A 57,671-nucleotide genomic window follows, 5' to 3' on the forward strand; every position below is an offset into this window, starting at 1 on the left:
GTCAGGTGAATATCTTGCTGGGCAAGTCTTGCTGCAAGTGCCGAAACACTGGGGTAGGTAAACACGTCGGTAGCACTAACAGGTAACTTGAGTGCTTTGGCTTTACTTGCGATTTGAATACTCAAAATAGAGTCGCCGCCTAAAGCAAAATAGTCATCTTCAGCGGTCATCGATGGTGTATTTAATACCTGCCGATAAATCGCCAGTAACTGGGCTACGATGCTGTTAGCCTGTGGTGTGACCGCGCTCGGCTCGGTTACTGTGATAGTCTGTTGAGTTTTACCAAGTGTTGCCAAGGCACGATGGTCAACCTTGCCATGCGGTGTCAAAGGTAGCCTTGCGAGCATAACAAAATGCTCTGGCACCATATAACTTGGTAGTCTTTCCTTTAGCCGGGCTTGAAGCACTTGAGGCTCAGTGTTTGCCACCACAAATGCCTGCAACTGTGGCTGCCCTGACGCACTTGTGGTTATCTGAACTGCGCATTCTTGTACGCTCGATAGCAGCCCAATTTGCTGTTCAATTTCGGCCAACTCAATACGATACCCTCGCAGTTTTACTTGTCCATCGTTACGACCCATATAGGCGATACGGCCGCTGCTAAGCAGGCGAACCAAATCTCCCGTTTTATAGGCTCGTACCGTTTGCGATGGAGAGACTTGTAGCTCAATAAAACGCTCATCGCTAAGCTGTGGTTGATGTAAATATCCTCTGGCAAGTCCTGCCCCTGTTACGTATAACTCCCCAATCATCCCCTGAGGCACAGCACGCAGTTGTGGGTCTAAAACAAATAGCTGGCTATTGTCGACGGGCAAGCCGATATCTGGCACCTTTCCGTCAAACTCAACCACACCTGAAGTCGCGACCACCGAGGCTTCGGTGGGTCCATAGTTATTGACTAAGGTAAATCCGTATTCTTTTGCTTGAAGCGCACCGAGTTTATCGCCGCCAACCAATAAATAGCGCAAGCTTTGCGGGTTAAACAAAGACTCAGTGAGCAGCGCTTGAGCGATTGGCGTTGCAATAAAACTATGCGTGACTTGGTGTGTATTGAAACAGGCTGTTAATTCGGCCGGTGACTGTAGCACCGCTTTTGTCACACACACGAGGCTCGCGCCAGCACATAAATAAGGCCAAATTTCCCATGTTGCCGCGTCAAAGGCGGGGTTGGCGGTTTGACTCGCAACGCTATGATTATCCACCGCAAAAGCTCGTCGGTGCCAACCACATAAATTCGCCAACCCTTGATGGGCTATCATCACGCCTTTAGGATTACCTGTTGTGCCTGAGGTATAAATAACATAGGCCAGCTGCTCCGCTTTAACTTTTGGAAACTGCTGAGGTAGTGATATTGTCGCAAGGCGCGCCTGCACGTTGGCGTCATCAACACAAATGACATGTGAGGAGCGATATTCAGCCTCAATGTCGTTATCATCTAACTCTGCTACCTCAAAGCGAGCGGCAAACTCACACTTGGTTAAAACCAGCGCAGCGCTGCTGTCTTTAGCGATGTAATTGACTCGCGCTTGAGGGTAATGAGGGTCAACAGGCACATAACATCCACCCGCTTTTAACACAGCCAACATCGCCACAATGAGATCTGCGCTGCCCGTCATCGCAACAAGCACAGACTGCTCTGGTTGCAGCCCTTCACTTAATAACAGCGCCGCCAATGCCTTGGCTCTTTCATTAAGCTCACCATAACTCAAGGTTTGATTTGAGTTTGTGTCAATTACTGCGAGCCGCTCAGCTTGTGCAGGCTCTGCCATATGTCGCTCAATTTGCTCAAGCACAGAAAGCTCAAAGTGTTCCGGCGCTGATTTGCCTGAAATCGCATGATTCTCTAGCGGCTGCTCCTTGCAAAGTTTTATATCCGCAAGCGGGCACTCATGCTGCGTGAGTAACTGCGCGATCACAACATTAAAACACTCTGCAATGCTAGCTACGGTTTCTCTTTCAAATAATCCACTGTTGTATAGCCAGTGCAATCTCAACCCTTGCCCACTTTCTGTTGCGCTGAGCTCTAGATCAAACTTGGCACGCGCGTTTTCCGATGCTAAAACTTCCGTGCTGAGCCCCACAAACTCTGGTGTGTGCTGTGGCTCGGGATTAAACGCAAAACTCAACTGGAAAACACTTTGGTGACTCAGCTCTCGGCTAACACCAAGATGATCAATGAGCTGCTCAAAGGGAAGTGATTGATGTTGATGTACTTGTTCAATCTGCTCTCTTTGTATATCGAGTAGCTGACTGAAACTCTGCTGCCAATCGACCTTCACGCGAATTGGCAAGGCATTGACGAAAAAGCCAATCAACTGCTCCACTTGTGGGTGATGCCGCCCTGAAAATGGCGCACCAATCACAATATCATCCACTTGGCTAAACTTAGCAAGCACCACCGCATACGCGCTATGCAACCAAATAAACGGGGTTATGCCCAAACGCTGACAAAACTGTTGCAGCCGTTGCCATGTCTCTACGCTTAGCTGTTCATTAAATGCTTGCGCGCTATTGTTCACGGCCTGCCCACGAGGCGTATCGAGCGGTAATTGGTGCAGTGGCGGCGCATCGTCAAGATGCGCAGACCAAAATGCCATGTCTGCACTTTGCTGCGCGCCTTGGCACTGTGCTCGATGCCAATGGGCATAATCCGCATATTGCACCTCAGGTGGCGCAATCAAGTCATGGGCAAGTTCACAGCCTTGGGCATAAAACTGCGTCAGCTCTCGCATTAATACTTCAATGGAGTGAGCATCACTAGCAATATGATGCATATTGACGATAAGCCGATGGTAGTCTGATGAAAAGCGAACTAGGGTTGCGCGGATCATTAGATCTTTACTAAGATCAAAACCCTGCGCTTGGTCGTCTCGTACCGCGCGCTGCCAAACCACAGTTTGCCAAAGCGGTGATTGTGTGGAGACGTCAATAAGCGTAACAAAATGCTCAGGCAAAGCCACAAGGTGCTGTTTAGGCCCATCATTAGTGTTTGTGATAGCCGAATGCAACACCTGATGCCGTGACAGCACTTTTTGCCAACTTTGCTCGAATGCGCTCAGATCAAGCTCCCCTGAAAACGCCAATAACGCTTGAATTTGATATTGCTGGCTGCCCTGCTGCATTTGATCTAGTGTCCATAAACGCTGCTGAGCAAAAGACAATACTACGCCATTGGTTTTATCCACCACAGCAATTGTACTTAGCTGCGCGTCTTGCTTTTCAAGTGCTGTAGCTAAACCTTGCACCGTAGGGTGCGTAAAAATCGCTTGCAGCGGTAACTCAATGTGCAGCGTCTTGCGAATATGATTTGCCAGTTTTGCAGCAAGCAGCGAGTGCCCGCCGAGTCTAAAAAAGTCGTCATAGCGACCAACTGACTCGCGCTGCAGTATCTCGGCAAAATAGCTTGCAAGTTGGGTTTCAAGCTCGCCAATCGGTGCTTCATAAGTGTTTTCGTTAAAGCTTATATCAAGTTGCTGCAATAGTGCTTTTTTATCTACTTTACCATTGCTGGTCAGTGGCATAGCTGTCACCGCTTGCACTTTGGCCGGCAACATATGGTCAGGTAAATTTTGTTTTAAAAACTGCTGCATGACCAAAGTGATGTCGTCGAACTCGACCTGTTTGTGTAACACCACAAAGGCGCAGATCCAGACATTTTCTGGGTCTTGCCGATTTAACAGCACAGTGACCTCAGCCACTTCGGGATGATGGCGCAACTGGTTTTCAATTTCGCCTAATTCAATGCGATAACCCCGAACTTTTACCTGGTCGTCAATTCGGCCAACATAGCTCAGCTCACCGCTGGCCATTAAGCGCACGAGATCGCCCGAGCGATATAATCGCTGCTCAGACGCTTCACTAAATGGGTTTTGAATAAAGCGGGTCGCGTTTAATTCGTCACGTTGCCAATACCCCCGACAAACCCCCTCGCCCCCTACGTACAACTCGCCCACGGCACCTTGCGGCAAGAGCCTTTGCTTGTCATCAAGTACATAGCAGCTGGTGGTCGGAATAGCACGACCTATATTACTGGTGCCAAGCGTCAGATCCGCAGGCTTCAGCGCCTTAAACGTAACATGTACCGTGGTTTCGGTAATGCCATACATATTGATTAACTGGCAATTTGGTAAGTACTGTGCCCAAGGCTGCAGCTTACTTGGCTGCAACGCTTCACCACCAAAAATCACGTACCTTACTGCACATTGGCTCGCCAACTGACTATCATTGAGTAACGTGGCTTGTAGCGCGTAAAACGCACTTGGTGTTTGATTTAAGACCGTAACCTGGGCATCAACCAACAACTGAGCAAAAGCTTGAGTGTCTTGCGCAGTCGCTTTATCCACAACCACAAGGCGACCACCAAAGAGTAACGCGCCATACATTTCCCACACTGAGAAATCAAAGCAGAAGGAATGAAACAAGGTCCAAACATCTTGCTCATTAAAATCGAATAAGTTGGGCCCTACATGAAGTAAGCGCACCACATGACGATGCTCAATTTGTACGCCTTTTGGTCGCCCTGTGGTGCCCGAGGTATAGATCATATAAGCCAAATCTTGCGGCTCAACCTGAATAGCATCAAGCAGCTTGAGGGCTTCGCGGCTGGCCTGAAGCTCTGCCTGTGACACATTAATTAGCTGGTAGGAAAGCCGGCTAAACTGTGCCTGCGTAGCGTTGTCACAAAGCAGCCATGGGCTTTGCACGTCTCCCAAAATATACTCAATGCGCTCTTGCGGGTAGTCGGGATCTACCGGCACATAGGCAGCACCCACTCTAAGCACTGCTAGCAAGGTCACTATCATCTCTATGCTGCGTGATACACTCACCACCAGCATGGTTCGTGGCGTGACCCCTTGTTGTAACAGCATTACCGCCAGCGCATTGACTCGATCGTTAAGCTCACGATAATTCAGCATAGTCGTGCTATCTTGCACGGCAGTACGTGTGGCAAAGTGCTCGGCGTAGCGCGTGAATAAACTGGTGATGGTGTCTTGCTTAGGCCAAGTTGCCGCTTGGCATTGAGCGCCCGTTATTAATGCTTGTTGCTGTTTTTGACTCAGTAGCGCAAGTTCACCAACGGCGGTATGAGGGGCTGTAACACAAGCTTGAAGCAGCGTATGGAAACAATCCGCCCAATGCTTGATGGTTTCTTCTGTGTAAAGATGGCTATCAAACTTCCAATGTAAATAAAGTGCCTGCTCATCAACTACGGCATTGAGTTCTAAGTCGCATTTTACCGCTATGCTATCCGCCTGTTGTTTTTGCACTTCTTGAACCGATAATCCCGGAAGCGTAAAAGCACGCTCATCACGGGTTTCCAGTGTAAATAATATTTGCACTAGCGGATGGTGACTTAAATCTCTTGGAGCACCAACCGCTTCCACCACTTTATCAAAAGGAATATCGCGATATTCAAACGCCGCTAGGTTGAGGGCTTTTTGTTGCTGCAACCATTGGCTAAATGGCATATCACTTTCGAGCTTTGCATGCATCACTAAGGTATTAACAAACAAACCGATTAGTGGCGTTAATTCGGAGTGATGACGGCCAAGTTCTGGCGTGCCTACAACCACCTGCTGCGATTGCGTAAGCCTTGCGATAAACAACATAAAGGTATTGAGCAGCCACATAAAGGGTGTGAGCTGGAGCGACTTCGCCTGTGTCGAGATCGCCGCAAATAACGACGCATCAAGCGCTTGGCGATATACTTTCCCCGTTAACGACTGCACCGCAGGACGGACAAAATCACAAGGCAATGACTGCAACGGCGCTAATTCGCCAAATTGCTGTTTTAGTTGCGCCAGTGGTGCCTCGATGCGATCTGGCGTTAGCTGTGCTCGCTGCCACTGACTAAAATCACTATATTGCACCTGCATAGTTGCAAGCGGTGTATAAGATGCGCCTATGTGTTTGCAATAGCCAGCCTCTATCTCTTGTGCAAGTAGCGCCATTGACGCCCCGTCAGAGACAATATGGTGCATATTAAAAGCAAGGTGATGCTCATCGCCATTACTTACCACCAGCACGCGAAGCAAACAATCATGAGCCAAGTCAAAAGGCTTGTTCTGATGGGCTGCGATGCGGGAAGCTATGTAGGCTTGCCTTGTTTCCTCAGGTGCTACACTGGTATCAAGCCACTCGAACGGCGCAATCACGTCATCCGTTATTTGCAGCTGGGGTTGGCCATCTTGTTCATTTTTTACAAACCTAGCGTGCAGTATTTCGTGGCGCTGCACCACATCTTGTACAGCGCTGCGCATTGCTTGAATATTAAGCTTGCCGCGTAACAAAAACTCAGCAGGCATATAATACTGCTTGCTACCTTGCAGTTGCTCAATAAACCACAGCCCTTCCTGTGCAAAACTCAGCGGTAAGTCCTTCCCCGCATTTGGCTGCGCGACTATTTTCGGCGATGAGTTCGCCATATCACGACTTTGCTGCTGAAAGTAAGCAATGATCTCTGATTTATATTCAACCACCTGCTGTTTTAACTGTGGAGGAAACCCAGCGGTTTGCTTAAATGCTAAGCCACCGTTTTTTTCATACAAGGTCACGCCAGCTGCTAATGCTTCTGCGATCAATGCCTCTATCTGTCTTTGCTGTTCATTCATCACAAAAACATCTCCTCAGACTGACCGTTTTCGTCCGCCGCTTTGGCTGCACGATGGATCTCACACCAAGTTGCAAGTGCGCTTACGCTTGGCCGCTCGAACAATATTTTTAAGGTAATGGGCACCTCAAGCGCCTGCTCAATTAAGGCAACCGCTTGGCTTGCTGATAAAGAGTGCCCCCCTAACTCAAAGAAGTTAATGTTAATATCTCGAACTTGAGTATTGAGCACTTGAGCAAAAATTTCTGCCAGCAGCGTTTGTAGTTCAGTCATAGGAGCTAAAGGTGCTGTAAGCACTTGCGCCAGTTGCGATTGCACCAGTTGTGCAAGTGCTCCCGCGTCTACTTTGCCATTATTGGTAAGTGGCATAGCAGCCAGTGCATACAGCTTGTAAGGCAACATGTAACTTGGTAGGACCTCTGCTAACGAGGCTAATATCTGAGTGTGTAGCGTCTGTTCAAGCTCATAAATGGCATCACTGTGCGATGGTGTAGTTAGTACCACACAGCCCAGTAAGTTATCTTTACTTTCGTTAAGTAACACATGTGCTTGTTGCACTGCATCTAGGTGCTCAAGCTGAGCCGCAATTTCTTCAAGTTCGATGCGATAGCCACGCAGTTTAACTTGGTTGTCTCGACGACCAATAAACTGCAGCACACTAGGGTTGCCCTGTTCATCTAGCAGCCAACGCACTTGGTCGCCCGTCTGATAATAACGCTGTGAGTCATTGTTCAAAGACAATGACACAAATTTACTGGCGCTGAGCTCAGGCAACCCAAAATACGCCTGAGCCACATTATCGCCCGCGATGTATAACTCTCCGGGCATGCCCATAGGAACAAGCTGTTGATGCTGATCCAGCACCACCAAATGAGTGCCTTGAATGGCGCTACCGATTGGCACAAAGCGCTGCGATTGCTGCGCAAGCGAAACCGCATCTTGGCCATTACAGCGATACACACAGCACCCGACTGTTGCTTCTGTTGGGCCATATTCGTTATAAAAATGAGCCTGTGGCATCAGTGCCCCGACTTGAGCAACCACGCTGCTAGATAGGGCTTCTCCCCCCACCACAATGTGGTGCGCAGCATTGCTCGGTTGTAATCGTGCCAGCACGCCTTGCAAGTGGGCTGGAGTCAACTTGAACAGCAATGACTCTTCGCGCGCTAAACACGCACTAAGCTCTGTGATTAACTGCTCGCCATCATTCAATAATACAACTCCAAGGCCATTAACCAGCGCTCCCCATAAGCTGGTTACTGTCGCATCAAACGCTAAAGGCGTGCTGACAACGCTCTCTTGTATATCGCCTTGGAGATAACTGTGGCTAACATGCTCAAGGTAAAGGTGTAGATTACGATGGCTGATCACCACACCTTTGGGTCGCCCTGTAGTGCCAGAGGTATAAATCATATAAGCAGGCGCATCAATATCACTTAACGGCGCAAGCGCTTCTACAGGCATGTTCTGCCAATGCTGTGCGGTGTCCATTAGCACCAAACGGCAGCTAAGTTCTGCGCTGTTAGGAAGTAGTTCTGAGGTGGTGATAAGGCAAGTCGCTTTGCTGTCACGCAATATATAGTGCTGACGCTGACTCGGTGCATTTGGGTCAAGCGGCACATACACGGCCCCAACTTTTAAGGTTGCCAAAAGTGCCACAACTTGCTCACAGCTTGGCGCTAAGCTTATTGCGACCTGCGACCTTGCCGTTACGCCTTGTTCAATCAAGTAACGCGCAAGTTGATTACTTTGTGACTCCAATTCGCCAAAACTTAACCGCTTGCCAGTCATATCTCGTACAGCATTTTGCTGTGCACTATGCTGAGCAAAGTCCCGTATTTTATCGCTGATAAACCAAGGAGATTGCGGCTGCGCTTGCGTGGCAAACCCTAACTCGCTGAGTACTTTGCTATCAACTAATGGTAAGGTATTCACACTTTGCTCAGGGCTTGTCAGCGCCGCGTCAATTAACGTCACAAAAGCATCAACCATCGCCTGTACGCTAGTGTGTTTAAACAAGGCTTTGGCATAATTCCACTGCACCGTGATCTCACTGCCCGATTCTTGTGCATTGACTTCTAAGTCGAACTTCATTGCAGGCTTAAGATCAAGCTGTTGCTCGATTTTTAGGTGAGGTAGCTTGAAGTTACTTTGTTCGTTATTTTGTAGTGCAAAGAGTATTTGTAATACGGGCGAATGCGCTAAGCTGCGCGGTGGATTAATGGCATCAACAAGCTGCTCAAAGGGTAGATTCTGATGGGAAAAAGCCGACAAGATCACCTGTTTTTGTTCACTTAGCCAGTCGTTAAATGAAGGCGACCCCACTTTGCGAGCGCGAATAGCCAAGGTATTCACAAAGCACCCCAGTAACCCCTCTAACTCTTTCACCTCACGTCCTGCAATGGGCGAGCCAATGACAATATCCTGCGTTTGACTAAGACGAAGCATCAACAGCGAAAAGGCACTTTGCAACCACATATACAAGGTCACCCCTTGTGCTTGGCAATGCGCTTTTATCGCCTCAACTTGCGACGTTGTAAGAGTATGACGAATGCATTCACCATCAAGGGACTGAACTTGTGGTCGCTCAAAGTCCAGCGGTAATTCATGAACAACAGGACACTGCTGTAACTGAGTTTGCCAATAAGAAAGATCTGCCTGATAGCTATCTTGCTGTTGCTGCTGCCAGTAGGCAAAGTCTGCATACTGCACCGCTAGCGATTTAGCGTATTGCTCTGGCAACGAATACGCTGGCGCTTCACTAAAGTGCCGATAAAACGCCACAAATTCTTTAGCAAGCAGCGCCATCGACCAACCATCGCTGGCAATGTGATGCATGTTAAACAAGAGTCCAAATCGGTTGTGACTAAACTGTACACAGATCACGCGCAGCATAGTGTCTTGGCATAAATCAAAAGGCTTGCTGAGCGATTGCTGCTGTAATGTTTGCCAACGCTGCTGTTGCTCGGCGGTATTCAGCCCAGACAAATCTACTAATTCCACAGGACAAGCTACTTGAGCACGAACTTGCTGCACAGCACCGTGATCACCACTTGCAGGAACGATGACCGTACGGAGCACTTCATGACGCGCAACAATCGCGCTTAACGCTTGTGTTAAAGCATCAATATCTAAGGCTCCCTCACACCAATAGCTCGCTGGCATATGGTATTGCAGACTTTGCTCATGTAACTGATCGATTAACCACAAACGCTGCTGAGCAAAAGACAGAGGTAACGCTTGAGCTCTTGATACCGGCTCAATGGTATTGCTGTGCGCAATCATCGAACTTGCGGTTATCACTTCAGCAAACGCTGCAATACTTGGCGCATCAAAAAGTTGTGGCAAGGTGATATCTCGCCGCTGCTCACTGCGCACTCGGCTGATCACTTTTATGGCGAGCAGCGAATGCCCACCTAAGTCAAAAAAACTATCATTAATACTCTGTACAGGGCTCGGTAATAGCTCACGATATAACTCAAGTAAATAACGCTGTATCTCTGTGAGCTTAGATCCATCAATTACCTCGGCGACCTCATGGCTTTTCGCCTGTGCCTGATAGGCAAGCTGTAATGCTTGCTTGTCTACTTTTCCGTTTGCAGTCAGTGGAAGATCAGCAACGATATCCAGCGCGGCAGGTAACATGTAACTGGGCAACGACTGCGATAAAGCTTGGCGCAACTGCACGAGTGTGAGCTTAGCCTCACCATTTAAAACCACATGAGCCACTAGGCTTTCTTGTGCTTCATCAACACTCACAGCGCAGCTTTTTACTTGCACCAACGCGTCGATTTGATGGGCGATTGCCACAAGAGAAATACGGTAGCCTCGCAGTTTTACTTGCTCGTCTAACCGCCCTAAATAACAAAGATAGTCTGCCTCACCGCGCGCATTCGCCTGCCACTTTGCCTTGTCGCCACTGCGATACCAACGCAAGCTTGAAGTACCAGACGCAGGCACTGCTTGCTCAACAAAGCGTGTTTGCGTCACACTCGCGAGATTAATATAGCCTTCACACACCCCATCTCCCGCTAGCCAAAGCTCTCCGGGCATATTGGGTAAAGCCAGCTCGCCAAACTCGTCAACCACCGCAAGTGTCATATTATCGATAGCATGGCCAATAGGCACTTCTTCGTGGCCCGCTAACAAGTGGCGCGACTCACGGCTTACAGCATAGATACTACAGCCGACTGTTGCCTCTGTTGGGCCATATTCGTTTATCCACTGGGCGTTAGGGAGCTTGTCCATCAGCTTATCAACCAAAGCTGCACTCAGCCCTTCACCCCCAACCACAAATCGGTGGGCGATATTACTGCGAGTTTGTGCGTCACTTAATGCAAATACCGCGCGTAGGTGCGCCGGTGTTAACTTGAATAACTTGGCTTCGTTAGCTGCAAAAATCTGCGTTTGTAAGGCGGGCAACAATTCGACGCCCATGGGAAGCAACTCAAGCTCACCACCTCGCATTAAGATAGGCACTAAGGCGGTCACCGTCGCATCAAACGCCAGCGGTGTACTGAGTACTGCCTTGGTTATATCACCGGATTGTGGCAGATAGCGCTGACACGCAAAGCGCAGATAATTATTGAGGTTGCCATGACTAATGGGCACCCCTTTTGGCTGCCCGGTTGAACCTGAGGTATAAATAACATAGGCAAGCTCGGTTTGGTTAAATGCAGATGCATCTTCATCTACCAACAAACTGGTATCGTAAAACGCAAAGTTCCCCTCGGCTTCGAACAAATCATCAAGCAACAAAAAGTCACTACCGGCTTCAATCAAGCGCTCGGCATCTTCACTTAGCGCCAGCGTCAATACGATGTCTGCATCATTCATGATGTAGGCTAAGGTATCGGTTGGCGTGTCATGATGAATGGGCACATAGGTATGGCGCGCTTTTAATATTGCCAGCACCGCGGCCACCATGTAACTCGAAGACGGCAGTAAAATAGCAATGCGACTTTGATCGGCAAATGCCATTTCTAATAAGCTATTAGCAAGTTGGTTCGCGCATTTTTCTAAGGTGAGATAACTACAAGTAAACTCCCCCATGCGCACCGCAGTCTGTAGTGGAGTCTGAAGAGCCGCCTGACTAAACTGAGTCACCCATGGCTGTTGCTCTGTCACTTTTACCGCAACACTTTGCTGCTGTTTTAATAGCGCTAACTGCTGCTCAGCGGGCCACAATGACAATGCTGACAACGGAGTATTTGGCTCTGCAAGACACTGCGATAACACATAACAAAACTGCTGATGGAAACTAACCACACTCGCTTCTTGCCACAAATTGTTGTCATAAAGCCATTCAACGGTGAGTACATCGCCCTCGTCTATCACTGCGACTTCTAAATCTAATTTGCCACCGCGTACTTTACTTTGGCAGGGCGTCACTTCCAATTGTTCTAGCCTAAGGTTTTCATTTACCTGGTTATTTACCCGAAACACGATTTGATGCAGCGGATGCTGGGCGCTTGAGCGTTCAATGTCTAGCTCATCCACTAACACATCGAAGGGAATATGTTGATGTTGCAATGCGTCGTTGAGTAAGCCTTGGGTTTGCTGTAGCGCTTGGGTAAAACTGGTGTCTTCACTCCATTCGCTCCTAAGCACTAAAGTATTGATAAAGTTACCAATCATATTTTCAAATGCTTTGAGGTGACGTCCTGATACCGGCGTACCAACAACCACGTCGCGCTGTTGAGAAAAGCGGCTTAGCCATAATGAAAACAGCGTTTGCAGTAACACAAATAAGGTTTGCCCTGAGCGAGTTTGATACGCTCGAAGCGCACTGACCAGCGCCGCAGGTATAGGCTCAATCACTAAGGCGCCACGCAAAGAGGTTTTTGCTTCTCTGCTACAATCTAGCGGTAATTCATGAACCTTGGGCAGACCTTGTAATTGCATACGCCAATAGTCGAGCTCCTGTTGCCATAACGCCCCCCGTTCCAGCTGCTGTTGCCACATTACATAATCAACGTAATGCACCTCTTGTAGCGATAAGGTTTCGCCGCTGAGAGCAGCTTTGTATGCCTGTCTTAAAGCGTCACTCAAACACGCAATAGACCAACCATCGGCAGCGATATGATGTAAGGTGATCATAAGGGTAGCCTGCATCGCCTCTTGTTGATAAAGACTGGCGCGCAGCATTAAATCACGGCTTAAATCGAAGCTGGTTGCGTAATCTTCTGCGATGGCCTGCTCTAACGCATGTGCTTGTTGCTCAGCGGATTTATCTGTCCAGTCGTGCTTAACCAGGGTAAATCGAGCATCAAGGTTAATGCTTTGGTGCGGTTCTCCTTGCGCGTTTTGATGGTAATTAAACGCCAAGACTGGATGTTGCTTAATCACAGCAATAAAGGCGTGCTCTAAGGCCTTGGTATTCAGTTTGCCTTGCAATTGAAATATGCCCTGTAGGTTATACTGGTTGCTGTGCCCTTGCAGTTGGTCTACAAACCACAAGCGCCGCTGTGCAAATGACAAAGGATAATTGGGCTGTGGTGGCGCAGGTTGTAGACTTGGTAATGAAGATTGAGACTGAGAGTTAGCCAGTATCTCGCTTAGTTCAAATACGCTAGGATTGGCAAACAGTTGCTTTAAGCTCACCTCCACCGAGAGCTGGGCTCTTAGTTCATTGAGTAATTGCATTGCCAATAAAGAGTGACCACCGATGCTGAAAAAGCTATCGTGCAGCCCCACTTCTGGTGCGCCCGTTAAGGTTTGATAGAGTGTGATTAACTGTCGCTGCAACGCACTTGTCACCTCACTACTTTGGCTTTGAGAAGTTAATGCCAAAGACTGTAATTGTTGGCGGTCTATCTTGCCATTACTCAGGGTGGGTAAGTGCTGGCAAAGCTCTATCCAGCTTGGGATCATCGGCTCAGGCAAACGCCGCTTCAAGCCTTGACGGATCACCTCGCGCAAATTGGTTGCAGCGCACTGGCTGCCACCACCACTTACCACAAAAGCAACCAAAGCGTCTTGTTTGCCGAGCTTACGCACGACTACCGCCGCTTGCGATACCTCATCAAGCGCTAACAGTGCAGCTTCTATTTCATTGAGGTCAACACGAAAACCGCGAATTTTCGCTTGTTTGTCAATTCGACCGAGAAATTCAAGCTCGCCGCTCGCATTCAGCCTAACGCTATCACCACTGCGGTAAAAACGGGCGCATTGGGCACTATGTTGCAAGCTACTTGTAAACTGAGCAGCGGTCTCTGAAGGCGCATTTATATATCCTTTGGCAAGGCTTGCCCCACCAATATAAAGCTCACCAGGCATGCCCGCAGGGGTCGGCTTCCCCTGTTTGTTGAGTACGCAGGTGGTAACATGTACCAAAGGCGTACCGATTGGGTAACTGTGGCCGGTTAGTCTGCTGGGTGTCACTTCATGACAAACCACTCCAACACAAGCCTCCGTCGGACCATAATGGTTGAAAATACGCGCTGCTGGCGTCAGCGCGCGAATGCTATCAACAAGCTGCTCACCCAATGCTTCTCCACCTAACACCCACTGCGAAATAGCGGGCTTTTGCTCAGCAAATTGAGGCAACAGCACCGCGGCAAAAGAAGGGGTTAATTTTATCAAGTTAACTTGCTCAGCCACTAACTTGGCTGCGATTTCAGCCGGTTCTGGCGCTTGATCTGCAAGGGTGAGTACCACAGTGCCACCATGAATAAGCACCGGATAGACAGCCGTTAAGCATAAGTCCGTGGCAAACCCTGTGACCACGCCCGCTCGCGTACTTTGGTTGTAACTCAATCGTGCTGCGATGCTGCTGCAATAATGGCTCAGTGCGCCATGGCTGATTTCGACCCCTTTGGGCGTACCAGTTGACCCTGAAGTAAACATCACATACGCGCTATCATCAAAACTTGGTGAATAAGTTTGCTGCGGCGCTCCTTTGTTTTGGCTCAGCTCAGTATAGTCAAGCACTCTGATGTCAGCTTCTCGTAGCGCTTGGCTAAGTGGCGTTTCGACACTTACCACCACCGTATTACACTCAGCTTGCGCTAGCATTTGTAGCGCTCTGGCAGTGGGCATATTGCCATCAATAGGTAAATACGCACGGCCACTTTGCATTACGCCAAGCATAGTGACAATGTCACTCATATCGCCCGTTGTTATCAGCGCAATGATTGACGCTGGAACATCTAAGTTGTTGGCAATTTGTAGGCTTTGAGATTGTAGCTGCTGATACGTTAGGGCCCGCGATGCTTCGCCATTGGTGCTTGGAACAACCACTGCAATCGCCTCACCTTGAGTTTGCGCTATACTTCTGATTGCTTGCGGCACCAGCGCCGGCTGGCTGATGTTGTGATTGATATTTGCCGCCTTTGTCGGTAAGTTCGTTGATTTGAGCACCAAGTCGTCAATCGGCAGCGCTTCTTTAGCACAGTAGCACTGGACGAGTGCCAAATAATCATCGGCAAATTGCTGAATAAGCGCACGTTCATAGAGCCCTGCTGCATAAACAAAGTCACACACAAGGGCATCATCTGTATCATCAACAGATAGGGTTAAGTCAAATTTCGCAGTGCCATTATCTAGGGCAATTAACTCGGCTTCTAATTGGTTATTTACCGACACCTTACTACTGGCTACACCATTGTAGTTAAATAACACTTGAAACAAGGCGGAATGCGCGGCGGATTTGGGTAGCTCTAGCGCTTCAATGATGTCTTCCACGGCAGCGTTTTGATTACTAAGCCCTTGCAATACTTTGTATTGCAGCGCCTTAATCGCCTCACTCATGGAGTGATGTCCGTTTATCTGCATACGCAGTGGCAAGGTATTAATAAAGCAGCCAAGCATAGCTTCAAACTCGCTTTGCTGACGATTTGCAACCGGCACCCCTAAGGTAATATCGGCTTGCTCACTGTAGCGATAAAGCAAGATGTAAAACACGCCCAGCAAGGCGGTAAAATGTGTTACGCCATCGCTGTGGCAAGCTTTATCTAATCGTTGTATTTGTTCTGCGTTAAACGAACAACGAACCGTGTCACCTTGGTACTGCTTTTCTTTTTTTCTTGGATAGCTGGTGGACAATTCAAACGGTGTAAATGCCTCTAACTGCTCAGTCCAATAAGCCAATTGTTGTTGATAGTCTGGGGATTGTCTTAATTGCTGCTCCCAGTGCACATAGTCAACATACTGTAAATCGGGAAGCTCAACACACGCCTCCGATAGCTCATACAGCAGTGCGTTGATAAATATAGTCACGCTCCAGCCATCACTAATAATATGATGCATGTTAACGAGTAACCAGCGGCAAGCAGTGTGAGAGTTACTCACTAAAGCCGTCACTTGCAGCAGCGACTCGTTGGCAAGATCAAACTGATACCCCACAGCCTCTTTAATCGACTCTGGTAGCTGATTGGGTAGCGCTTCTTCATCCACGGTCATCACAGCAATTTTCATCGCCTCAGCAGGTTCAATTTGCTGCACCACCTTCCCTTCAACCGTGATAAATCGTGCTCTCAAAATATCGTACTTAGCTATCAAGCGGCTCAACGCTTGTTCAATGTCCGTGACTGAAAATGGCTGCGATAATTTAACTAGCCCAGCCATGTTGTATGCCGCAGTGCCCCCTTCATATTTATCAATAAACCACATTCTTTGCTGTGCTGCCGAGAGCGCAGCAGATTGCTTTTGTTGCCCCTGAAGGTAGGTGATAAGCGCAGTTTTGTGCGCCTTTATCTTATCCAGAATACCCTCAGGCACCTGCCCAAGCGGTGTTCTAAGTTTTAATTTATCTTGCTGTAAATAAACATAAATCTGTTGACGGTCCAGCTCATCTAACCACTGTTTTATTGCAAAGTTTTCCATCATTACAAGTCCATCTCCGTCATAGATTTATCACTTAGCGCTGCACTCAAATCTCGGTCGCTTACAATATCACTGACTTTCTCTACGTTTGGAGTCTGCGTCTCCACCGAAATAGCATCATGAGCTTGTTTTAGCGCTTCGATACACTCAGCAAGCTCTGCAATACAGGCGTGCTCAAAGATGTCGCCAATGGTCAATTTAATATTGAAAGCTCGGTTGAGTCTCGATACCAACTGCATACCAATCACCGAATTGCCGCCGCTATCCACAAAACGTGCTGTGACGCCCAACTGCTCAACAGGGAGAAGCGCTATATAATGTTGATGCAGCTGTTTTTCTGTTTCAGTGCGAGGAGCCAACGTGCATATTTCTGATACTGGCTCAATAGCAGGCATTGGTAGTGCTTTTCGGTCGCGCTTACCATTTGGTGTCATCGGCCATTGACTTAACCAAACAAAATGCTCAGGCACCATGTAACTTGGTAACCATTCACCGAGCGCTTGGCGCAGCCGAGGCGAAGACCACTCGGTTGATAGCTCACCATCATCAATCATATAACCACACAGACATGGGCCAGTTTCTAGCGTTTGTACGCAAACATCGACTTCACTAGTATTGAGTATCCGCCCTAGGTGATGGCTAATATCGCCAAGCTCTATACGATGACCATGGAGTTTAATTTGATTATCTAAGCGTCCTTTTAATTCAAAATGGCCATCAGCTAAACGCCTCGCTTTGTCTCCCGTCTTGTATAAGCGGCGGCTAATGGAAGTTGTAAATTGATGATTGATAAAACGCTGCTCGGTCAGCTCCGCTTGATGTAAATAACCCATAGCAACACCACTGCCACCAATGTATAACTCGCCCCATACGCCGTCGGGTAAAGGCAGCCCTTCACCATGGCACTCTGTTGGGAGCACAAATAAGCTAGTATTTTGTATCGCTTTACCAATGGTTATCTCTGCGGCATTGTCGATATGTGCCACCGCCGACCAAATCGTGGTTTCGGTTGGCCCGTATAAGTTATAAACCGCTTTACTGTGACTAAGTAACTGCGCGGCCAGTGCCTGAGGTAAAGGCTCACCGCCACTCCATACTTTTATGGCAGAAGTGCATGCTGGTGCCGCATTTAACACTAATTGCCATAGCGTTGGCGTTGCCTGCATCACCGTGATCTGCTGCTGTTCAATAAGCGCGCCAAGCACAGCAGGATCGCTAATACTTTCATCACTTGCCAGCACCACAGACGCACCAACCAGTAATGGCCCAAACAACTCTAGCAAGGCAATATCAAATGCCACCGTGGTGATGGCCAATAAGCGGTCATCTGCCACCAGCCCCGGCTCACGACACATAGATGCAAGCAGATTAGCAAATGCCCCGTGATTGATTTCAACGCCCTTGGGTAACCCCGTGGAACCAGAGGTATAAATCACGTAAGCACGCTGCTGAGCTTGAATTAGCAAGCTTGGGCTGCGAGTCGAACTTTTGGCAATGACTTCGGCATCGCTATCCATACAGACTCGTTTGAAACGACCATGATTGAATAACGCAGACTCTGCACTGCTGGCATCACACAGCACAACACTCGCTTTGGCATCCTCTAAGATATGCGCGATGCGCTCGTCAGGAAAGGTGAGATCGAGTGGTAAAAATGCCGCTCCAGCTTTCATCACCGCCATGAGTGCTATCAACAGCTCCGCCCTGCGTGGTAATGCCACCGCCACGATACTATTGGGCGTTACCTGCTGCTTCATCAAGTAGTGAGCGAGTTGGTTAACACGCGAATCTAGTGCCTCATAACTGAGACTCACATCATCCGTTACCAGTGCCGTACGTGCGCTGCAACGCGACACATTGTGCTGCCAAGTTTCAACGAAACTCGTCGCGACCTTAACCGATTTCTCTTGCTGTAGCGGTAACTCAACCAATCGATACACATCATCACTACTTTGTATCAGCTCATTTTGAGCCCCTATCGGTGTATTGCCTTGAACCTGCGACAGCAAATGGACAAACTTAGCCACGTACTGGGTCATTAATTCAGTATCAAATTTTGCTGTGTGATATTCCACTAACAGGGACCACTGCCCCGCAACACAGGTCATATTTGTCGTCAGTTCAAATTGGCCAAATTTAGCGACACTTGGCTGTACTTCAACTTCTAGGTCATTAAAGTTCGGCAAAGTGGTGACTTTATCTAGATTAAACAAAGTGCTAGGTAGAATTAGCTGGTCATCGGCAAGACTTGCATACGGGTGGGTTTGGTGATCAAAGGCATCAAGTAAAGTATTTTGCACCCGCTGTACCAGCTCACCGATATTGCTAATGCTAGTCATGTCAACCACAATGGGCAAGATATTGGTGCAATAACCCAGTAACGCTTGGTCGAGCAACTCAGGCTCAAACTGCGACGCCAGTCGTTGCCTATCTGATACCGGCACACCTACACTTATTACCGCCTGACCGCTTAACTTGTGTAGCCACAAGCAATAAAGTGCAAGCATGGTTGCAAATTGCCCACAACGCAAAGATTGAGCAAGGGTCTCAGTGTTTCGGATTGCACTCGATGAAATGGGTAATGTGAGCTGATTAACTTGGTATGAAGCCACGCTCACCGTCGTTGATTTTGGCAGCTCAAGTGGTGTTGAACTCGCTAAGCACTGGTGCCAAAAAGCTTGGTTTTTTGCAGCTTCCGGTGAATGCGAATATGCCTGCAGGCTATCAACGTAATGATTAAAGGAGACAGCTCGGCTTGCCACCTCATTTTGTTTTGCATCTTGATTGTAGCGCTCAGCGATTGCTGCCAGCACCATTTGTAGTGAAAGCCCATCGCAGATCACATGATGGGCCACAACACTTAGATAGTGCTGCGCTTTGCCATCACTCAACAGCGTCACTCTACAAAGTGGGTCTTTTGCAAAGTCAAATGGTTGATAACGCAGTGCGGATAGTCGGGTGTGTAATGCTGCTTGGTCTTCTTCGTTCCATGGCTCAACATGCAACTCGGCTTGTTCCACTCGGCAATATTGCATTAAGCGGTCACTATCGACACCAAAACGCAAGATTGGGAAGTCACGGCAAACCGTAGTAACGGCTTGCTTCAGCCGCGCTAAATCGAGCTTACCTGAGAGCTTTAATATCGCTTGTAATTGATATGCACTCGCCCCTTCGCTAGAGGTCAACGCCATCGCTAATAGCTGCTGCTGGCTATGACTAAGTGGAAATGCAGCATCGTCATCACTTGGGCTCACTTCACCAAAATAACCCGCACGTTTTAAGCTAAGTACACTAGCTTCAACTGCGTTTATCACCGCTGCAATGTCTTCATCTGTATGGGCGGCGCTGAAAAAGCAGTTTCGTCCTTCCCAGATAAATACACCGCGCTCTAGCATTTCATAAAAGAACACATCAAGATTTTGCGAAAAGCGAAAACGGAATAATGATGCAAACGCTTCTATTCGAATGGGTACGTCATGGGTTTCAAAAAACGCATTGAGATGTGCTTTAAATGCCGCGGTTTTGTCGTTGATCCCTTGTTGTAACGTTGGACCTTGCGACTTAATAGCTTGCAACACCGCTTTGGCGCTCGCCATGGTCATTGGATGTTTGCAGAAAGTCCCGGCAAAGAAGGTGGTATCGGTCAAAGGGTAGGAGTCATCTCCGTATTGCCAATTTCCTCCGTCAATGGCATCGAGATAGGTAGCGGCCCCCGCGACTACACCGATAGGCATACCACCACCGACGATTTTGCCATAGGTTGCCATATCGGCCTTAACCCCTATCAAGCCTTGAACACCACCGGGGTGTGCTCTAAAGCCAGTGATCATTTCGTCAAAAATGAGGGCAATACCATGCGCTTCGGTAAGCGTACGTAGTTTACGTAAAAACGCCCAAGGCTGATTTTCAGGATGACGGCTTTGTACCGGCTCAACAATCACCGCGGCAATATGTTGCGCCTCTCGGGTAATAACCTCTAGCGCCTCATCATCACCATAAGGTAAAACGAGATTATCGGCGATTGCGCCATAACGCACTCCAGCACACATTGCCTCTACGCCTTGCTCTGGCGACTCAGTTGCCAAAGTACCATCATAGTGACCATGGTACGCGCCTGAGAACTGAACAATTTTATCGCGTTTGGTCACCGTTCTTGCCAAGCGTAGCGCCGTCATTACCGCCTCTGTACCAGAGTTACAAAACGATGCCCGCTCAAGCCCTGTCAGCTCACAGATAAGTGCAGCAACCTCAGGCGCATCAGGACTTGCAAGCCCCAGTTGCATACCCGCTTCAAGCTGTTGCGCCAGTGCTGCTTTGATAAAGTCAGGGTTGTGACCAAATAAGTTAGTACCAAAATCCATGGTGATATCAATATAGCGATTATCATCGATATCCCAGATATATGCGCCCTCACAGCGCTTAGAGAACACCGGATAAAGTAGCTCTTTGCTCGACAGTCTAAAACCTGCCGATGCTCGGCAATCCGCAAGGCGTCCGCGATATTCGCTCACTAGCGCTTTTGAACTGTGCGTTTTCGCAATGTAAGCATCACTCAATGCAGCAAGATGTTGACGCATGGCTGGGCTGCTATTGGCACGCTGCACTTGTTTTTGCTGTGCGCCTGGTAATACAGATTGGGCTCTGCTTGGCTGGGGCTTTGATACCAAGGTTGCTGTCGAGGTGACTGCACTGTTTTCAACTTTCGCGCCCTGAATATGGCGTAACTGCTGTCCCACCACCGCTTCTAACGCAGCTCTCGCTTCAGCGTTGGTCACTGTGCTTGCCGCCTGCAATTGCGCCTGATAGATAGCGACAAGCGTGTGGTTGTCAGCCTCTACTACACTACCTTTTGGCGTATCAGTCGTCACCGATGCAGGTGATGGCAAACTGCCAGCTTGTTGTGAACCTTGCGGCGCTTTGAGATAGTCACTATGGCTTTGAATATAGGCCACTAACTTATCGACATCGCTGAGTTCTTGATAAAATTGACGAACACTAAACTCTAAACCGAATTCCCGCTCGTACACTCTAACGGCCTGCATGATCATCAACGAATCAACCCCCATTTCTAACAACGGGAGGTTGGTTTGGATGGCATCAGCGGGCATCGACAATAACCCCGCTAGGGTATTGAGCACAAAGCTGCGAATTTGTGCATCACGGTCACTCGCATTCACCACTGTCAGAGCTTCGGGCTGTGATTGTTCAGTACCAAAAATCCAGTATGAGCTGCAATCAAATGGATATTGCGGCAAGCCCACTCTAACGCTCGGACGACTGCCATACACCTGTTGCCATTCGAGCGGCCCGCCTAAATCGAGGTATGTGCCCAAACACTCGACGAACCTCATGCTGTCTTCGCCTTTGGAGTGCAATACATGGGCATAACTGAGCGCTTTGTTATTGCTATTTTCCTGTAGTAAGCCACTCAAAATAGGTTTAGGACCAAGCTCAATCGCTAAGCCATGCTCTAGTGACTCAAGCGCAGTTACACAGTCAACAAAGCGAACCGGTGCCTTAATTTGTTCAACCCAATACTCGGCCGTAGCGATAAGTGTAGACTCCACTTGCCCCGTCATGGATGAAACAAAAGGCAGCCGAGGCTGTTGGAATCTAACCTGTTCAGCGACTTCCCTAAAGGCCTCTAGCATGGGGGCCATCAATGGAGAGTGGAAAGCGTTTGCCGTATGCAGCGCTTTTACTTTAATTTGCTGTGCTGCAAGCACGTCACTGAGGGCTGTGATTGCTTCATCAGCACCGGAGAATACTACCCCAGCCTCACCATGGAAGGCTGAGATAACCACTTGCTCCTGAATCTCACTCAAGCAATTACGTGCGGTTATTTCATCACATCTTGCGGCGATCATGCTGCCTTTTATCGGTAATTCATGCATTAGTTGACCACGCGCTGCAATCAACTCAACGCCATCACGAAGCGAGAACACGCCAGCAATACAAGCCGCTGCATACTCACCAACACTATGACTGAGTAGCTGGGATGGCTTCACCCCATAATGCATCAATAAGTTTGCCACACTGTATTCAACGGCAAACAAGCTCACTTGCGTCCAACGGGTTTGTGCCAGCAGTTCACTATGCTTTTCATCGAATAACACATCCAACAGGCGTGCTCCAAAGCGCTCGCCAATCAGGCTGTCAATGTCATCTAAGTGACTGCGAAACACTGCGTGGTGTTGATATAAAGCGTGAGCCATCAAGGGGTATTGCGAACCTTGTCCGGTGAACAAAAACGCAACTTCTGGAGCATCATTTGCCGAAGACTGTTCAACAATAATGGGACTATTCAGTTGCGAAATAAGTGCTTCTCTACTCACACCACTAAACGTTTTATGCACACCTTTAAGCGGTACTTGCTCGGCATTTTGTGCGCAGAAGTCATCAAATGCTTGAGGCGTCAGACTCGACAATCGTTCACTATAGTGACCAGCAAGTTTCTGCAATGCAGCTTTAGATTTAGCAGCGAGAGGCAATAGATAAAACGAAGGCGGTGTTACTTCAGCTTGCATTTCTGGTTTAGGCGCAGGCGCTTGTGCGCAGATCACATGTGCATTAGTACCACCAAAACCAAAAGAGCTTAATCCAGCGGCTCTTATTCCCCCTTGTGGTACAGGCCATGTCTGCATGTTTTGCGGCACCATAAATGGGAGCTTTTGCCATGGGATATGCGGATTTAACACCTCACTGTAACGCTGTGCAGGAATTTGCCCATGCTGTAAACACAGTAGCGTTTTGATAAGCCCAGCAATACCCGCACCAGACTCAAGGTGACCAATATTCGCTTTTACCGCACCGAGAATAACCGGATCATGGCGACTATGGTGTTCTCCATACGTGCGGTTTAATGCTGTGATCTCGATAGGATCGCCAAGCTCCGTACCCGTGCCATGGGTTTCCACATAGTGGATATCTCCCGCCTGCATCTTGGCATTATCAAGGGCGGCATTGATCACAGCCTGTTGCGCGGCACTATTTGGCGCGGTAATGCCATTGCTGCGGCCGTCTTGATTAATTGCACTGCCTTTGAGTACACCAACAATCGGGTCGTTGTCTGCCATGGCTTGTTGTAGCGGCTTTAGCATCACCACCCCAACTCCTTCACTTCGCACATAGCCATCCGCTGCCTGTGAAAAGGTTTTGCAATGGCCGTCTGCTGCCAACATTTGTGCGTTTTCACAGGCCTTAGTCACATCATCGCTCAGAATAAGATTAACGCCCGCCACCAACGCCGCGTTCGTTTCTCCATTTCTTAGTGCTTGAATTGCATGATGAAGTGCCACCAGCGATGACGAGCACGCCGTATCAATCGCCACACTCGGGCCGGTAAAATTAAAGCTATAAGAAATACGGTTTGCTGCAATGCTCAGTGCTGTGCCCGTGCCTAAATACGCGGTACTTTTTTGCTGTTGTTGCGACAATAAAAAGTAATCATTTTGCGATATACCAACATACACGCCAATATTGCTACCTGCGAGCGTGGCGGGTTGGTAACCGGCATGCTGTATAGCGTGATAAGTCGTTTGGAGCAGTAATCTATGTTGTGGGTCGATATGCTTAGCTTCGAGTGGCGAGATGCCGAATAATGCAGCATCAAACTCATCGACATTCTCTAAATAGCCACCAAGTCGGTCGGCTTCAAGATTCGGGCAAAGCTGCTGGCGCTTAGGATCTGGCGTGGTGATCCCATCACCTTGCTGACATAACAGCTGCCAAAATGCATCGAGTCCATTTGCTGAAGGATAACGACAGGCCATGCCAATCACGGCAATATCTGTATCTGCAATATCTTCAGCTCGACGAGTAGGCTGCGTCTTATTCGCTTGCTCAGTGGCGCCTTTCGACTCGTTAAGCTCTGTCTGTCCTAGGGCTTGAGTAAGCGTACTAAACTGACTTAAATACTGGGCTAGTTCGCGAATTGAGGGATATTCGTAAAGTACCGTAGGCTCAAGATCTAGCTCGTGTACTTCCATTAATTCCCCTGAGATCCGTACCGCTTTCATCGAATCCACACCTAATGCCAAGAATGGCGCGTCGATATCCAAACTACGCGCGGGCTTATCTATTTCTTGTGCGACTAAATCTTGTAATAACCGCTGAATTTGTTGTAGTGACGATGAGGACGATGGCGCCTCAGCTTGCTGTGGTACAGCAGCTTCACGGGCGCGCGCAATTACTTCAAAGTTATCGGCTAAATAACTGCGCTTATTCTCTTGGCGCTGAATTTTACCGCTCGATGTTTTATGAATGCGACCGGGCTTTATCAATACGATGTCATAAGGCGTAATGCCGTGGTGCTCAACGATCGCAGCGGTGATCTGCTGTAATACCTGCTCAGCATTTAACTTTCTTAGTGCAGTACGCTTTACTTGTTGTACTATCACCAAACGCTCTTCATTACCATTAGCGGCGACCGAAAACGCTGCGCCGCCATTTTGTTCTAAGCTATCGCTTGCTTGTGTAACCGTAAGTTCTATATCTTGCGGGTAGTAGTTTTTACCGCGGAAGATAAGCACGTCTTTGGCGCGTCCTGTAACGAACAATTCCCCACGCTGGATAAAGCCTAAATCACCAGTACGGAGATAAGCCCGCTCGTCAGCACCTTTAATTCTGGCATGAAATGTAGCCTCAGTTGCCGCTGGGTTATTCCAATACCCCTTTGCTACACTTGGACCAGTTACCCAAATTTCTCCGGTTTCACCATCATTGCATGCTTCAAAAGACTCAGGGTTAACAATCGCAATACAATGCTCGCCCCAACTCACGCCAGAAGATACGGCGTAATAAGGTTGCTGTTCATCAGCCACATCTAATGCATAAAACGAATCTACTGTATCTTCATCTGCGACTTGTTCGGCTATGCCCTGCTGTAGCTTGGCTGCATCAATACGTAATATCTTTGGCTTTTCTAGAAGACGTCCACCAGTTGCAAATAAAGTGGTTTCTGCCATACCGTAACAAGGTGCGATACTCTCTCTTTGTAAGCCACACACTTTAAACTTTTGATAAAATCGCTCTAACGTGCTGGCACGCACTGGTTCTGCGCCATTTAATGCTGAGCGCCAATGGGACAAATCTAAGTCTTTAAGGTCTTCATCTTTGACGGTGTCCACACACAGATCATAGGCAAAGTTTGGCGCACTTGACGTTAATGCTTTGGTTTGTGAAAGCAGTTTTAGCCAACGTAGTGGTTTTTGCAGGAAATAAGCCGGATTCATCAGCGCCGCTGTCGCACCGATATAGATTGGATGCATAATGCCAAAAATCAGTCCCATATCATGGAAATGAGGCAACCAACTTACAATCGAAGAGTTGCTATCGTGACCAAACGCTTCTTTCATTAGCGCCTGATTATCAAGAATATTATCGTGAGTTACCATTACGCCTTTAGGTGTGCCCGTCGAGCCTGAGGTATATTGCAAAAATGCCAGTTGCTCACCACGGTTCTGTGCACGAGGCCACTGTTGAGTGGTCGATTTAAGTGCAATGTTATCGGTAGTAAATAGCGCTAACTGCGCTAGACTTGGCTCAGAATCAAGCAATGGCTTGGCGATTTCATTGATCTTTTCACTGGTAAGCGCACCTTTGGCACCTGCGTCTTCGATGATGGCACGCAGACGATCAACATTTTGATTCTTTTTAGGGGGATAAACCGGTACCGCAATTATCCCTGCGTATAAACAAGCAAAAAAGGCTTCAATAAATTCAAATCCAGAGTTGTACAGTAATAATGCTCTGTCACCCGGTTCAAAATATTCACTCAATGTCTCAGCAATAGAGGCTGCACGCTCATGCAGTTCTTGGTAGGAAATAGTTTTACTTGGTAATGCCTCATCGTAAAAATACTGATAGGCAATATCTTGAGATCGAGTACGCGCTAAACTCGCGAGTATAGTAACAATATTTGTATTCATGCCATCCCCATAACTTGGTTGGGATTCCTTTGGCAACAGCGCGAGCAGTATCAATTTGGCCTGCGACAGTTAACCATCAGTAACGTTGTAAAAAACCAATCAATTACTTAACCGCAACAAACACAGTACCCACTTAAGTAGGAAAACGTTTGTAGGGTATATCTATAAAGGTTAACTAACCGCTAAAACCGCGAGCCAAGTTAATCAACAGCACCTTTTGCTATTTGCTTGCAGCATATATACAACATTGCTGTAATCACTCACTGTCACTTTAACGCTTGAATATGGCAACTTTTTTACCATCCTTGTACGCGAGGGTGACGACATCAAAGTCTCAAATAGAGTTATAAAAAAGACCATACCGAAGCTGGTAAAACACACACAATTTGTATGGCTTCACATCAACGACTCGTGATCTGTACTGAAAAAGGCTAGCACAAGAAACTGATAAATAAACCGCTTTATTAACAAAAAAGTAAATTTATCCATTACACAAGATTACACCAAACCGTTTTTAGGAATTTTTTATTAGGTAGTAACAGGAAAGCCAGAACAATTTGTTTGTTTTTTAAACAAGCCTCTGTTTTAGAAACACTTTTGATAAAACTCGGAAATACAATTTAGTCTGATATCGAGGTAACGAAAATAAAACCAGTGCAAGTGTTATATTTTTTGCACTGGTTTTATAGCATCAAACTATTACTTTTGTAATGTACTTAATATTACTTTAGCGAAGGCGAGGTAGTGAACGGCTTCACTCCAATCGCTTGGTAAATTTCAGCAGGCTTAAACGCTTGCTCACCTTTGATCACCAATGTCGCTTTTTGCAGTGCTGTTATATCCTTAAGTGGATCGCCATCGATCAACACTAGATCTGCCACTTTTCCTTTGGCAATTGAACCGGTTTGATGTGCAACCCCCATCAATTTAGCACTCTCAAGCGTTGCCATATTCAGCACATCGGCCGCAGGAATGCCCGCATCAACGTAAAGTGCTAGCTCACGGATCAAGGTAAAGCCTGCAATATTATCCGTTCCAGGTACCATTGGAACACCAGCATCATAGAGCTTTTTCAGCATTTTTTGCATTGCTTCACCTGACTCTTGATAGCTCAGTTTAAACTGTTCATCAACATGCATCTCAGCCCCTTTTAAACCGCGAGCGAATGCAATTGGCATATGCTCTGAAATAGCAGCAAATTCCGGATTGATCTTTTGATCTTCTGCCATCAATAAGCTTCTGAATGTAGATACGGTAGGATCCACAACGATGCGCTTATCACTTAGTAACTTGATGAATGCATTCATCTCTGGACTATCAAGTGATAAGCCAGAGGCTTGCTCTCCCATCAGTGAAAACCGTTTTTGTGTTCTGGTATCCACTTCTTCACCAGCAAGGAAATTAAGGAATAGCATATTAATGTGCTGAATCTCATCATAACCATTTTCAATGGCTTGCTCTGCCGTCATAAACGCGGGCACGTGACCGCTAAGTCTCAATCCACGGCTATGTGCACGTTCAGAAATAGGCTTTACCCAGTTCGGATCGATAGAAGAATAGAGCTTCACTTGAACATAGCCATTATCGGCAAAGAAATCGACCGTCTCGAGCGCTTCTTCCAATGACTTCACACTTAAGCCTGCTGAGTTTTCGCTGAATTTATCCATAAAGCCAGCACGATATACACGCGAGCCCAACACCTGATTGGTATTAAATAGCGCTTCAATTTCCATAATATTGTCGTGCTCGTTACCCATGTCTCTAACGCTGGTAACACCGTTCGCAATATTTAAAATACCGTTCTCTTTTGATAAATGACCGTGCATATCCCAAAGCCCTGGGATCAAGGTTTTCCCTTTTCCATCAAGGCTAACCACGCCATTTTGCTTTTTAATATGTTTAGAGATTTCGACAATCTTGCCATCTTTAATCAACACATCATGGTTTTTCAGCAGTTTTTTCTGCTCACCATCAAAGACGGCAACATTTTCAATAAGTAATGCAGGGACATCGTGTGTCAGCTTATTAGCGAGGTTTTCTAGATGTTGCTGTTCGGCTTGTTTTTGGATAGTCTCAAGTTCTTCGAACTGTGCTTTGGTGTAGCCGTCGCGCAAGACATACATTGGCCCCCAACTTTGCGCGAAATAGTTACCATCGTCGTCATACCATGCAAAATTAGGAGTAAGACTAAGGCCACTCGTTACTAATAGATGAACGGTTTGTTCCCCCAACTTCATCGACTTCATTTTTTCGATAAGCATTTTACCTTGAGGGTAAACATCTAATTCGTATTTATTATTTTTTAGAGCATAACGCATCGTCGCGTTATCTAATGCAAGGTGGTTATTAGACGGTACGTAGAAATCGAGTGTCGCGTCAGCTTTAATGCCTGATTCATTGACACTTTTCCACTGCGCAATGCCTCTGTTATAACTAAACGTTTCGTCAATTGTGGAGCCAAAAGCAGAACGTCCTTTAAGACTAAAATTGATGGGTAGTCCTTTTTCATTCAACTTTAAGGTTTCATCAATTAAGATCCGACGGTTGTTCCAGCCAAACTCAATTTTGGCTGTATAGTTTTGCTCGTCGATTTTTTCTTGGCTTAGCGTACCAGCCAAGCCCTTTTCTGAGTAAACATTATTGATAATGGTGTCAGCAAATACTACCCAACTCTGCGTAGTTAAAAGCGCCGCAACGAGTGTCGACAAGGCACTTCGCTTTGTTATTATTTTTGTCATGTTATTGTTCCTTAAATTTCCGTTTAACGACAATAATATTACATCAAGATAACAAAAAGCGAAGTGCTTTAACTGTTACAATTCGTGTGGATTTCACTACCCAATCAGGCTTTTAGTAACCTGCTGCTTGGCCATCCTTTCTTGTTTCGGATGCACCATAGTACACTCCAGTTTTACCATCTCGCATAATCGCTTGATAACCGCCATAAGGACCAACTGCTTGTTGTAACTTATGACCTTTTTTTATCAGCTCTCTACGGGTTTCCATCGAAAAGCCAGACTCGAGACTGATATACCCTCCATCCGTCATGATTTCACCGGTTGGCTGCGATGAACCACTATGCAAAATTCGAGGCGCATCGCCCGCTTCTTGTAGATTCATACCAAAATCAATCATATTAATGAGGATCTGCGCATGCATTTGCGGTTGAGTCGCACCTCCCATCACGCCATAACTCATCCATGGTTTACCATCTTTTGTGACAAAGGCAGGAATAATGGTGTGAAATGGTCTTTTTCCCGGCGCATAACCGTTGTAGTGGTTTTTATCTAACGCAAATAGCTCGCCTCTATTTTGCAAGACAAAGCCAAGCTTAGCTGGAGTCATACCCGAGCCCATACCACGGAAATTACTTTGGATCAGCGACACCATATTCCCTTCTTTATCAGCAGTAGTGAGATAAATGGTATCCCCTTCTACAGGACCTGCATGATCGCGTTTAGCTGCTTTATTTGGATCAATCAATGCACGTCTTTTGTCAGCATATGCTTGCGAAATAAGCATTGCGACTGGTATCTCATTAAAGTCTGGATCGGCGTAGTATTTTGCCCTATCTGCAAAGGCAAGTTTTTTTGCTTCAACAAAGGTGTGAATATACTCAGGGCTGTCGAATCCCATAGCCTTGATATCATAGCCCTCTAAAATATTGAGAATTTGCTGGGCGGCAATGCCCTGACCATTGGGAGGTAGTTCCCATAACGTGTAGCCGCGATAATCAGCACTTACGGGGTCAACCCATTCACTGTGGTGCTCAGCCAAGTCTTGGTAACTTAAGTATCCACCATTGGCTTTCATGTAACGGTCGATTTCTTTAGCAATTTTGCCTTTATAAAAGGCATCGCGGCCTTTTTCTGCAAGTAACTCATAGGTATTAGCGAGTGCCGGATTCTTAAATATCTCTCCCTTTTTAGGCATTTCACCCTCAGGCATAAATACTTCTTTAAATCCGGAATATTGCTCACGAGCTGACACCGAGCGCTGCATGTAATAAGCAATCAACTCCGAAACTGGAAAGCCGCTTCTAGCGTAGTCGATACTGGGTTGAAGTAACTGTTTCATTGGCAGTTTGCCAAATTTTTTGTGCAGTTCAAACCAACCATCGACCGCACCGGGCACAGAAACAGGAAGCGGCCCATAACTTGGAATCGTATCTCCTTGCTGCTGTAACTTTGCTAGCGAAAGGCTTTTTGGTGAGCGCCCTGAAGCATTGAGACCAAATAACTTTTGTTGCTTCGCGTCCCACACAATAGCAAATAAGTCGCCACCGATACCGCAACCTGTAGGCTCCACTAGGCCAAGCATGGCATTAGCTGCAATTGCAGCATCTATGGCGTTTCCGCCTTGCTTCAATACCTCTATTGCGACTTGGGTTGCCAGTGGTTGAGAAGTTGCAGCCATACCCTGAGTTGCAATAACCTCTGAACGGCTAGCAAAAGCTTTTCCCGTGATCCTGTCATATGCGAGAGCCGCTGAGCTTACAGAAGCACATAGCATACTAACCAGTGTGCACTTAACGACCTTATTCATTATTTTTCTCTTTTGTTGTTTTCTTTTTAACCAATATAAAAAGCCAATTCGCTTACAGCAATTCATTTGCGGTCAAAGCGAAAGAAAACGAGATTGGACCTAATGCGAAAACTCAAGACACCATCGCCATAGCACTCGCTCTGCCACAAGAGTTTTCCCTCAAATCTAATACAAGCTTTTGCAGCTGGACTACACTTAAATGTTGAAGTGCTGTGCAGAAAAAATAAACCTAATCGAGATCAGGGTAATTGAATTGGTTATTTATGAGTAATCGGGTTATTTCTATAAACTTAAAACAAACATTGACTTGGGGCACGGTACTCTGTGGCTTGGTGATCTCGTCTTTTATTATCTCCATTTCATATGTTAACCAGCGAGACATGCTGCTCGAAAGCTATGAGGCTAGGCTGAGACAAAACTTTACGCATTTAGGTAGACATCTTTTCACTGAATTTGTGGAGGGCAACGATAATCAGATAAGTCTGACTCTCGAGGATTATTATTCTGACGGTAAATATAAAGCGCTCTTCCTTATTCAAGGAGAAACGCTCCTCAACGAAAGCCAACACTCAGCGGTTGGACTGCAAGTATTTAATCAAGTTATCAGTCAGGCGCAAGTGACAGCAACACTACGCACACTTGACCTCACTGTGGCATTTGACCCTAATCAGCAGCACTTTCTCGCAGCTATTCCCATTTCTCCTAAAGTGCCCGTCGCTGAGTCCGCTGATTTAGTTAGGCTGATTGCTATTTATGACGTAAGCACCGTTTTTCTTTCGTTAAAGCAACAGTTGATAACGAAGGCGAGTATTTTAGCGGTGTTTTTGATACTCATCATTATCGCGCTACTAAGCTTTACCCATTACTTCATTCATAAACCGATCAAAAGACTGATCCAAGTAGGCAATGCATTATCCACAAAGTCTTTGAGCAGTAGAGCCGACATTGTGGGACATGGCGAGCTTGGAGTCCTTGCCAAGCAATTCAATGTCATGGCACAAACGTTAGAAAAAAACTGGCAACAACAATTACAAAGCACCCAAGAATTACAGCGCCGTCACGCACTTATTAATAGTGTTTTTGAGGCATTACCGGATATTTTCTTTATAATCAATACGGATGGCACTATCTTAGAATGCCATACCGGAAAATCAGACGACTTGTATATGTCGCCTGAGCAATTTATCAACAAGAAAATGTCGGAAGTATTGCCCTCCCACGCAGCTAAACACTTTAGCCAAGCCATCAAGTCTGCCAATCAGCGCCACCAATTAACCCAAATAGAATATCCACTGACAATTGCTGATCAAGCGAAGCTATTTGAAGCTCGGTTATCTCCTATTCCAGGAACAGATCAATTGGTTATTGCAGTGCGAGATATCACCGAGAAAAAGCGTCAAGAAGAAGTCATTTTACATCACGCTTTTTATGACTCATTGACCGATTTACCAAATCGCTTTTTAGCGATGGAGCGGCTAGCGCAGCAACTGTTTGATGCCGAACGCAACGATGAGCTTGCGGTGGTGTTTTTTATTGATTTAGATGATTTTAAAAGGATCAATGATTCACTCGGACACGAAACGGGGGATCAAATTCTCATCGCTTCGGGAGAAAGACTCAAGCAATCGCTACGTGAGCAAGATACCGTGTCACGTCTTAGTGGTGATGAGTTTATTGTGTTGATGGGAGGATTTAAACATACTGCAGACATTACCTCAGTTGCCGATATGCTCATCAAACTTTTTCACCATCCCATTATTGTCGACGATAAAGATTTTAATATTTCAGTCAGTATAGGCGTTGCTATCTATCCTTTAGACGCGAACTCCCCCCAAGAGTTACTTAGCTGCGCTGATACCGCAATGTACAATGCCAAAAGTAATGGTCGCAACAACTACTGTCTATTTAATCAAAAGATGAGTCAACAGTTGTCTCGACGCATTGAAATTGAGGAAGCACTGCGCGTAGCACTAAATGAACACGAGTTAGAAGTGTTTTACCAACCTCAATTTTATATTGAAAACAGTGATGTATTTGGCGCGGAAGCTTTACTTCGCTGGCACAGTAAAACACTGGGTAATGTCTCTCCTGCGGAGTTTATTCCCGTTGCGGAACAAAGCGGTTTGATCATCGACATCGGATTGTTTGTGCTCTCAACGGCTATTAACCAAGCACACCAATGGCAGCAACACTTAGACTCCGACATCCGCATCGCAATCAATTTATCACCAAGGCAGTTTAAAGACCCAAACCTTTTGAAACAGATTGAGCTATTAGTAAAAGACATCCCGATTGCCAATCGCTTTATCGAGCTGGAGATCACAGAAGGCGTACTGATCTCAGGACAGGCACAGGTAAAACAGACCCTAACCCAATTACATCAGTTAGGGTTTAAATTATCTTTGGATGATTTTGGTACGGGCTATTCGTCACTGAACTATCTCCGTCATTACCCCTTCGATTTACTCAAAATAGACCGCAGTTTTATCAGCGATATGCTCACCACTCACGAGTCTAAAGCGTTAGTTAAAACCATTATTGCCATGGCGCATAATTTATCGATGAAAGTAGTCGCCGAAGGCGTGGAGACACTGGAGCAATTGCGTTTATTGCAGCAGCTAGAGTGTGATTTTGGTCAAGGATATCTGATCAGCAAGCCGCTTTCTGCAGCACAATTTGAAAGCTTTTACCATACTAAGATCGAACCAGTTAAGCGCTCATCTTAGCAAGCAAAACAAACTTTAAAAGCAACATCGCTCCCGAATATCCACTTGAGATAATAAATCTGGGTAAACACAAGACTAATAAAAATAATATGTTAGTATTGCAAGGCAGTGTAAGGATTTTGAATCATGAATATAGAGTTACTAGTTAGCAAAGCCAAGCAAGTATGTGACAACCGTGGTGCACGATTTACTCCTATTAGAGAAAAAGTATTTAGACTACTCGCCTCTAAACAAGGTGGCGTTGGCGCATACGACTTACTTGAAGAGCTCAAGTTGACGGAAGCGGCTGCAAAACCAGCTACCGTATATCGTGCCTTAGACTTTCTTTCTGAGTTGGGTTTTATCCATAAAATAGAAAGCACTAATGCGTTTATGCTTTGCCATCACTTCGACCACACACATCCAGTGCAGTTACTGATCTGCGATAGTTGCGGTAACGTTCAAGAGTTACACTCAAACACGATTTCGCATGAACTGAACAGCCTAGCTGCGGAAACCGGATTTGTGGTTACAGAGCAAACCATCGAGGCTCATGGCCGTTGCGAAAAATGTAAAGATTAAGTGCAGTGAGTAAAAAAGCCCACTACACTTATCACTAAGAGCGACACTAATTTATTAAAAAAGCGTAAGGGAAAGTCAATATGAATGTAGAGTTCATCAACCCCTTTTTATCATCTCTAATCAATGTATTGGCTACAATGGCGCAAACAGAATTGACGCCGGGTAAGCCAAAAGTGAAGAAAGACGAAGTCGCACAAGGTGATGTATCGGGTCTGATTGGTATGGTTGGTCCACAGACAAAAGGGTCATTTTCGATCACCTTTGAAGAAAACTTAGCGCTAACCATTATGGAGCGTATGCTTGGTGAACGCCCAGACTCCATAAATGAAGACGTCACTGATATGGTTGGTGAAATCACCAACATGGTCACTGGCGGTGCTAAAAACCTGCTCGGCGAAAAAGGTTACGAATTTGATATGGCAACACCGGTTGTCGTTTCAGGCCCAGGCCATACCATCACTCATAAATGTGATGGTCCTAAACTTATTATGCCATTCACCTCTCCTGACGGTAATGCCAATATCGAAGTCAGCTTCGACAAACTCGCCTAACAGTTAAAAACACACGTTACTTTATGAGTTGGACTCAAAAACAAATTATCTTGAAGCCTCGAAAGCGAGGCTTTCACTTGGTAGACGACGAGATTATCTCGCAGCTTCCTGAACTACATGACTATCGTATAGGGCTGCTGCACCTGTTTATACAACACACCTCCGCCAGCCTAACAATTAACGAAAATGCCGACCCTACGGTACGTATGGACATGGAAAGCCACTTTAATCATTTTGTACCACAGAGGCAAAGCTACTACCGCCATGACTATGAGGGTGATGACGATATGCCAGCACATATCAAATCCAGCACCTTAGGATGTGAAGTAACCATTCCCATTTCTGAGGGCCGCCTGCGTTTAGGTACTTGGCAAGGTATTTATCTCGGTGAGCATCGTGACCATGGTGGTGCAAGACGCGTTATCGCAACGCTTCAAGGTGACAGAAAAGGCTAGGCGCTTAGCCTTCGATGTATTCGTAGCTTACTCTTGGGGTGACGTTACACAGCAGCTCATATGGAATCGTATCTGCACATTGCGCTATCTCTTCTACGGGCAGGTTTGGTCCCCACATTTCTACTTCTTCACCAACTTGAATGCCATTAGAATTATCACCAATATTCACACTGATCATATCCATAGACACGGTGCCGACTATACCGTAACGCTGGTTACCAATAACCACCGGAGTGCCAATTTTAGCGTGTCTGGGATAACCGTCTCCATAGCCAACACCAATAACGGCAAGATAGGTGTCCTGTTCACATTGCCAACGTCCGCCATAACCTACCGCCTGATGTGCTCTCACCCGCTTGATGGCAATAACTTTAGTAGTCAAGCGCATGACGGGCTTTAATCCATGTTGCTGGCCAACACGCGCAAGCATAGGTGAAACGCCATAAAGCATTAGGCCCGGACGGATCCAGTCGCCATGAGATTCAGGCCAACCTATGATCCCCGCGGAGTTTGCCAAACACAATGGTGCGTGACTTTGACCAACCAAAGACTTAAATAACACTTGTTGTACTTCGGTTTTATTGTCTTTGATATCATCGGCACAAGCAAAGTGTGTCATTAAGTGGATTTTATCAGCAACATTTTTTGATCGCTTAAGGCGAGCATAAAACGCTTCAAACTCTTCAGGCTCAACGCCGAGACGATGCATACCGGTATCTACTTTTAGCCACACTGTGAGCGGTGCATCTAAATTAGCACGCTCAATGGCTTCAAGCTGAGAAATGTCATGCACTATGGTTTGCAAATTATTGGCAAGTAAAATAGGTAAATCAGAAGGATGAAAAAAACCTTCTAACAAGACAATTGGTTTAGTGATGCCACCTGTTCTAAGCGCGAGCGCTTCATCAACTCTCGCCACAGCGAATGCATCCGCATCTTGCAAATGCTGAGCTATTTTAACCAAACCATGACCATAAGCGTTGGCCTTAAGTACCGCCATAATCTTACTTTTTGGCGCCAGTTTTTGCGTTAGCTGTAGGTTTTCTCTCAGCGCGGTTAAATCGATTTCAGCACTTGCTAGTCGCATTTCACTACTCAATTGACAGTTAATATTCGTCGTCCATTGCTGGACCCGCATAGTTATCGAATCGAGAGTATTGACCTTGGAAGGTTAACCTAACCTTACCGATCGGACCGTTACGTTGCTTACCTATGATGATTTCGGCCGTGCCTTTGTCTAGGCTATCGTCGTTGTAAACTTCATCACGATAAATAAACATGATTAAGTCGGCATCCTGCTCGATAGAGCCTGATTCACGTAAGTCAGAGTTTACTGGGCGTTTATCTGCACGTTGTTCTAGCGTACGGTTAAGCTGAGAAAGCGCGATAACTGGACACTGCAGCTCTTTGGCTAGTGCCTTTAATGAACGAGAAATTTCAGCAATCTCAAGCGTACGGTTGTCCGAAAGGCTCGGTACGCGCATGAGCTGCAAGTAGTCCACCATGATCATGCTGATCCCACCGTGATCGCGCGCAATTCGTCTCGCGCGTGAACGCACATCTGTTGGCGTAAGACCGGATGCATCATCTATGTACATCTTGCCCTTTTCCATCAGTAAGCCCATGGTGGATGACAAACGTGCCCAATCGTCATCATCTAATTGACCGGTACGTACCTTGGTTTGGTTGATACGGCCGAGTGAGGCGAGCATCCTCATCATGATCTGTTCTGAAGGCATCTCTAGCGAGTAGATCAGTACTGGCTTATCTTGCGTCATCGCGGCATGCTCAGCCAAGTTCATCGCAAATGTGGTTTTACCCATCGACGGACGCGCTGCAACAATGATCAAATCAGAAGGCTGTAGTCCTGCTGTCATCTTGTCTAAGTCGCCGTAGCCTGTACTTACCCCGGTAACACCATCTTGTGGAGATTGGTAAAGTTCTTCAATTTTATCAACGGTTTTCTCTAGGATGCTGTGAATACTCTGCGGACCTTCAGTGCTTTTAGTGCGCTGCTCAGCAATCTTAAATACCTTGCTCTCAGCTAAATCTAACAGCTCATGGCTATCTCGTCCCTCAGGATTAAAGCCAGCCTCTGCTATTTCATTCGCCACGCCAATCATTTCGCGAACAACCGCACGCTCACGGACGATACTCGCGTATGCATCAATGTTTGCAGCACTTGGCGTGTTTTTAGCAATCTCAGCAAGATAGGAGAAACCACCTATGGTTTCTAACTGATTGTTCTTTTCTAGATTCTCAGAAATCGTGATTAAGTCGATAGGTTGACTAAGCTCTACCAGCTTTTCCATCGCTTCAAAGATCAGCTTGTGGGTTCTGGTATAAAAGTCATGAGATACCACCAATTCCGCAACACGGTCGAAGGCTTCATTATCTAGCATCAAGCCACCGAGCACAGATTGCTCAGCTTCAATTGAGTGCGGTGGAACTTTTAAGGTATCGACTTGTATATCTGGTTTAGCCATATCACAACATTGAGAAATTGAAGGCCCTCTATTGTATCTGGTCTACCCATAAGTGCAAATAACAAAAGGCCAGAGTTTGGGGGAAACTCTGGCCTTTTGTTGTTCTTACTGCTCTATTGCTTCACTAGTTACGCTTTAGCTCAATATTGCCGCTAACGGTATCGATTTCTACATCTGCATTACCACCGTTAAGCACAAACTCGAGTGAACGAGCTGGGCCATATTTGGCTTTTTTAACTTGATCTGAACTTAGCTCATTGGTGATATGGCCACCTGAATGCGCGTTGATTTCAAACCTTGCCGATACATCTGCAGGGAAATAAAGCTCAATATCGCCACTAACACTGTCCATATTTATATTGGCGTTATCCAGTAACTTTGCTGCATATACTGCTATTTCGCCGTTAACGGTAGATAAGCGTAAGTCTTTTAACTCAGCCATCTTCAACTCGACTTCGCCATTGACGTTTTCTAAGCGCAGCTCGGTTGCGGTGGTTTGCGTTTTAATTTCGCCATTAACGGCGTTAAATCTTAGCTTACCGCTCGAAGCGATATCCTCAATGTCCCCATTGACGGTTTCAAACTGAATATTGCCATCTAAGTCACGACTATCAATATCACCATTTACCGTTTCTAATGCAATTTTACCGCTGATTTTACTCGCTTTAATATTGCCGTTGACCGTTTTGATACGGGCGCCCGCAGTTAAATCAGCAGCTTCAACATCAACCACCACCCCTTCAAAATTTAATTCACTGCTACGAGGCATGTAAATGGTGAGTTTAGAGCCATCACCACCGCCCCAACTTTTATAGCGTCTTGGCATCTTCACGATAAACTCGGTTACCTCACCAGAGGTTTCTAGTTTATAACCCTCGGCTTTATCGTCTAACTCGCCTGTCACTTTAAAAACGTTTTTATCCCATGTTTTTATCGTTACGTCACCGCGCTGATTCTCGATGACAACTTTACCATTTGCAGGAACCGACAGTTCTTTATCGATAGATTCTCCGGCGAACACTATCGCAGGTAGCGCCGCTAGGCCAATAATTAATGCTTTCATCCTAATTCTCCTAAATTTGTTGCCAACGAGGTTGGTGAACCTTATTGATTAAGTCGAGTTGCTGCTGATAAACCTGAGCTAACATCTTTAACAGCGCAGCATTCTCAGGATCTTGCTTTAAAGACAACTTAATCGCTTGTTCCGCCTGCTCGAGCTCTTGCAATTGTGTCTGCCAATCAGAAGTCAGCGCTGGCTGCGTTTCATATTGAACCAGTAAAGACTGCTTTTGTTGCTCAAAAAAAGCGCTAATATTAGCCAGTGAGTCTTGCTTGGGCTGATTCATAATGACTTGCCAAGCAAGTAAGCCCGCAATAGTACACGCCGCAATACCAGATAACTTTTGCCAATTATTTTGCTTCGGCGGCTGCATCGGTTGTGCTTGATTGATTGCACGCTCAACGCCTTGCCATAAGTCACGTTGTGGCTTTGGCTGCGACTGTTCGTCATTCAGTGCGGTATGCATAAATTCATCAAAAGATGGTTTAGTCATTGTTGTACCACTCCTGTAATAAGTTACGTGCTCGGTGATATTGCGATTTACTCGACCCTACGGCCATGTTTAACATATTGGCAATTTCCTCGTGGCGATACCCTTCGACAGCATGTAATACGAAAACCAACCTGGCACGTTCCGGCAATCTGACAATGAGTTTATCTAAGCCATTTAGCTCTCCTAGCTGCTCAGCACCTTGCTCATCCAGACCGGACTGCTCAAAGCTTACGACCTTTTGTAACCAGTTTTTTTGCTTTCTAAGATAGCTGATAGCAATATTACTGGTCACACTATGAAGCCAAGTCGTAAATTGTGATTGCCCTTTAAATTGGTCTATCTTTTGCCACAATTGCACAAAAACTTCCTGACATGCATCTTCTGCATGAGCAGGCTCAGCGAGCAATCTAAGACATAATGCATATACGCGACGATGATGTTGCTCAAATAGTTCGCGAAATGCACTTTGATCCCCTTGCTGGCACCTAGCCACTAGCGCATCGGTTTGTTCTTGTGTAAATGCCTCTTTGGCATTAATTATCATGCGTCTGTTCCTTTGGGTTGATTCCTTCATCTTCGCATATCGAATGGAACAAACAAAGTCACCAACGCTCAATTGCCAATTTCTACTTTTTTATAAAGTACTTATTTAGACGCGAGAGAAATCAGAAATGGTTTAAAGGGGTTTGAAAAAATTTTACTTTTTGTATTTAGCAGCAAAAAGTGGAGCGTTGGCGCTCCACTTAGGAAAGTTACTCAGCGCTTTTATACCAGTTGTATTAAGTAAATGATCTATCTTGAAGCGGAGAAATAGCTTTAGTAGCACCGCTCTCGCGTCCTGCTACCGCTAAGGTACCTATATCCATATAGGCAAGGCAAAAATTTTGCTATTTAGTTGTTCTAAATGAGAAATTTTTAACGAAGCTAATATGCTATTTCACCCTTCAAATTGATTAGAGAATTAATTCAATTGGTATTAGCTTCACTCTCATCGGCAACTTGGTACGGTTTGTAGTGCCAGCCCTTAAAGACCAATGTCGGCTTTTGTCCCGGCGGCTGTACGCCAATGCCTGCATTTTTTAATGCTTGATCAAAGTGGATCCCTGTACCACCGGTACCAGTAATCGATGCCCCTCGAACTGTACCGTACAATTGCCCACTGCCGTTCAACAGAATAGAAGTCAACGGTGAATAAATAGCAGCATATAGTGACGATGCGCCGCTAAATACAAAACCATTAGGGCCATCAAATGAAGAATACACACTAAATACCGGCAGTTTGCTCTTCTTGGTTAAGCCTTCTTGCTCAGCAATAACCTTAGCACTTGCGCCAATAGAAACTTTGCCGGTAGTGAACACGGTCAAAGAACTTTCTTTTTCTATCCAGATATGGGTGTCGCCAGTTAATGTGAGGTCACCATCAATCAACCAAATCACATCGCCACCAGAGATCTTTATTTTTCCGTCAGATCCTAACTTCAACCCTTTAAAAGGGAACGCAAACTGCGTTTTTTCTGTCGCTGTGCCGAAATTCTGATCTACCCCTTGGAACAAATAAATGGTGTGCTCTTTTGCAACATACACACTTGAGCCATTACGCTCGTACACGGCCTGTTTAGGTTTAAAGTGCAAGATTTGTTGCGCGCCTACATTTAGAGGAGTGAATCGATTACGAGGATCGATAATGCTATCCATATTAAAAGGCAACGCCAAAGGATCACATTCTTTATTTGGCCTTGCTGGGTCGTAGTCGGGAGAATCTGGATCGTACACTTTTACCGGTTCAACCACTAAGTCTGCGACTCTAAATTTAGCATCGGAGTAATGCACACCATCTTGAACTTGCAAGCCAGTATCTTTAAATTGACCGCTGCCAGTATATTGAATATCGAACGCATCGCCATTTTGGTTGAGGATCTCAGCGCCCCACTCCATTTTCGCGTCACCCATTGCACGTACATAACCTTGGATCTTTCCGCCTCTATGCGTGAAAAAGCCGCGGCTATAGACATTACCTTCCACTCGAATACCACTCGATGACGGCGAAATATCTACCCCGGTATTTGACCTAACATCACCCAAAATCGGTGAAGAGCCTTTTAAGTAAATCACACCAGATGCTTCAACATCGCCTTTAATCGGAGAGTGGCCTGATAGCACCACATCTGCATCGCCTACCACTGTGTGTACATCACCATCATGGCTTTTTGTTTCTTCGTAAGTGCCTTTCGATGAGTCGTAGCTATCGACAGAGCCACTACCAGATAGATTCACCCCTTTACAGCCAGTCACCGCATTTTGGAATATGGACTCTTTCGCCGCTGGCTGCAACTCAAAGCGCGCAACTAGCCGATGGTTCGCGTGCTCACCATGACGTTGACCTAAGCTTTCGATTTCAAACTCATTGCCATTGGCATTAACCGAGATCTGATATTGCGAATCAGGAACTGCACCGCTACCCGTTTTGTTTATACCATTTATCAGCGCATTGACGTCTTGCGGATTGCCACTTAACGCCGCATCCAGCTTTTGACGATATTCTCTGATCCCTTGTTCAGCCACTAACCTTGCATTAATGTCTTTTTGGAAGTTACCACTTAATCTTTCTTGTACAACACCTTCCTTGAGGGAAGCGAATACCACAACGCTAGCCATGCCGCCGAGCAGCATCACTTTAACCAGTGTAAAACCTTGTTGTTGTTTCATTGTATTAGCTACCTAATCCAGCGTAAAAATTCATCTGTATGCCTGCACCATATTGTGTCGGAAAACTACTACCCTGTATTGTGACTGTAATTAACTGACCACTGGCATCGGTTGCAAATGTGAGTCCAGTTACCCCCTTCAAAAGATTGATATCACCCGTGCCGCGATCGCACACTAAATACCCATCTTGTAAAAAATAGCGCTCAGTGTAGTCAACCATGGGGACACTGCCATCACAAGCGGGGACCCCTGCCAATTGGCGGATCGTAATATCGGTCGCCGTCACAGTAGGGACTTCCTGAGTTTGCTTGATGCTGCGCATCATCACTCGATTGGTATAGCGAACAATCTCTTGCGATGTTGCAAGCTGCTGGCTTGTCGTCACCGTTTCTTTTATCGACGTGTACGACGTTGCAATCCCCATAACCAATACCAACCCCACAACCATAGCAACCATGAGTTCCAGTAAGGTATACCCATTTATCTGTTTCATGAGCCCCCTCCTGCCGGCGGAGAACAAGTGTCCGCAACCTCTGGGTAACTGGTAGTTAAAGAAATTTGGTTTTCAGCAGGGTTTTTTACTCGCTTATCTTCCCAGCTCACCGTAAGCTGCATGTTATTGCTATAGGTCGCAGGCAACACTAACGTAAAGCGACTATCCGCAGGATGCAGCTGTTGAATAAGTGGATTGGCGAGCGTCATATCATTGTTGTTATGTTGCAATTCACATAACAACGGCCATATTCTCTCAATTGCATTCTGACCATGAATTAACGCCATTGTGTATTGAAAGCTATTGGAGGCAAACTGTAATGACTTAAGCTGCGTCGCAGCCAAACCAAGCAACATTAACCCAGCCACCAACATCGACACCACAACCTCAATGAGAGAAAACCCCTTACTTAACTGCAATTTTGTTCCGCCTCAGCTAACCAACTTTGACCGCTGACCAACACACATAAACGATAATCCTGAGTATTGGCAATGTTGTCGGTAATCAATATATTGTTTGTTGCCAGCACTTCGCCACTTTCACGCACAACTTGATCGGCAAGTGCCACTTCTATCGAGCTATGTTTAATAGAAAACCGCCCTACTTCGGTCAATTGGCCATTTTCATTGGTTTTCACAACCCAGTCGCTGTCCTCTACGACCAGTGACACCTGCTGCTCTCGTCGAACCGCTTCACTGCGGGCCAAGCGATATACTGCCTGCAGTTGATTAGCATGCGTCGTGAGTCTGTCTTGCTGAATTTGCTTTATAAAACTTGGCGCAGCTATCGAAGCTAAAATTGCAAGTATTGCCATGGAAATAAGCAGCTCAAGCAGGGTAAACCCTAAATATCTATTGCCAGCAGTCATTGTTCTTCGGTCCCTGTTCACTAAGATGGTTGATACTTAGTACACCACACCTGTCAGCCGCTTGTGCTTTTCCCGCTATTGGCGTGGCTGTAAATTGATACCCCAAGTTACGGTATTGCCCAACTGCGCCATTTGGTTTATCAGTGGGAATATATTTAAACGTGTAGAATTTAGACTCAGGCAGGTCTGTAAGTAAACTCGCATCAGGGTAGCCACTATTACGGCTATATATGCGCTCAATCACACCTGCCATTTCCAACATTTGCTGTTGTGCTTGCGAACGACGTCCATCCTGAACGTATTCCACATATGACGGATATGCCACGCTGGCTGTGATCGCCACTATTGCAACCGCAATTAATAGCTCTGTAAGCGTAAAACCTTTATTTACCGACATTTAATTATTCCACCACTAAATTGATAGCGCTGTCATTTTATTCCACTTTATGACAGACAAAAGACAAAGAAAAGGATTAACCTATAATATGTAAACATAACATGGAGCGAAAGTTTCTAAAAAGGAAACTTATTACACCACATTACAACAGTATTACCTTTTGATATAAGGCAAACTTTGAGCGAGAGGATCATCCATGTCACACCTTAAATTGGTATGAATAAGATTATTATTATGATTTTCTTCGAGGGGTTACTTAATTCAACCTAAGAGTTGGATACCAACAAAACCAATAGCATTAAGAATATCTGTTAACTAGGTTTTTACTGTCCGAAATTCGGGCTCATTTAGGAAAATTAAGTGAATAAAAAGCCGTGCACAAAAATACACGGCTTTTTTAATTTAAGCTCAATTAAAAATTAAGCTTCAGCAATTACGATTACTTTGATCGTAGCTGTAACGTCAGAGTGTACTTGGATAGCTACATCGAACTCGCCAGTCTCACGGATAGTACCAAGAGGTAGACGAACTTCTGACTTAGATACCTCAACACCTACTGCAGAGATAGCATCAGCAATATCGCGAGTACCGATAGAACCGAATAGCTTACCTTCGTCACCCGCTTTAGAAACTAGAGTTACTTCAGCTAGTGCTTCTAGTTTTTCAGCGCGTGCCTGTGCAGCAACTAGCTCTTCAGCGATTTTCGCTTCAAGCTCAGCGCGACGTGCTTCGAAAGTTTCAATGTTAGATTTAGTTGCAGGAACTGCTTTACCCTTAGGGAATAAGAAGTTACGTGCGAAGCCAGATTTAACATTAACCTGATCACCTAGGCTACCTAGGTTTGCAATTTTGTCTAGTAGAATAACTTGCATGTCTCTACACCTTTTAAAAACTAGTAATCAGCTGCTTACTTGTGTAAGTCAGTGTATGGAAGAAGGGCTAGGTAGCGAGCACGCTTGATAGCAGTTGCTAGCTGACGCTGGTATTTAGCGCTAGTACCTGTGATACGGCTAGGTACGATTTTGCCACTTTCTGTTACGTAGTTTCTAAGAGTAGCCAGATCTTTGTAATCAATTTGTTGTACGCCTTCCGCTTTAAAACGGCAGAACTTACGACGTCTGAAATAACGTGCCATGAGTAATTTCCTCAATTAATTCTTTCAATATGTTGTGCGTGCAATACCAGCTGACTCAAGCCATTTCGGCTCTCGTGGCGATTTATAAAACCGCGAACTTGTAATGCTTGCCCAACGTATAAATGCTCAGTTTGGTTTCGGAACTGTTCTCCACTGGCAACCACTTGAATACGCACGTAGGCGTTTCGAGTAAGGTCAGCCTCTAATTGCATTGATTTGTGCTCAAGTACAAATATGCAATGTGGGATCCCAGCTGGGCTTTGACTAAATTTAGGTGTTTTACAAATCACGCCCGAAAGCAGATATTGATTGGTATACAGGTCAACCTGATTACTCACCATTACCTCGAAAGGTTAGTCAAATCCGAAATCAACAACGATTAAGCAGAAGCTGCTTCTTTTTTCTCTTCTTTTGCAAGAGGAGACGCTTCAGTTACCGCGTTTTTAGTACGCATAACTAGGTTACGAAGCACTGCATCGTTGTAGCGGAAAGAAGTTTCAAGCTCGTTGATTACTTCAGTTGGTGCTTCAACGTTCAATAGAACATAGTGTGCTTTGTGAAGCTTTTCGATTGGGTAAGCCAGTTGACGACGACCCCAGTCTTCTAGACGGTGAATAGTACCGCCAGCTTCAGTGATAGCACCAGTATAACGCTCGATCATACCAGGTACTTGCTCACTTTGGTCTGGGTGAACCATGAATACGATTTCGTAATGACGCATGGATATTCCTTACGGTTAGTATAGCCTTGTCCCGTTTCGGCCAGTCGGGGTAAGGCAAGGAACGATAATAGTAAGGCCGAAAGAGCGCGTATTTTACGCGTAGCATTAAAATTAAGCAATCAGTTTGTTATGAAAAATTGGTGGAATAAGACTATATCTGCAAGGTTTTTTTAGAGTGATTGAAAAACAAGGATATTTAGGAGAGTTGGAGCGGCACACGAGGTTCGAACTCGTGACCTCGACCTTGGCAAGGTCGCGCTCTACCAGCTGAGCTAGTGCCGCATTCCATAGTTAGCTCATTATATTGTCGGTAATTACGCAAGGTCGCGTTGATTACCTACTGCAGCTGAGCTAGTGCCGCATCACATATTTAGCTCTGGATTTGTCGGTAACTACGCTAGGTCGCGTCTTCACCTGTAGCAGCTGAGCCTGTGCCGCATCACATTTTTTAGTTTATACACCTAAAGTAAGTGTTTGGAGCGGCACACGAGGTTCGAACTCGTGACCTCGACCTTGGCAAGGTCGCGCTCTACCAGCTGAGCTAGTGCCGCATCACAATATTTAGCTCATTATGTTGTCGATAATAACGCAAGGTCGCGTCCTTACCTGTAGCAGCTGAGCTAGTGCCGCATTCCATAGTTAGCTCATTATGTTCTCGGTAATTACGCAAGGTCGCGTTGATTACCTACTGCAGCAGAGCTAGTGCTGCATCACATTTTTTAGTTTATACACCTAAAGTAAGTGTTTGGAGCGGCACACGAGGTTCGAACTCGTGACCTCGACCTTGGCAAGGTCGCGCTCTACCAGCTGAGCTAGTGCCGCATTCCGATATAGCTCTTAGTTTTCCGCTGGGCGCAACCTTGAGGTCGCGTCTAACGTTTTAGCAGCTGAGCTAGTGCCGCATCACATTTTTTAGTTTATACACCTAAAGTAAGTGTTTGGAGCGGCACACGAGGTTCGAACTCGTGACCTCGACCTTGGCAAGGTCGCGCTCTACCAGCTGAGCTAGTGCCGCATTCCGATATAGCTCTTAGTTTTCCGCTGGGCGCAACCTTGAGGTCGCGTCTAACGTTTTAGCAGCTGAGCTAGTGCCGCATCACATTTTTTAGTTTATACACCTAAAACAAGTGTTTGGAGCGGCACACGAGGTTCGAACTCGTGACCTCGACCTTGGCAAGGTCGCGCTCTACCAGCTGAGCTAGTGCCGCATTCCATAGTTAGCTCATTATATCGTCGGTAATTACGCAAGGTCGCGTTGATTACCTACTGCAGCTGAGCTAGTGCCGCATTCCGATATAGCTCTTAGTTTTCCGCTGGGCGCAACCTTGAGGTCGCGTCTAACGTTTTAGCAGCTGAGCTAGTGCCGCATCACAATATTTAGCTCTGTATTGTTCGGTAACTACGCTAGGTCGCGTTTTACCTATAACAGCTGAGCTTATACTGCTTTAATAATGCTCAAGAAACCCCGCAAGGCTTGTCATCTCAAGCGGGGCAGGATTCTACAAGATAAAATTTGCTTTGCAAGTGTTTTTTAAACTTTGAAGAATTTTTCTTGGTAAACTTTCAGCTCCATGATGGAGTCTTTGATATCATCCAGTGCTAAGTGAGAGCTTTTCTTTTTGATCTCACCTAGTAGCTCAGGCTTCCAGCGTCTCGCAAGTTCTTTTATCGTACTGACGTCCAAATTGCGATAGTGGAAATAAGCTTCTAGCTCTGGCATGTATTTGTTGAGGAATCTACGGTCTTGACCAATAGAGTTACCACACATTGGAGAAGCACCTGGCGGCACCCACTCTTTAAGGAAATCTAGTGTTTGCTTAACTGCATCTGCTTCCGTGAACTTACTCGCTTTACAGCGAGCAGTCAGACCTGAGCGACCATGTTGATTGGTGCACCACTCATCCATATTGTCCAACAGCTCATCACTTTGATGAATTGCCACTACTGGACCTTCAGCTAAAACATTGAGATCACCATCTGTGATCACCGTCGCGATTTCTAAGATTTTATCTGTTTTCGGTTCTAGCCCCGTCATCTCTAGATCGAGCCAGATCAAGTTTGATTCATGAAAAGTCATACTTTACCTTAGCGGTACTTTCCTTTAGATCCAATGCAATTAGATATATCATATTAGTTTAAACACTCGACCTAAAGCTTTTTTTACCATGCGCGGCGTTTTATTGATTTATAGCCTAAATTTGAACGCTCTGCACGCCAAAGCTTAAACAGATTATAAACATGGCAAAGAAAAAGAAACTCAGTAAGGGCCAATCCCGTCGGATTAGAGCCAATCATCAGAAGCGAATCGATAAAGCGAAAGAGACAGAAGTATCTGATGTTTCATGGCAAAACGACAACTTAGGGCCAACAGAAGCCGCAGTGGTGATCAGCCGCTTCGGCCAACATGCGGATATAGAAACCACAGACCAAGAGGTTTTGCGTTGCAATATCCGTCGTACCGTAACAAGCTTAGTTTGCGGTGATGAAGTCATTTTTCGTCGTGCCAAGGTCAGTGATGGTGACTTAGCCGGCGTAATTGAGGCTGTACATGAAAGGCGCACACAACTCACTCGTCCGGATTTTTATGACGGTGTGAAAGTTGTCGCTGCGAATATTGACCAAATATTGATGGTGTCGGCCGTTGTGCCCGAATTCACCCCTCAAATCATCGATCGCTACTTAGTCGCTTGCGAGGATATGGGGATAGAGCCGATTTTATTACTCAATAAAATTGATTTGCTTGACCAAGAAAGCCTCGAATATATTGATGAAGTCTTAGATATATATCGTGAGCTTGGCTATCGCGTACTATTAGTCAGTACAAGATCAGGCGAAGGCATTGACGAGTTAAAACACATGCTTGAGGACAAAAATAATATTTTTGTTGGTCAATCAGGGGTTGGCAAATCAACGTTGGTCAATACGGTACTGCCCAATGCAGATATTCTCACCAAAGAAGTCTCCGAAAATAGCGGCTTAGGGCAACATACAACCACAGTATCGCGCTTACACCACTTGCCGTCCGGTGGAAACCTGATCGACAGCCCAGGGATCCGTGAGTTCGGCTTATGGCACTTAGACGTGGAACGCGTCACTTGGTGCTTTAAAGAATTTAGGGAATTTATTGGCGGCTGCCGCTTTAGAGACTGTAAACACCTGAACGATCCGGGATGTTTACTTCGTGAAGCCGTAGATGAAGGTAAAATCAGCGAATTACGTTTTGAAAGTTACCATCGTATTTTAGAATCTATGGCTGATGGCCGCGCAGGTGCGCGCGCGCCGAGAGTCTGATAATATTTGCTAAATTGGCTCAATGACTTGAGCTCTATAGTCACTTCGCAATACAAAAATCGAAAGTGACAAGACTAATAATTAGGAACTGTTAAAAGTGAATTTGGATAAACTAAAAATTGCCATGCAATATGCATTACCTAAACATGCGGTTTCTCGTTTGGTTGGTAAGCTTGCCGCAGCAGAAGCTGGCGCCTTAACCACAAAGCTAATTAAGCTGTTTATCAAACAATATAAAATCGACATGAGCGAGGCATTGCACGAAGATCCAGCTCACTACAAAACCTTTAACGAGTTTTTTACCCGTCCACTGAAGCCAGGGATCCGTCCTTTGGCAGAAGATAGCGATATCCTTGCCCACCCAGTTGATGGTGCAATCAGCCAACTTGGTGATGTCGTCGATGGTCAAATTATCCAAGCTAAGGGTCACAACTACAGCTTACAGACGCTGCTAGGCGGTAAAGAAGAAGACGTTGCGCCTTATGTTGGTGGTAAGTTTGCAACGATTTATCTAGCACCGAAGGATTATCACCGTATCCACATGCCGGTTGATGGCACACTTCGTAAAATGATTTATGTACCGGGCGACTTATTCTCAGTAAATCCACTTACTGCGCAAAATGTGCCTAATTTATTTGCTCGTAACGAGCGAGTTGTTGCTATTTTTGACACTGAAATTGGCCCGCTTTCTATGGTATTGGTTGGTGCAACTATCGTTGCTAGCATTGAGACGATTTGGGCCGGTACAGTGACACCACCAGCCGGAAGAGATGTCTTTACTTGGACATATCCAGCAGAAGGTGACAACGCGATAACGCTGAAAAAAGGCGAAGAGATGGGTCGCTTTAAGCTTGGTTCTACCGTGATCTTAGCGTGGGGGGCAAATAAGGCTGAGTTCTTAGATAGTCAAAACCCAGAGACCGTCACACGCATGGGTACGCCTTTCGCAAAAATAGCAGAGTAGACTACTGTATTAGTGGCTTGAAACTATCTCAAGCCACAACATTCACACTCGGGGGTTTTACTGAGCCCATACTGCTTTTGCTGCAAACTCATACCATCTAGCGTACAAAATACGCTTCCTTGGTGATGTCCAAGTAGCACGTTTATGGTCAATAAAGCTTGCTGCGCGCCGATCACACCCAGTAATGGACTAATGACGCCAAAGTTGTCACAACTCTCCACTGGTGTTTGCGAACCCTCAGGGAAAACGCAAGCATAACAAGGTGACTCAGCCCTAAAATCAAAGCACATGAGTTGGCCTTGCGTGGCAATCGCGGCGCCAGCGATCAACACCTTGCTCGCTTGATGACAATACCTATTGAGTAAATAACGGGTAGTAAAGTTATCGCTGCAATCCAAGACAATATCGGCATCACGGAGCAACTCGGCGACGTTCTTATCGGTCAATCTCGCATTAATTGGTACTAGTGTGATCTCGTTATTGAGACTTGCCAGCACCTTTCCAGCTACTTTGGCTTTTTGCTGACCAAGGTGGTTCACCTTATACAGAATTTGCCTTTGTAAGTTAGACAATTCCACGTCGTCATCATCAACAAAAGTAAGCTTACCAATGCCACTCGCCGCTAAGTAAAACAACGCGGGACTTCCCAGCCCACCGCAGCCAACCACAGCCACATGCGCCTGTTTCAATGCGAGCTGGCCTTGCTCACCAACCTCTTTTAACAGCAAATGGCGACTATACCTTAGCCGCTCTTTGTCATTGAGTTCAGTCATGCCGCGCCATAGCTTGCTTTAATTCAAGTACAGCTTGCTCTGGGTCTTGAGCCTCAGTGATAGCTCTTACAACCGCAATACTAGATACGCCAGTTGCAGCCACTTCTGGCACGCGACTTAGATCAATGCCTCCAATGGCGACTGTTGGATAGCTACTTTGCATCAAAGGTACAAAGTGCATCAGCTTTTCCAACCCTTGGATTTGGCCGGTCATGTCTTTAGTCGTGGTTGGGTAGATAGCACCAAAAGCCAAATAACTTGGGCGATAGTTATGTGCCCGGAGCATTTCATAAAAACCATGGGTCGAAATACCTAAGCGCAGCCCTGCCTCTTGGATGGCAACAAGATTAGCTTTATCGATATCCTCTTGGCCCAAATGAATTCCATAAGCGCCGTGTTTAATCGCTAACTGCCAGTAGTCGTTAATAAACACCTTCGCATCGTATTTTTGTCCAAGTGCAATGGCGGTTTGTATTTCAGCTTCGAGATTAGCTTGCTCTGGATCTTTAATTCTCAGCTGCACCGTATCGACACCTAAAGCAAGGCACTTTTCCACCCAATCAGCGCTGTCCACCACGGCATAAAGCCCAATAGGGTCGTCAATGCTGGCAAAGCCTGCGGCAAAATTAAACTCCTCAGGTAATGCAAACTCTAGTTCATCAGCAAGCCAAGAGCCCGCTTCTATCACTTGCGGGTAATCATTGAGATCAACTGGGAAACTCGTATGCGCAACAGGGCCCACGCCTTCACCATAACGTATCGCCGCTTTTAGCCCTGCATTGATGTATGCTTTAGCGAGAATAAAAGCATCTTTAAATGGGTACTCCTTGGCCATACATGCCGCGATCACTGACGATAAACTACATCCAGTACCATGGCTGTGCGGTGTTTGAATTTTCTCATTGCCAAGCCAATACTCGGTATCTCCCGCTAAGCCATAATCAATGCAGTAGCCTTTTGGGTAATCCCAATGACCGCCTTTAATGATCACCGACTTTGCACCAAATTCACGCAATTTGGCAGCAGCCTCTTTTACCGCATCAGGACCTATCAAATACACGCCTGTCAGCAGCTGAGTCTCGTGTGTATTGGGTGTAATGATATCCACCAGCGGTAATAAATGGGTTTTTAACGCATCCACCGTGTCTTCTTCGGTTAATGCATCCCCGCTCGTCGCGATAGCTACTGGGTCATAAACCACAAGCGGCGGTTTTGCCCACGTTGCTTTGTAATGAACGAGGTGTTCAGCAATTAGTTGGATCTGCTGAACATTGGCGAGCATGCCAATCTTTATCACCGTTGCAGGCATATCTTGCGAAAGCGCCGTCAGCTGAGATTCGATAACCGTGGTCGAAACCGGGTTTAACGCCTCCACCCCTAAACTATTTTGCGCCGTCAACGCAGTTACTACGGTACAACAATGAACATTAAAGCTCTGCGTTGCTTTGATATCCGCTTGAATACCAGCGCCGCCGCCAGAATCAGAACCCGCAATACTCCAAACGATATGTGACAAAGAGAACTCCTTATATAGTTATCCGCAATTCAAGTTAGTTTGTGTGCCAAAAAGGCATGCCTAAGGTTGGCGTAGAAGGTGATGCCACCTCTTTTTGTGGCATTGCTTTTGCCAAATAAGACAGACGCCCTGCAACCGTGCTGGCTTCAAACGCTTTTGCCATGGTGATAGGACAGCCCGCCCCTGCCACTGCCGAATTTAATAATACGGCATCATAACCCAGCTCAAGTGCTTGGCAAGCATGAGACGGCAAACCGAGTCCCGCATCGACAATCAAGGTTTGATGGGGCAAACGTGTGCGAATGGTTTGCAGGTTATATGGATTTAACAGCCCTTTTCCCGTACCAATTGGCGCGCCCCAAGGCATTAAAACCTCGCATCCCAGCGCATCCAAACGCTGACACAGCACCAAATCATCAGTACAATAGGGCAATACCTTAAAACCGTCTTTTAGCAAAATTTCGGTGGCTTCGAGCAATGCAATTGGGTCTGGCTGTAAGTTATATTCATCACCAATGAGTTCAAGTTTAATCCAATCCGTGGCAAACACTTCCCGGCACATCTGCGCCAAGGTCACCGCTTCTTTTACGCTGTGACAGCCAGCCGTGTTTGGTAAGACTCGTAGCCCCATCTCTTTGATAAGCGACCAAAAGTCATCACCCGCCTGCTTAGTTTGCTGGCGTCTCAGCGACACAGTAACAATCTCAGCACCCGAGGTGGCGATGGCTGCCTGCATTACCTCCGGAGAAGGATAAAGTGCCGAGCCAATTAACATGCGGCTAGTAAATTGTTCACCATAAATAGTGAGCTTAGTATCAGTCAAAGACTGCATGTTTATCCCCCTTGAATTGGCGATAAAAGCTCAATCTTATCACCGTCGCTCAATGTCACGCTTGGCAGCTCCGTACGGGAAACAAAAGTACCATTAAGCGCGACGGCAAAAGGCGGTTTGGCACCTCTGGCTTCAATAAATTCCTGAATATTTTGCTCGCGGTTGATATTAATCGTTTCGCCATTAAATTCGACTTTCATAATAACTCCTTAGATAGTGCTTGTTTCACGATAAGCGGTGCCAGCAAATAACCGTGTCTGTATAGACCATTGATACTGATCACATTACCTTGTTGTTCAATTTTGGGGTGATTATCTTTAAACGCAGGTCTAAGTCCTGCGTTTAAAGACAATACTCGCGCTTCGGCAAACCCACGATGAACCGAATAAGCAGCAGAGAGTAATTCGAGTGTAGAACGTACCGTTATCTCACCATTATCTTGCGACTCAATTTCCGTCGCACCAATAACAAACTGATGATCTGGTTTTGGCGCAATGTAAATGGGGTATCTTGGGTGCATCAAGCGCACAGGTCGAGTCAAGGTCACTTCTGGGGCATAAATTCTCGCCACTTCGCCGCGCACGCCACGAAGCCCATTACACGTGGCTTTCGCACCAAGACCGCGACAATCAATTACCCAGTCATACGCTTGACTAAGCTGCGCCTTTTGCGCTTCATCACAATGAACACCGTAGTTAATCTCTACCCCTTGCTGCGTCAATGTTGCCGCACTACTTTGATAAAACGCCTGATTATCAAGCTGGCCTTCGCAAGGTAAATACAAGCCTTGATGGAACACACCACTAAGTTCTGGTTCCAATTGTGCGATCTGAGTACCATTTACCACTTCCGCGCTATGATCTTTTAACGGTTTTAAGCGCTGCTGAAAACTCACTAAATCACCACGGTCTTGACCATGTGCCACAATAAGAGAGCCTTGCTGCTGGAAAAATACCGGGCTTTCCAGTTTCGCCAGTAGTTGTGGCCAAAGTTTCATGGACTCCAGCCCTTGCAGCGCCAACGCTTCATCGCATATCACAGACTCAGCCAAGGGCGCTAACATGGCCGCCGCCACACTACCTGCTGAGCTCTCCGTACCTTGCTTTGCTTGTTCAAACACGCTGATTTGATAACGCTCAGCGAGCATCAATGCAGCGATGCGCCCAGTTAAGCCAAAACCCAAGATAGCAACATGTGCTTGAGTAGACATAGCTACACTCCTAAAATTAGCCACCCGACGGGGATCAAGGTGGCTATGATGGGATAGGTTATATCGCTTTGTGGTAAAGCTCAGAGCCTGATTGCTTAAACTCTTCTGACTTTGCTTTCATCTCGGCTTCAACATCCACCATTTTAATGCTGATCTCTTCGCCTACATTATTAGGATCAATGCCTCGTGCCTCTAACTCTTTTGCATAGTCACGCACATCCTGAGTGATCTTCATCGAGCAGAATTTAGGACCACACATAGAACAGAAGTGAGCGACTTTGCCCGACTCTTGTGGCAAGGTCTCATCGTGATATTCACGAGCACGCTCTGGATCTAGACCGAGATTAAACTGATCGTGCCAGCGGAACTCAAAGCGTGCTTTAGACAGCGCATTGTCACGAACTTGAGCACCGGGATGGCCTTTCGCCAGATCCGCTGCATGCGCCGCGATTTTGTAGGTGATCAAACCTTCTTTTACATCTTCTTTATTCGGTAAGCCTAAGTGTTCTTTTGGTGTCACATAGCACAGCATCGCACAGCCATACCACGCAATTTGCGCCGCACCGATCCCTGAAGTGAAGTGATCATAACCCGGAGCGATATCAGTTGTGAGTGGGCCAAGCGTGTAAAACGGTGCTTCATCGCAGTGCTTTAGCTGCTCTTCCATATTCTCTTTGATCATATGCATCGGCACGTGTCCTGGGCCTTCAATAAAGACCTGAACATCGTGTTTCCACGCAAGCTTAGTCAACTCACCAAGGGTACGCAGTTCACTAAATTGTGCTTCATCATTGGCATCGGCAATAGAACCCGGACGCAAGCCATCACCTAACGAGAAACAAACATCGTATTGCTTTAAGATTTCACAGATGTCTTCAAAGTGCGTGTAGAGGAAGTTTTCTTTGTGATGCGCTAAACACCACTTCGCCATAATTGAACCACCGCGAGACACAATACCGGTCACGCGTTTTGCCGTCATCGGCACGTAACGCAGTAGTACTCCCGCGTGGATAGTAAAGTAATCCACGCCTTGCTCAGCTTGCTCAATCAAGGTATCGCGGAAGATCTCCCACGTTAGATCTTCAGCAACACCATTTACTTTTTCTAGTGCCTGATAGATTGGAACCGTACCGATAGGCACTGGAGAGTTACGTACCACCCACTCGCGGGTTTCATGAATGTAGCGCCCTGTCGACAGATCCATTACGGTATCTGCACCCCAACGGGTCGACCATACCATTTTTTCCACTTCTTCTTCGATAGAAGAGGTCACTGATGAGTTACCAATATTGGCGTTAACTTTTACTAGGAAGTTACGTCCGATGATCATCGGCTCGGTCTCAGGGTGATTAATATTGTTTGGCAGTACAGCACGACCACGGGCAATTTCATCACGCACAAATTCAGGCGTAATAAACTCAGGAATACTGGCGCCAAACGATTGGCCTTTGTGTTGCTGCGCGAGCAATTCTTCACGCAACTTAGCGCGTCCCATATTTTCACGGATCGCTACATATTCCATTTCAGGCGTCACTACGCCTTGACGGGCGTAGTGCATTTGCGTGACATTTTTACCCGCCTTAGCACGGCGAATTTTAGGTAAATGTTCAAAGCGAATATGGTCAAGCCCTTCATCCGCCATACGCTGCTGAGAAAACTGTGACGTCACCGACTCTAGCATTTCGGTATCATCGCGCTCAACTATCCACTGCTCTCTAAATTTAGGAAGACCAGCACGAACGTCAACCGGCACTTCAGGATCTGTGTATGGACCTGAAGTATCATAAACACGAATGGGATCGTTTGATTCAAATACCGGATTTTCTTCGGTGCCACCAACAAACGAATCACTTAGCGTGATTTCACGCATACCAACGCGTACGCCTGCTTGTTCTCCCTCCACATAAACTTTATGTGAGTTTGGAAAAGGTTGGCCTTTAAGGTTATGGATAAATTCTGCCGCGGCTGCTCGCGCTTCACGACGACTTAGCTTGCTACTATTGTTTGACATGACGTCCCTCTTATTTTCATACAAAGGTGTCTTGTCAGATCTCCAAAAGGAGAGAGACGAGGATAGTCCTCGGGTAAGGTGGATAGCAATAAACTACTATTGCTACAGACAAACGCAACGCGTTTGCTGTCTTGTTCCCTACGCAGGCATTAACCTGATCAGGTCCACGGATCCCGCAAAATGCGATCTCAGCCCGAATATCTGCAACAAATTTGCTGCAAAAACTCAAGGCACTCCGACAAGTAACGAATTAGCGCCAGTCTACTTGCTAACACGAAAGCTCGCAAGCACTGACACTGGAATTCTTATTTTCAGCTTATTGTTTAATAAAACTAAACTGAGGTTTTCCTTTCAAGGTCAACTTATTAGCATTTACTTCAAGCAATACACCAATTTGTAATTGGTTGATAAGCTGTGATTCAACCTGAGCGATTTCTTCACCACAGTATTTACGCGTCATGCCTAAGTTTTTAACTTTTAGCTGCCCTTCGACAATTTCGCCTTCGCCAAAAAAGCGATTACAACCCGCAAAACCGTTGACCTGCAGTGCATCGATAAAACGAATATCAATAGGCTTTTCACCAAGTCCAGCGTCTGATTGTAACTGCGTAATATTTTGACCATTTATACTCTGTAACTGCCAAGCGGAATACTTAAGCGCTTCCGTGTCTACCTTCCCTGTCGATATACATCCACTTAGCGCCATTATTGCGCCGATTATGCTGATGAATTTCATGGTAAACCATCTATTTTATGCCCTGAGTTTATTATAACGTTTCAAGACACAAAAATTGCAGTAAAATTCTGTAAAATTGTCTTACCTGAATATTTTAACACCAACTATTTCACAAATTGCTGCTCTTCAAATAAGTGCGTAATAGCGTCTGGTAAAAACGGTCTACCGCGCTCATTCACCGAAGTCCCTGTTACCACCGCATCAAGCATTAGCTTATCGTCATGCGCTCTTATTACTTTTTGCTTAAATGCGAACTTTACTCTGCTTTCACGTTCGAGTGCGACTTCAACATAAAACTCATCACCTGGGCGTAACGAGTCTTTGTAATTCATTTCGCTCCGAATAACGACTAAGTTCACTTTTTGCTCAGCAAGCGCTGCAAAATCAACGTTATTCGCCAGTAAAAACTCATGCCTTGCATGCTCTAAATAATTAAAATACACGCTGTTATTAACTATTCCCTGTAAGTCACACTCGTAATCTCGGACTTTAAAATCGACTTTAAAACTCATATCTGGCCTATTTGTTTAACATTTTCGGGCTAACATATAACACAATTTCACTGTCAACTGGTCTGGCTTTTGTTAAACTGTGCCCAATTAAAAATGGGACAAAGATTAAGCATGAAGTTAAAACTCTCTACGATCACCTTGGCACTGCTGCCATTTTTCTCTCATCAGGTACTTGCCGACGATAACCTAGAAACCATTGTCGTCACTGGCGATTTTCAGAATGAAACTATCCAGACATTAAGTGCAAGCGCTTCGGTGGTGGACG

The 57,671-nt window shown here is 46.1% G+C and carries 35 protein-coding genes, 5 tRNA genes and 1 riboswitch (2 of these 41 only partly in view); of the genes, 7 read left to right on the plus strand and 33 right to left on the minus strand.

What is annotated here, in order from left to right:
• From PNC201_RS15960 to ggt, 5 genes are all read right to left on the minus strand, one after another.
• Positions 1–6,611 carry the 5' portion of a non-ribosomal peptide synthetase gene (locus tag PNC201_RS15960; protein WP_102057606.1) on the minus strand. The gene continues 5,437 nt to the left of window position 1, outside the view, so the window shows 6,611 of its 12,048 coding nt (coding positions 1–6,611); its start codon is at positions 6,609–6,611; the stop codon falls past the left edge of the window.
• Positions 6,611–16,438 (minus strand): non-ribosomal peptide synthetase, encoded by a 9,828-nt coding sequence (locus PNC201_RS15965; RefSeq protein ID WP_102057607.1) that lies wholly within the window; start codon positions 16,436–16,438, stop codon positions 6,611–6,613. The genes PNC201_RS15960 and PNC201_RS15965 overlap by 1 nt, the downstream gene beginning before the upstream one ends.
• Entirely contained in the window at positions 16,438–26,364 is a 9,927-nt protein-coding gene (locus PNC201_RS15970; protein ID WP_102057608.1) for a hybrid non-ribosomal peptide synthetase/type I polyketide synthase, read from the minus strand. The genes PNC201_RS15965 and PNC201_RS15970 overlap by 1 nt, the downstream gene beginning before the upstream one ends.
• 722 nt (positions 26,365–27,086) lie before the next feature.
• On the minus strand, positions 27,087–29,102 hold the full coding sequence (locus PNC201_RS15975; RefSeq protein ID WP_102057609.1) for an amidohydrolase family protein: 2,016 nt from the start codon (positions 29,100–29,102) through the stop codon (positions 27,087–27,089).
• A 112-nt stretch (positions 29,103–29,214) separates the two neighbouring features.
• Entirely contained in the window at positions 29,215–30,909 is a 1,695-nt protein-coding gene (ggt, locus tag PNC201_RS15980; protein WP_102057610.1) for a gamma-glutamyltransferase, read from the minus strand.
• 263 nt (positions 30,910–31,172) lie between these two features.
• On the opposite strand from ggt, the gene PNC201_RS15990 reads away from it, so the two are divergent.
• From PNC201_RS15990 to PNC201_RS16005, 4 genes are all read left to right on the plus strand, one after another.
• Positions 31,173–33,635, plus strand: a complete 2,463-nt coding sequence (locus tag PNC201_RS15990) for an EAL domain-containing protein (RefSeq protein WP_233525186.1) — start codon at positions 31,173–31,175, stop codon at positions 33,633–33,635.
• 126 nt (positions 33,636–33,761) lie between these two features.
• Positions 33,762–34,196 (plus strand): zinc uptake transcriptional repressor Zur, encoded by a 435-nt coding sequence (zur, locus tag PNC201_RS15995; RefSeq protein WP_010368795.1) that lies wholly within the window; start codon positions 33,762–33,764, stop codon positions 34,194–34,196.
• An 80-nt stretch (positions 34,197–34,276) separates the two neighbouring features.
• A complete protein-coding gene (locus PNC201_RS16000; protein ID WP_010607100.1) occupies positions 34,277–34,747 on the plus strand; it encodes a chemotaxis protein CheX in 471 nt (156 codons plus the stop codon).
• A gap of 23 nt (positions 34,748–34,770) precedes the next feature.
• Positions 34,771–35,202, plus strand: coding sequence for a secondary thiamine-phosphate synthase enzyme YjbQ (locus PNC201_RS16005; protein ID WP_102057611.1), 432 nt, complete (start codon positions 34,771–34,773; stop codon positions 35,200–35,202).
• A gap of 4 nt (positions 35,203–35,206) precedes the next feature.
• Here PNC201_RS16005 and alr read toward each other — a convergent pair whose 3' ends face one another.
• The 20 genes from alr to orn all read right to left on the minus strand — a co-directional run bounded on the left by alr (position 35,207) and on the right by orn (position 47,638).
• Positions 35,207–36,289, minus strand: coding sequence for an alanine racemase (gene alr / locus PNC201_RS16010; RefSeq protein ID WP_010368798.1), 1,083 nt, complete (start codon positions 36,287–36,289; stop codon positions 35,207–35,209).
• Between the two features lie 19 nt (positions 36,290–36,308).
• The gene (gene dnaB, locus PNC201_RS16015) at positions 36,309–37,688 is read right to left on the minus strand and encodes a replicative DNA helicase (protein ID WP_010368799.1); all 1,380 of its coding nucleotides are present in this window, start codon (positions 37,686–37,688) and stop codon (positions 36,309–36,311) included.
• A gap of 124 nt (positions 37,689–37,812) precedes the next feature.
• Positions 37,813–38,751: a DUF4097 family beta strand repeat-containing protein gene (locus tag PNC201_RS16020; protein ID WP_102057612.1), complete on the minus strand. Its 939-nt coding sequence runs from the start codon at positions 38,749–38,751 to the stop codon at positions 37,813–37,815.
• 10 nt (positions 38,752–38,761) lie between these two features.
• Positions 38,762–39,241, minus strand: coding sequence for a hypothetical protein (locus PNC201_RS16025; RefSeq protein ID WP_010607097.1), 480 nt, complete (start codon positions 39,239–39,241; stop codon positions 38,762–38,764).
• Complete coding sequence (locus PNC201_RS16030; RefSeq protein WP_010607096.1) at positions 39,234–39,785, minus strand: RNA polymerase sigma factor; 552 nt, start codon at positions 39,783–39,785, stop codon at positions 39,234–39,236. Before PNC201_RS16030 ends, PNC201_RS16025 begins: the two co-directional genes overlap by 8 nt.
• A 422-nt stretch (positions 39,786–40,207) precedes the next feature.
• Positions 40,208–41,947, minus strand: a complete 1,740-nt coding sequence (locus tag PNC201_RS16035; RefSeq protein ID WP_102057613.1) for a DUF7305 domain-containing protein — start codon at positions 41,945–41,947, stop codon at positions 40,208–40,210.
• 4 nt (positions 41,948–41,951) lie between these two features.
• Positions 41,952–42,440 carry a PilW family protein gene (locus tag PNC201_RS16040; protein WP_010607094.1) on the minus strand — a complete coding sequence of 163 codons (489 nt, stop codon included), beginning with the start codon at positions 42,438–42,440 and terminating at the stop codon, positions 41,952–41,954.
• Positions 42,437–42,859, minus strand: coding sequence for a type IV pilus modification PilV family protein (locus PNC201_RS16045; RefSeq protein ID WP_010607093.1), 423 nt, complete (start codon positions 42,857–42,859; stop codon positions 42,437–42,439). Before PNC201_RS16045 ends, PNC201_RS16040 begins: the two co-directional genes overlap by 4 nt.
• Complete coding sequence (locus PNC201_RS16050; RefSeq protein ID WP_010607092.1) at positions 42,850–43,308, minus strand: GspH/FimT family pseudopilin; 459 nt, start codon at positions 43,306–43,308, stop codon at positions 42,850–42,852. The genes PNC201_RS16045 and PNC201_RS16050 overlap by 10 nt, the downstream gene beginning before the upstream one ends.
• Positions 43,292–43,705, minus strand: a complete 414-nt coding sequence (locus tag PNC201_RS16055) for a type IV pilin protein (RefSeq protein ID WP_102057614.1) — start codon at positions 43,703–43,705, stop codon at positions 43,292–43,294. The genes PNC201_RS16050 and PNC201_RS16055 overlap by 17 nt, the downstream gene beginning before the upstream one ends.
• A 419-nt stretch (positions 43,706–44,124) precedes the next feature.
• On the minus strand, positions 44,125–44,577 hold the full coding sequence (gene rplI, locus PNC201_RS16060) for a 50S ribosomal protein L9 (RefSeq protein WP_010368808.1): 453 nt from the start codon (positions 44,575–44,577) through the stop codon (positions 44,125–44,127).
• Between the two features lie 35 nt (positions 44,578–44,612).
• Complete coding sequence (gene rpsR, locus PNC201_RS16065) at positions 44,613–44,840, minus strand: 30S ribosomal protein S18 (protein ID WP_002962753.1); 228 nt, start codon at positions 44,838–44,840, stop codon at positions 44,613–44,615.
• Between the two features lie 11 nt (positions 44,841–44,851).
• Positions 44,852–45,181, minus strand: a complete 330-nt coding sequence (priB, locus tag PNC201_RS16070; RefSeq protein ID WP_010368809.1) for a primosomal replication protein N — start codon at positions 45,179–45,181, stop codon at positions 44,852–44,854.
• 38 nt (positions 45,182–45,219) lie between these two features.
• A complete protein-coding gene (gene rpsF / locus PNC201_RS16075) occupies positions 45,220–45,561 on the minus strand; it encodes a 30S ribosomal protein S6 (protein ID WP_010368810.1) in 342 nt (113 codons plus the stop codon).
• Between the two features lie 206 nt (positions 45,562–45,767).
• Positions 45,768–45,843, minus strand: a tRNA-Gly gene (locus PNC201_RS16080).
• Positions 45,844–46,036: 193 nt separating this feature from the next.
• A tRNA-Gly gene (locus tag PNC201_RS16085) sits at positions 46,037–46,112 on the minus strand.
• A 195-nt stretch (positions 46,113–46,307) separates the two neighbouring features.
• Positions 46,308–46,383 (minus strand) — tRNA-Gly (locus PNC201_RS16090).
• A 117-nt stretch (positions 46,384–46,500) separates the two neighbouring features.
• Positions 46,501–46,576: transfer RNA gene (locus PNC201_RS16095), tRNA-Gly, on the minus strand.
• Between the two features lie 117 nt (positions 46,577–46,693).
• Positions 46,694–46,769, minus strand: a tRNA-Gly gene (locus tag PNC201_RS16100).
• A gap of 323 nt (positions 46,770–47,092) precedes the next feature.
• Entirely contained in the window at positions 47,093–47,638 is a 546-nt protein-coding gene (gene orn, locus PNC201_RS16105) for an oligoribonuclease (protein WP_010607090.1), read from the minus strand.
• Between the two features lie 161 nt (positions 47,639–47,799).
• Between orn and rsgA the strand changes: the two genes are divergently transcribed.
• Together rsgA and asd are read left to right on the plus strand one after the other, a co-directional pair.
• Positions 47,800–48,852 carry a small ribosomal subunit biogenesis GTPase RsgA gene (rsgA, locus tag PNC201_RS16110; RefSeq protein ID WP_102057615.1) on the plus strand — a complete coding sequence of 351 codons (1,053 nt, stop codon included), beginning with the start codon at positions 47,800–47,802 and terminating at the stop codon, positions 48,850–48,852.
• 97 nt (positions 48,853–48,949) lie between these two features.
• Positions 48,950–49,816 (plus strand): archaetidylserine decarboxylase, encoded by an 867-nt coding sequence (gene asd / locus PNC201_RS16115; RefSeq protein WP_102057616.1) that lies wholly within the window; start codon positions 48,950–48,952, stop codon positions 49,814–49,816.
• Positions 49,817–49,839: 23 nt separating this feature from the next.
• Here asd and PNC201_RS16120 read toward each other — a convergent pair whose 3' ends face one another.
• From PNC201_RS16120 to PNC201_RS16155, 8 genes are all read right to left on the minus strand, one after another.
• Positions 49,840–50,589 carry a HesA/MoeB/ThiF family protein gene (locus tag PNC201_RS16120; RefSeq protein WP_102057617.1) on the minus strand — a complete coding sequence of 250 codons (750 nt, stop codon included), beginning with the start codon at positions 50,587–50,589 and terminating at the stop codon, positions 49,840–49,842.
• On the minus strand, positions 50,582–52,105 hold the full coding sequence (gene thiE / locus PNC201_RS16125; RefSeq protein ID WP_102057618.1) for a thiamine phosphate synthase: 1,524 nt from the start codon (positions 52,103–52,105) through the stop codon (positions 50,582–50,584). Before thiE ends, PNC201_RS16120 begins: the two co-directional genes overlap by 8 nt.
• Positions 52,106–52,139: 34 nt before the next feature.
• Entirely contained in the window at positions 52,140–52,937 is a 798-nt protein-coding gene (locus PNC201_RS16130) for a thiazole synthase (RefSeq protein ID WP_102057619.1), read from the minus strand.
• Positions 52,938–52,939: 2 nt separating this feature from the next.
• A complete protein-coding gene (gene thiS, locus PNC201_RS16135) occupies positions 52,940–53,137 on the minus strand; it encodes a sulfur carrier protein ThiS (protein ID WP_010368823.1) in 198 nt (65 codons plus the stop codon).
• Positions 53,134–54,147 carry an FAD-dependent oxidoreductase gene (locus PNC201_RS16140; protein WP_102057620.1) on the minus strand — a complete coding sequence of 338 codons (1,014 nt, stop codon included), beginning with the start codon at positions 54,145–54,147 and terminating at the stop codon, positions 53,134–53,136. Before PNC201_RS16140 ends, thiS begins: the two co-directional genes overlap by 4 nt.
• Positions 54,148–54,205: 58 nt before the next feature.
• Entirely contained in the window at positions 54,206–56,158 is a 1,953-nt protein-coding gene (thiC, locus tag PNC201_RS16145) for a phosphomethylpyrimidine synthase ThiC (RefSeq protein WP_102057621.1), read from the minus strand.
• Positions 56,159–56,276: 118 nt separating this feature from the next.
• Positions 56,277–56,406: riboswitch (TPP riboswitch) on the minus strand.
• A 68-nt stretch (positions 56,407–56,474) separates the two neighbouring features.
• A complete protein-coding gene (locus tag PNC201_RS16150) occupies positions 56,475–56,894 on the minus strand; it encodes an META domain-containing protein (protein ID WP_010368829.1) in 420 nt (139 codons plus the stop codon).
• Positions 56,895–56,998: 104 nt separating this feature from the next.
• The gene (locus PNC201_RS16155) at positions 56,999–57,406 is read right to left on the minus strand and encodes an acyl-CoA thioesterase (RefSeq protein ID WP_010607081.1); all 408 of its coding nucleotides are present in this window, start codon (positions 57,404–57,406) and stop codon (positions 56,999–57,001) included.
• 111 nt (positions 57,407–57,517) lie between these two features.
• Between PNC201_RS16155 and PNC201_RS16160 the strand changes: the two genes are divergently transcribed.
• Positions 57,518–57,671: the beginning of a TonB-dependent receptor gene (locus PNC201_RS16160; protein ID WP_102057622.1), read on the plus strand. The gene runs 1,925 nt beyond the window's last position; the window shows 154 of its 2,079 coding nt (coding positions 1–154); the start codon lies at positions 57,518–57,520; the stop codon falls past the right edge of the window.

Origin of the sequence: Pseudoalteromonas sp. NC201 (assembly GCF_002850255.1) — a bacterium.
GTDB lineage: Bacteria > Pseudomonadota > Gammaproteobacteria > Enterobacterales > Alteromonadaceae > Pseudoalteromonas.

What these genes read in the sequence shown, in the direction of transcription:
- PNC201_RS16140 (WP_102057620.1), bottom strand. Translation starts at nt 54,147, where the DNA reads ATGTCTACTCAAGCACATGTTGCTATCTTGGGTTTTGGCTTAACTGGG.
- PNC201_RS15975 (WP_102057609.1), bottom strand. Translation starts at nt 29,102, where the DNA reads ATGACAAAAATAATAACAAAGCGAAGTGCCTTGTCGACACTCGTTGCG.
- rsgA (WP_102057615.1), top strand. Translation starts at nt 47,800, where the DNA reads ATGGCAAAGAAAAAGAAACTCAGTAAGGGCCAATCCCGTCGGATTAGA.
- priB (WP_010368809.1), bottom strand. Translation starts at nt 45,181, where the DNA reads ATGGTGAGTAATCAGGTTGACCTGTATACCAATCAATATCTGCTTTCG.
- PNC201_RS16120 (WP_102057617.1), bottom strand. Translation starts at nt 50,589, where the DNA reads ATGACTGAACTCAATGACAAAGAGCGGCTAAGGTATAGTCGCCATTTG.
- alr (WP_010368798.1), bottom strand. Translation starts at nt 36,289, where the DNA reads ATGCGACTAGCAAGTGCTGAAATCGATTTAACCGCGCTGAGAGAAAAC.
- thiC (WP_102057621.1), bottom strand. Translation starts at nt 56,158, where the DNA reads ATGTCAAACAATAGTAGCAAGCTAAGTCGTCGTGAAGCGCGAGCAGCC.
- ggt (WP_102057610.1), bottom strand. Translation starts at nt 30,909, where the DNA reads ATGAATAAGGTCGTTAAGTGCACACTGGTTAGTATGCTATGTGCTTCT.
- PNC201_RS16020 (WP_102057612.1), bottom strand. Translation starts at nt 38,751, where the DNA reads ATGAAAGCATTAATTATTGGCCTAGCGGCGCTACCTGCGATAGTGTTC.
- PNC201_RS16040 (WP_010607094.1), bottom strand. Translation starts at nt 42,440, where the DNA reads ATGAAACAGATAAATGGGTATACCTTACTGGAACTCATGGTTGCTATG.
- PNC201_RS16025 (WP_010607097.1), bottom strand. Translation starts at nt 39,241, where the DNA reads ATGACTAAACCATCTTTTGATGAATTTATGCATACCGCACTGAATGAC.
- PNC201_RS15965 (WP_102057607.1), bottom strand. Translation starts at nt 16,438, where the DNA reads ATGATGGAAAACTTTGCAATAAAACAGTGGTTAGATGAGCTGGACCGT.
- PNC201_RS16055 (WP_102057614.1), bottom strand. Translation starts at nt 43,705, where the DNA reads ATGTCGGTAAATAAAGGTTTTACGCTTACAGAGCTATTAATTGCGGTT.
- PNC201_RS15990 (WP_233525186.1), top strand. Translation starts at nt 31,173, where the DNA reads ATGAGTAATCGGGTTATTTCTATAAACTTAAAACAAACATTGACTTGG.
- PNC201_RS16050 (WP_010607092.1), bottom strand. Translation starts at nt 43,308, where the DNA reads ATGACTGCTGGCAATAGATATTTAGGGTTTACCCTGCTTGAGCTGCTT.
- PNC201_RS15970 (WP_102057608.1), bottom strand. Translation starts at nt 26,364, where the DNA reads ATGAATACAAATATTGTTACTATACTCGCGAGTTTAGCGCGTACTCGA.
- thiS (WP_010368823.1), bottom strand. Translation starts at nt 53,137, where the DNA reads ATGAAAGTCGAATTTAATGGCGAAACGATTAATATCAACCGCGAGCAA.
- rpsR (WP_002962753.1), bottom strand. Translation starts at nt 44,840, where the DNA reads ATGGCACGTTATTTCAGACGTCGTAAGTTCTGCCGTTTTAAAGCGGAA.
- orn (WP_010607090.1), bottom strand. Translation starts at nt 47,638, where the DNA reads ATGACTTTTCATGAATCAAACTTGATCTGGCTCGATCTAGAGATGACG.
- rpsF (WP_010368810.1), bottom strand. Translation starts at nt 45,561, where the DNA reads ATGCGTCATTACGAAATCGTATTCATGGTTCACCCAGACCAAAGTGAG.
- zur (WP_010368795.1), top strand. Translation starts at nt 33,762, where the DNA reads ATGAATATAGAGTTACTAGTTAGCAAAGCCAAGCAAGTATGTGACAAC.
- PNC201_RS16150 (WP_010368829.1), bottom strand. Translation starts at nt 56,894, where the DNA reads ATGAAATTCATCAGCATAATCGGCGCAATAATGGCGCTAAGTGGATGT.
- PNC201_RS16130 (WP_102057619.1), bottom strand. Translation starts at nt 52,937, where the DNA reads ATGCAGTCTTTGACTGATACTAAGCTCACTATTTATGGTGAACAATTT.
- dnaB (WP_010368799.1), bottom strand. Translation starts at nt 37,688, where the DNA reads ATGGCTAAACCAGATATACAAGTCGATACCTTAAAAGTTCCACCGCAC.
- PNC201_RS16155 (WP_010607081.1), bottom strand. Translation starts at nt 57,406, where the DNA reads ATGAGTTTTAAAGTCGATTTTAAAGTCCGAGATTACGAGTGTGACTTA.
- PNC201_RS16000 (WP_010607100.1), top strand. Translation starts at nt 34,277, where the DNA reads ATGAATGTAGAGTTCATCAACCCCTTTTTATCATCTCTAATCAATGTA.
- rplI (WP_010368808.1), bottom strand. Translation starts at nt 44,577, where the DNA reads ATGCAAGTTATTCTACTAGACAAAATTGCAAACCTAGGTAGCCTAGGT.
- PNC201_RS16005 (WP_102057611.1), top strand. Translation starts at nt 34,771, where the DNA reads ATGAGTTGGACTCAAAAACAAATTATCTTGAAGCCTCGAAAGCGAGGC.
- PNC201_RS16035 (WP_102057613.1), bottom strand. Translation starts at nt 41,947, where the DNA reads ATGAAACAACAACAAGGTTTTACACTGGTTAAAGTGATGCTGCTCGGC.
- PNC201_RS16030 (WP_010607096.1), bottom strand. Translation starts at nt 39,785, where the DNA reads ATGATAATTAATGCCAAAGAGGCATTTACACAAGAACAAACCGATGCG.